This window comes from Citrobacter sp. L55 (assembly GCF_002850715.1).
In the GTDB taxonomy this organism is placed as follows: Bacteria; Pseudomonadota; Gammaproteobacteria; order Enterobacterales; family Enterobacteriaceae; genus Citrobacter; species Citrobacter braakii.
The window spans coordinates 634387-692057 of record NZ_KZ559399.1 but is presented as its reverse complement, the minus strand read 5'-3'; the positions used below and the strand labels follow the sequence as shown (position 1 = coordinate 692057).

At 50.7% G+C, this 57671-nt stretch carries 48 protein-coding genes, 2 tRNA genes and 3 pseudogenes (2 of these 53 only partly in view); 24 read left to right on the top strand and 29 right to left on the bottom strand.

Annotation, left to right across the window (positions count from 1 at the left end; all coding sequences use genetic code 11):
• From B9P82_RS03395 to roxA, 7 genes and pseudogenes are all read left to right on the top strand, one after another.
• A protein-coding gene (locus B9P82_RS03395; RefSeq protein WP_032944383.1) for an RrF2 family transcriptional regulator crosses the window boundary here: on the top strand, window positions 1–198 show its 3' portion. Its footprint begins 129 nt before the window's first position; 198 of the gene's 327 nt are visible here — the last part of the coding sequence; the start codon falls outside the window, past its left edge; it ends in the stop codon at window positions 196–198.
• A gap of 141 nt (window positions 199–339) precedes the next feature.
• Window positions 340–2811, top strand: a complete 2472-nt coding sequence (locus tag B9P82_RS03390) for a 3'-5' exonuclease (protein ID WP_053090400.1) — start codon at window positions 340–342, stop codon at window positions 2809–2811.
• A 66-nt stretch (window positions 2812–2877) separates the two neighbouring features.
• Window positions 2878–3093 (top strand): excisionase family protein, encoded by a 216-nt coding sequence (gene xisR / locus B9P82_RS03385; RefSeq protein ID WP_032943036.1) that lies wholly within the window; start codon window positions 2878–2880, stop codon window positions 3091–3093.
• A pseudogene (locus tag B9P82_RS03380) lies at window positions 3093–4378 on the top strand (Arm DNA-binding domain-containing protein). The gene xisR and the pseudogene B9P82_RS03380 overlap by 1 nt, the downstream one beginning before the upstream one ends.
• Before the next feature lie 73 nt (window positions 4379–4451).
• Window positions 4452–5123 carry a two-component system response regulator PhoP gene (gene phoP, locus B9P82_RS03375; protein ID WP_003846709.1) on the top strand — a complete coding sequence of 224 codons (672 nt, stop codon included), beginning with the start codon at window positions 4452–4454 and terminating at the stop codon, window positions 5121–5123.
• The gene (gene phoQ / locus B9P82_RS03370) at window positions 5123–6586 is read left to right on the top strand and encodes a two-component system sensor histidine kinase PhoQ (protein WP_101699933.1); all 1464 of its coding nucleotides are present in this window, start codon (window positions 5123–5125) and stop codon (window positions 6584–6586) included. The genes phoP and phoQ overlap by 1 nt, the downstream gene beginning before the upstream one ends.
• A 92-nt stretch (window positions 6587–6678) precedes the next feature.
• On the top strand, window positions 6679–7800 hold the full coding sequence (roxA, locus tag B9P82_RS03365) for a [50S ribosomal protein L16]-arginine 3-hydroxylase (protein WP_016152697.1): 1122 nt from the start codon (window positions 6679–6681) through the stop codon (window positions 7798–7800).
• Window positions 7801–7904: 104 nt separating this feature from the next.
• Here the strand turns inward: roxA and pepT are convergent, their stop codons facing one another.
• Window positions 7905–9131 carry a peptidase T gene (gene pepT, locus B9P82_RS03360; RefSeq protein ID WP_016152696.1) on the bottom strand — a complete coding sequence of 409 codons (1227 nt, stop codon included), beginning with the start codon at window positions 9129–9131 and terminating at the stop codon, window positions 7905–7907.
• Window positions 9132–9381: 250 nt separating this feature from the next.
• Between pepT and potA the strand changes: the two genes are divergently transcribed.
• The gene (gene potA / locus B9P82_RS03355; RefSeq protein WP_016152695.1) at window positions 9382–10518 is read left to right on the top strand and encodes a spermidine/putrescine ABC transporter ATP-binding protein PotA; all 1137 of its coding nucleotides are present in this window, start codon (window positions 9382–9384) and stop codon (window positions 10516–10518) included.
• The gene (gene potB, locus B9P82_RS03350; RefSeq protein WP_016150058.1) at window positions 10502–11365 is read left to right on the top strand and encodes a spermidine/putrescine ABC transporter permease PotB; all 864 of its coding nucleotides are present in this window, start codon (window positions 10502–10504) and stop codon (window positions 11363–11365) included. The genes potA and potB overlap by 17 nt, the downstream gene beginning before the upstream one ends.
• 502 nt (window positions 11366–11867) lie before the next feature.
• On the opposite strand, the gene B9P82_RS28825 is transcribed toward potB, so the two are convergent.
• Entirely contained in the window at window positions 11868–12044 is a 177-nt protein-coding gene (locus B9P82_RS28825) for a YnfU family zinc-binding protein (protein ID WP_213083733.1), read from the bottom strand.
• Window positions 12045–12197: 153 nt separating this feature from the next.
• Here B9P82_RS28825 and B9P82_RS03340 point away from each other — a divergent pair, with 153 nt between their 5' ends.
• A complete protein-coding gene (locus B9P82_RS03340) occupies window positions 12198–12431 on the top strand; it encodes a hypothetical protein (RefSeq protein WP_029139493.1) in 234 nt (77 codons plus the stop codon).
• 19 nt (window positions 12432–12450) lie between these two features.
• On the opposite strand, the gene B9P82_RS03335 is transcribed toward B9P82_RS03340, so the two are convergent.
• A complete protein-coding gene (locus B9P82_RS03335; RefSeq protein ID WP_101699931.1) occupies window positions 12451–21033 on the bottom strand; it encodes a GH36-type glycosyl hydrolase domain-containing protein in 8583 nt (2860 codons plus the stop codon).
• A gap of 156 nt (window positions 21034–21189) precedes the next feature.
• Complete coding sequence (locus tag B9P82_RS28820; protein WP_175299807.1) at window positions 21190–21354, bottom strand: YnfU family zinc-binding protein; 165 nt, start codon at window positions 21352–21354, stop codon at window positions 21190–21192.
• A 316-nt stretch (window positions 21355–21670) separates the two neighbouring features.
• Between B9P82_RS28820 and B9P82_RS29350 the strand changes: the two genes are divergently transcribed.
• On the top strand, window positions 21671–21787 hold the full coding sequence (locus tag B9P82_RS29350) for a YnaM/YnfT family protein (protein ID WP_371412077.1): 117 nt from the start codon (window positions 21671–21673) through the stop codon (window positions 21785–21787).
• A gap of 261 nt (window positions 21788–22048) precedes the next feature.
• Here B9P82_RS29350 and B9P82_RS03330 read toward each other — a convergent pair whose 3' ends face one another.
• The 4 genes from B9P82_RS03330 to cspG form a co-directional block, all read right to left on the bottom strand.
• Window positions 22049–22222, bottom strand: a complete 174-nt coding sequence (locus tag B9P82_RS03330; protein ID WP_016152691.1) for a GnsA/GnsB family addiction module toxin — start codon at window positions 22220–22222, stop codon at window positions 22049–22051.
• Window positions 22223–22428: 206 nt separating this feature from the next.
• Window positions 22429–22659, bottom strand: coding sequence for a hypothetical protein (locus B9P82_RS03325; protein WP_019076503.1), 231 nt, complete (start codon window positions 22657–22659; stop codon window positions 22429–22431).
• Window positions 22660–22732: 73 nt separating this feature from the next.
• A complete protein-coding gene (locus B9P82_RS03320) occupies window positions 22733–22921 on the bottom strand; it encodes a cold shock small protein YmcF (protein ID WP_101700008.1) in 189 nt (62 codons plus the stop codon).
• A gap of 10 nt (window positions 22922–22931) precedes the next feature.
• Window positions 22932–23144: a cold shock protein CspG gene (gene cspG / locus B9P82_RS03315; RefSeq protein WP_016152690.1), complete on the bottom strand. Its 213-nt coding sequence runs from the start codon at window positions 23142–23144 to the stop codon at window positions 22932–22934.
• A 1341-nt stretch (window positions 23145–24485) separates the two neighbouring features.
• On the opposite strand from cspG, the gene B9P82_RS03310 reads away from it, so the two are divergent.
• Window positions 24486–25571: an FUSC family protein gene (locus tag B9P82_RS03310; protein ID WP_075847125.1), complete on the top strand. Its 1086-nt coding sequence runs from the start codon at window positions 24486–24488 to the stop codon at window positions 25569–25571.
• Between the two features lie 203 nt (window positions 25572–25774).
• Here B9P82_RS03310 and B9P82_RS03305 read toward each other — a convergent pair whose 3' ends face one another.
• The 3 genes from B9P82_RS03305 to cspA form a co-directional block, all read right to left on the bottom strand.
• Window positions 25775–25945: a hypothetical protein gene (locus B9P82_RS03305; RefSeq protein ID WP_230852500.1), complete on the bottom strand. Its 171-nt coding sequence runs from the start codon at window positions 25943–25945 to the stop codon at window positions 25775–25777.
• A gap of 342 nt (window positions 25946–26287) precedes the next feature.
• Window positions 26288–26476, bottom strand: coding sequence for a cold shock small protein YmcF (locus tag B9P82_RS03300; RefSeq protein ID WP_094761497.1), 189 nt, complete (start codon window positions 26474–26476; stop codon window positions 26288–26290).
• A gap of 428 nt (window positions 26477–26904) precedes the next feature.
• Window positions 26905–27117 carry a transcription antiterminator/RNA stability regulator CspE gene (gene cspA, locus B9P82_RS03295; protein WP_005127641.1) on the bottom strand — a complete coding sequence of 71 codons (213 nt, stop codon included), beginning with the start codon at window positions 27115–27117 and terminating at the stop codon, window positions 26905–26907.
• 552 nt (window positions 27118–27669) lie between these two features.
• Here cspA and B9P82_RS03290 point away from each other — a divergent pair.
• On the top strand, window positions 27670–27882 hold the full coding sequence (locus B9P82_RS03290) for a KTSC domain-containing protein (RefSeq protein ID WP_016152687.1): 213 nt from the start codon (window positions 27670–27672) through the stop codon (window positions 27880–27882).
• A 139-nt stretch (window positions 27883–28021) separates the two neighbouring features.
• Here B9P82_RS03290 and B9P82_RS03285 read toward each other — a convergent pair.
• Window positions 28022–28129 (bottom strand): annotated as a pseudogene (locus B9P82_RS03285) (antitermination protein); the annotation flags it as partial.
• 238 nt (window positions 28130–28367) lie between these two features.
• Between B9P82_RS03285 and potC the strand changes: the two are divergent.
• On the top strand, window positions 28368–29147 hold the full coding sequence (potC, locus tag B9P82_RS03280; RefSeq protein WP_003030794.1) for a spermidine/putrescine ABC transporter permease PotC: 780 nt from the start codon (window positions 28368–28370) through the stop codon (window positions 29145–29147).
• Window positions 29148–29174: 27 nt separating this feature from the next.
• Window positions 29175–30221, top strand: a complete 1047-nt coding sequence (gene potD, locus B9P82_RS03275; RefSeq protein ID WP_029139492.1) for a spermidine/putrescine ABC transporter substrate-binding protein PotD — start codon at window positions 29175–29177, stop codon at window positions 30219–30221.
• A gap of 51 nt (window positions 30222–30272) precedes the next feature.
• Here the strand turns inward: potD and cobB are convergent, their stop codons facing one another.
• From cobB to lolC, 5 genes are all read right to left on the bottom strand, one after another.
• Window positions 30273–31094 (bottom strand): Sir2 family NAD+-dependent deacetylase, encoded by an 822-nt coding sequence (gene cobB / locus B9P82_RS03270; protein WP_016152685.1) that lies wholly within the window; start codon window positions 31092–31094, stop codon window positions 30273–30275.
• 15 nt (window positions 31095–31109) lie between these two features.
• Window positions 31110–32021 carry an N-acetylglucosamine kinase gene (gene nagK / locus B9P82_RS03265; RefSeq protein ID WP_016152684.1) on the bottom strand — a complete coding sequence of 304 codons (912 nt, stop codon included), beginning with the start codon at window positions 32019–32021 and terminating at the stop codon, window positions 31110–31112.
• A 141-nt stretch (window positions 32022–32162) separates the two neighbouring features.
• Complete coding sequence (gene lolE / locus B9P82_RS03260) at window positions 32163–33407, bottom strand: lipoprotein-releasing ABC transporter permease subunit LolE (RefSeq protein ID WP_016152683.1); 1245 nt, start codon at window positions 33405–33407, stop codon at window positions 32163–32165.
• Window positions 33407–34108, bottom strand: coding sequence for a lipoprotein-releasing ABC transporter ATP-binding protein LolD (lolD, locus tag B9P82_RS03255; RefSeq protein WP_003832278.1), 702 nt, complete (start codon window positions 34106–34108; stop codon window positions 33407–33409). The genes lolE and lolD overlap by 1 nt, the downstream gene beginning before the upstream one ends.
• Window positions 34101–35300 carry a lipoprotein-releasing ABC transporter permease subunit LolC gene (gene lolC / locus B9P82_RS03250; protein WP_003030806.1) on the bottom strand — a complete coding sequence of 400 codons (1200 nt, stop codon included), beginning with the start codon at window positions 35298–35300 and terminating at the stop codon, window positions 34101–34103. The genes lolD and lolC overlap by 8 nt, the downstream gene beginning before the upstream one ends.
• Before the next feature lie 261 nt (window positions 35301–35561).
• On the opposite strand from lolC, the gene B9P82_RS03245 reads away from it, so the two are divergent.
• The 3 genes and pseudogenes from B9P82_RS03245 (at window position 35562) to B9P82_RS03235 (ending at window position 41304) form a co-directional block, all read left to right on the top strand.
• A complete protein-coding gene (locus B9P82_RS03245; protein ID WP_101699930.1) occupies window positions 35562–36626 on the top strand; it encodes an acyltransferase family protein in 1065 nt (354 codons plus the stop codon).
• 118 nt (window positions 36627–36744) lie between these two features.
• Window positions 36745–40190, top strand: a pseudogene (gene mfd, locus B9P82_RS03240) (transcription-repair coupling factor).
• 148 nt (window positions 40191–40338) lie between these two features.
• Window positions 40339–41304, top strand: coding sequence for a L,D-transpeptidase LdtC (locus B9P82_RS03235; RefSeq protein ID WP_016156209.1), 966 nt, complete (start codon window positions 40339–40341; stop codon window positions 41302–41304).
• A gap of 84 nt (window positions 41305–41388) precedes the next feature.
• Here the strand turns inward: B9P82_RS03235 and bhsA are convergent, their stop codons facing one another.
• A complete protein-coding gene (gene bhsA, locus B9P82_RS03230) occupies window positions 41389–41646 on the bottom strand; it encodes a multiple stress resistance protein BhsA (RefSeq protein WP_029139491.1) in 258 nt (85 codons plus the stop codon).
• Window positions 41647–41889: 243 nt separating this feature from the next.
• Here bhsA and comR point away from each other — a divergent pair, with 243 nt between their 5' ends.
• Window positions 41890–42525 carry a TetR family copper-responsive transcriptional repressor ComR gene (gene comR / locus B9P82_RS03225; protein ID WP_016156207.1) on the top strand — a complete coding sequence of 212 codons (636 nt, stop codon included), beginning with the start codon at window positions 41890–41892 and terminating at the stop codon, window positions 42523–42525.
• 255 nt (window positions 42526–42780) lie between these two features.
• Window positions 42781–44961, top strand: a complete 2181-nt coding sequence (locus B9P82_RS03220; RefSeq protein WP_101699929.1) for a TonB-dependent siderophore receptor — start codon at window positions 42781–42783, stop codon at window positions 44959–44961.
• Window positions 44962–45018: 57 nt separating this feature from the next.
• Here B9P82_RS03220 and B9P82_RS03215 read toward each other — a convergent pair whose 3' ends face one another.
• The 8 genes from B9P82_RS03215 to hinT all read right to left on the bottom strand — a co-directional run bounded on the left by B9P82_RS03215 (window position 45019) and on the right by hinT (window position 51063).
• The gene (locus B9P82_RS03215) at window positions 45019–45558 is read right to left on the bottom strand and encodes a glycine zipper 2TM domain-containing protein (RefSeq protein WP_003030814.1); all 540 of its coding nucleotides are present in this window, start codon (window positions 45556–45558) and stop codon (window positions 45019–45021) included.
• Between the two features lie 167 nt (window positions 45559–45725).
• On the bottom strand, window positions 45726–47030 hold the full coding sequence (gene ndh / locus B9P82_RS03210; RefSeq protein WP_046274786.1) for an NADH-quinone dehydrogenase: 1305 nt from the start codon (window positions 47028–47030) through the stop codon (window positions 45726–45728).
• Window positions 47031–47266: 236 nt separating this feature from the next.
• Window positions 47267–47809, bottom strand: coding sequence for an alpha/beta hydrolase YcfP (ycfP, locus tag B9P82_RS03205; protein WP_003030817.1), 543 nt, complete (start codon window positions 47807–47809; stop codon window positions 47267–47269).
• Window positions 47810–47830: 21 nt separating this feature from the next.
• A complete protein-coding gene (nagZ, locus tag B9P82_RS03200; protein WP_016152675.1) occupies window positions 47831–48856 on the bottom strand; it encodes a beta-N-acetylhexosaminidase in 1026 nt (341 codons plus the stop codon).
• Between the two features lie 10 nt (window positions 48857–48866).
• Window positions 48867–49691 carry a thiamine kinase gene (gene thiK / locus B9P82_RS03195; protein WP_101699928.1) on the bottom strand — a complete coding sequence of 275 codons (825 nt, stop codon included), beginning with the start codon at window positions 49689–49691 and terminating at the stop codon, window positions 48867–48869.
• Complete coding sequence (lpoB, locus tag B9P82_RS03190) at window positions 49672–50313, bottom strand: penicillin-binding protein activator LpoB (protein WP_016152673.1); 642 nt, start codon at window positions 50311–50313, stop codon at window positions 49672–49674. Before lpoB ends, thiK begins: the two co-directional genes overlap by 20 nt.
• Before the next feature lie 13 nt (window positions 50314–50326).
• Window positions 50327–50701, bottom strand: coding sequence for a YcfL family putative periplasmic lipoprotein (locus tag B9P82_RS03185; protein ID WP_019076489.1), 375 nt, complete (start codon window positions 50699–50701; stop codon window positions 50327–50329).
• 2 nt (window positions 50702–50703) lie between these two features.
• Entirely contained in the window at window positions 50704–51063 is a 360-nt protein-coding gene (gene hinT / locus B9P82_RS03180; RefSeq protein WP_016156204.1) for a purine nucleoside phosphoramidase, read from the bottom strand.
• Between the two features lie 348 nt (window positions 51064–51411).
• Between hinT and fhuE the strand changes: the two genes are divergently transcribed.
• Entirely contained in the window at window positions 51412–53598 is a 2187-nt protein-coding gene (fhuE, locus tag B9P82_RS03175; protein ID WP_101699927.1) for a ferric-rhodotorulic acid/ferric-coprogen receptor FhuE, read from the top strand.
• A gap of 98 nt (window positions 53599–53696) precedes the next feature.
• Here fhuE and B9P82_RS03170 read toward each other — a convergent pair.
• Window positions 53697–53772, bottom strand: a tRNA-Asn gene (locus tag B9P82_RS03170).
• 160 nt (window positions 53773–53932) lie between these two features.
• Here B9P82_RS03170 and B9P82_RS03165 point away from each other — a divergent pair.
• Together B9P82_RS03165 and B9P82_RS03160 are read left to right on the top strand one after the other, a co-directional pair.
• Window positions 53933–55402 carry an EmmdR/YeeO family multidrug/toxin efflux MATE transporter gene (locus B9P82_RS03165; RefSeq protein ID WP_278249402.1) on the top strand — a complete coding sequence of 490 codons (1470 nt, stop codon included), beginning with the start codon at window positions 53933–53935 and terminating at the stop codon, window positions 55400–55402.
• Window positions 55403–55519: 117 nt separating this feature from the next.
• Window positions 55520–55595, top strand: a tRNA-Asn gene (locus tag B9P82_RS03160).
• 42 nt (window positions 55596–55637) lie between these two features.
• Here the strand turns inward: B9P82_RS03160 and cbl are convergent.
• Both cbl and nac read right to left on the bottom strand, forming a co-directional pair.
• Window positions 55638–56588 (bottom strand): HTH-type transcriptional regulator Cbl, encoded by a 951-nt coding sequence (gene cbl / locus B9P82_RS03155; RefSeq protein WP_016152661.1) that lies wholly within the window; start codon window positions 56586–56588, stop codon window positions 55638–55640.
• 101 nt (window positions 56589–56689) lie between these two features.
• Entirely contained in the window at window positions 56690–57607 is a 918-nt protein-coding gene (nac, locus tag B9P82_RS03150) for a nitrogen assimilation transcriptional regulator NAC (RefSeq protein ID WP_016156200.1), read from the bottom strand.
• Window positions 57608–57666: 59 nt separating this feature from the next.
• On the opposite strand from nac, the gene B9P82_RS28430 reads away from it, so the two are divergent.
• A protein-coding gene (locus tag B9P82_RS28430; RefSeq protein ID WP_016156199.1) for a hypothetical protein crosses the window boundary here: on the top strand, window positions 57667–57671 show its 5' end (the start). Its footprint extends 148 nt past the window's final position; 5 of the gene's 153 nt are visible here — the first part of the coding sequence; the start codon lies at window positions 57667–57669; its stop codon lies beyond the right edge, outside the window.

Here is a 57671-nt window from a genome sequence, read left to right as displayed (position 1 = left end):
TCGAAGCTGCGCAGCAGTGAAATCGTCACCAGCCAGCGTGGCGCTGGTGGCGGGTACCACCTTAGCAAAGCAAACCCCAGCGTGGCTGACGTCGTTCGCGCCGTTACTCACACGCCTGATTCATTTGAGCCCGTGCTGAATGCTCTGGAGTGGGTCCCCGTCGCACAGCTGGCGCAGGGAAAATCTCCTACCCCATAAAGCACAAAACCCGCGCAAGGCGGGTTAAGTACCCGGTCAGCCGACCAAAGCTTTCCGGAACGAGTTTTGACCAATAACCACTACCTTAGGCGGCGATCATCAGCTGCCGGGTATCTTACAATCCTATGGAGCCCGAACGCAATGTTAACGTATGCGTATCTTATTAAAGCCAAAGCGAAAGCAACTGAGGCAAAAAACCTGTTTTGCTGGTTCTCTGCGAAATCAGATTCCCGTGCAGAACGCGAAATCCTCAATATTCTCGAAGACAATGATATTGCCGTCGGTCGTGGCGCCGACTATCAATTACCTGTCCGCACCAACTGGTTTGTTGTTGACGATCTTCCTGAGGAAAGCAAACTTGATGACACATGGTGCGATCGTTACGAACTGGCAGAAGACCAGCAAACGTGGCAACTGAAACAGAAGCCTGATAATGAGAATCAGGAGACTTCCTGTCAGCAAAAACCTGAAACTTCCAGCGACAATGTACCCAACAGCGATGCGCCAGCATTGCTCCGCCCCATATCTCGCCTGCGCCTGTCTCAGCGACTGATTGCGCACCTGGTCAATGACACTGAAGAGAAGGAAATCAGTGAAGCGCAGCACATCCAGATCGGGCAAATGGTACTGAACGAAAATGATCTCTATGTACAAAACCTGTTACAGGCCGTTTCGAATGTGCCAGCGGTGAAAGAGCTTTCTGCTCATGTCGAGTGGAAGCTGACAAGCGCTGTAAAAGAAGTCTTCGACCGTGAGCAGGTCTATACCGTTGCTTCATTTGAGCAATTTATTACCGAATGGATTGAAGAACCAGAAAAGCGAGCTCTTACCGTTCAGGAGTGGGTTAATCAAAAGAAAGCAGGAGTTGCGGGTGATGAACATGCCACTCCACCTGTAACGCCAGAGCTTATTACCGTTGCGACTCTGCCGCTACGCCAGCGCCTCTTAGCTCAGTTTATTTCTGAAGAATATGCTTACCATATTGATACTGAGCAGAAGAAAACCATTCAAGAACTCGAGCTGGATGTGGATAACAGCTATGTGCAGAACCTGCTGCTTGCCGCCGAGAATGTAGAACCATTCAGGAAGGCGCCAGAGATCGATATCTGGAAGATTGTCAGCGCGCTGAAAACCGTTTTTCCGGTTGATGGAAAACGAGTTGAACTGGTCACCGTCATTCAGTTCTTTAAGGCCTGGTTCAATACTGAGCACATTGACCGTGGGCTGCTGGTTAAAGAGTGGTGTAAGGGCAATCGTGTGTCGCAGATTCAGCGCACTGACTCCGGAACCAACGCTGGTGGAGGCAATAAGACCGATCGCAACCCGGAACTTGTCCACACGCTGGATACTCTGGACATTGATATTGCGCTGGCCACACTTCCAATGGATTTCAACATCTACGATATTCCTGGTGGCGTTTTCCGTCGTGCAAAAGAGATCATTTCTAAAAACGAAAGCCCTTTCAAAGAGTGGTCCGCCGCCCTGCGCAAACGCGCTGGTATCCTGGATTATTCCCGCGCCGCTATTTTCGCGCTTATACGTAGTGCAGAAGAAAACACTCACCATTTCCCGGAACTGCTGAGCCGTTACATCAACAAAAACCTGACTGAAACCGACCACCAGCACCCAACTGAAGAAACTCTGGCGGCAGCCGGTCACGTACCAGAAAAAAGCTGGGAAAACGAGATTAAAGAGAAGTCCACAGCTGAACAGAAGGCAATAACCGAGCAACCAGAAATCGCCAACATGGGCAACGGTGTTTTCTCCATTGATGGCCTGATGGGTAACCAGCCGGCGCCAGCGCTTTCTGTCGTAGACCAGGTACGCCAGCGCGCGGTCGAAGAAAAATTACATCAAGCCAATACCGAGGAAACCACCAGCGATGTGCAGATGGAAAAAACTGACAACAGCGAAATCAAAGCCAATCCTGATGTGCCTCAGGGCGAAGCAGCAGCTTTGCCAGTTGAAAGCACTGATGCAACTGGTGAGCCTCCAGCTTCCCTGAATAATGAACCCGTTCACCATATAGATACGGATCACCTGAACGCTTTTTATACTCACCTGATGGTTGATTTGGAAACTATGGGCAGCGGTCCTGATGCACCAATAGTCTCTATCGGCGCCGTATATTTTGATCCTTCAACTGGTAACACTGGTGCCGAATTTTACCAGGTTGTCAGTCTTGAATCATCGATGTCGTTTGGCATGAAACCGGATGCGTCAACAATTCAGTGGTGGTTGAAACAATCATCTGAAGCCCGCTCTGCAATTCTGGTTGATGAGGCCATGGGGCTGCGTGAAACCCTTGAACTACTGGCTGACTTCATTGCTGAAAATGCTGCTAACGGTAGTCACACTGTTCAGCTGTGGGGTAATGGATGCTCGTTTGATAACGTCATTCTCCGCCGCGCATATGCATTAGCAGAGACTCCCTTCGCTGTTCCGTTCTGGAATGACAGGGACGTAAGGACCATGGTTGAACTGGGTAAATCTGTCGGTATCAACCCGCGCTTCGACATCCCGTTTGAAGGCGACATGCACAATGCGCTTTCTGACGCCCGGCATCAGGTCAAATACGTATCTGCAATCTGGCAGCGCCTGACAAAAAACTGATTTTAGGTTTTCACTTACAGCCAGCTGCAGCATGTACTGTTGTGGCTGGCGGCATCGGAGTTATGTATGTCGCAACTCATTTTCAGCGAAGAGTGGATGGTTGAAGCGCGACTAACAGAAAAGACCGGCTTGTCGGAAAGACAAATTAAAAGTTATCGGTTGAATTTGTGGATCGAAGGCGTGCATTTCAAACATCTGACAGCTCTCGGGGAAACTGACAATTCTAAAGGTCTGCTTTGGTACAACTATCCAAAGATTAACCAATTAGTACAGGATGCATGATGGACTTTCCAACCGGCGTTGAGCTGCATAATGGAAAAATACGGATCACATTTACCTATCGCGGCAAACGTTGCCGCGAAGTCCTTCGCGGCTGGACGGTGAACAGCAGCAACATCAAAAAAGCTGGAAATCTTCGTGCGCTCATAACAAGTGAAATACAGCTCGGTAAGTTCGACTATGCGGAACGTTTCCCGGAATCCAAAGCGCTTAAGAAGTTCATCACAACCAAAAAAATTACCACGTTTAAAGAACTAAGTGATTTTTTTACAGACACCAAAGCCTTAGAGGTATCTGGTGCAACACTGCTATCGCTTACTTCGGTCGTAAATACGTTACTGCGTGTAGTCGGAGAAAATACCCGTCTGGTAGATATTGAGCATGCCGATATTTTGCATTACCGAAAGGAGTTATTGACCGGGACAATTATTAACCCGGCAATGCCGGGTCTGACCAGGCAGGGCCGCGCGCCCTCAACAGTCAATAAACAGATGGCAGTTTTATCAGAAATGCTTAAGCTCGCAAACCGAAGCCAGTTTATATTGCATGCTCCTTATGAAGGAGTGTCGCGACTCAAGTTATCTAAAAATGATCCCGACCCACTTTTACTTCATGAGTACCAGGCTCTGATAGCCGCCCTTCCCCGTAGCCAGGCATTAATCATTATTGTTGCCGTACATACGGGGATGAGGCCGGGCGAGATATGCGCCCTGGCATGGGAAGACATTGATTTGGTAAAAGGTGAAATCCACGTATCCAGAAGTTTGACGAATAAGCGAGTATTTGTACCCCCTAAGACAGATGCCGGAATAAGGACGATAACGTTGCTTAAACCTGCTCTGGATGCACTGAAGGAACAATACGAAGTCACCGGCGCTAATCCGAAGCAAGAAATTCGATTTCACCATCGGGAGATCGGAAAAACTGAGCAGCAATCTCTTCGCTTCGTTTTTTCACCGACAGCATATTCGTCAAAAAAAGGCAGTTACTTCTCCAAGAACTCGATTGCCTATGGCTGGAAGCGAGGCCTAAACTTGCCAATATCCGCGAAAGGAATCCTTATCAGTCACGGCATACCTACGCATGCTGGACGTTGATGGCCGGAGCGAATCCGTCATTCATAGCGAGTCAGATGGGACATGAAGATGCGCGAATGGTGTACGAGGTTTACTCCAAGTGGATTGGCGACATGAACCAGGATCAGGTCAACATGCTGAACAATCAGATGCCAACGGCATTGCCCCCAGGACGCCCCCACGGGCAGGGGAGCATGAGAAAAGTTATTTAATTTCATAGCGCTGCTTTCAATCCACATAATCAGCGTTAAACTATTTATACCGTTATTTTAGGGAGAAACGATGATGCGCGTACTGGTTGTCGAGGATAATGCTTTATTACGCCACCACCTCAAGGTTCAGTTACAGGATTTAGGGCATCAGGTGGATGATGCAGAAGATGCGAAGGAAGCGGACTATTATCTGAATGAACATCTGCCGGATATCGCGATCGTTGATTTAGGACTCCCCGATGAAGACGGTTTGTCATTGATCCGCCGTTGGCGCAGCAATGAGGTTTCGTTGCCGATTCTGGTGTTAACCGCGCGTGAAGGCTGGCAAGACAAGGTGGAAGTACTCAGCGCCGGAGCCGACGATTACGTCACCAAACCGTTTCATATCGAAGAGGTGGCTGCACGCATGCAGGCACTGATGCGTCGCAACAGCGGTCTGGCATCGCAGATTATCTCTCTTCCTCCTTTCCAGGTGGACCTCTCTCGGCGCGAGTTATCCGTCAATGATGAAGTTATCAAGCTCACGGCGTTCGAATACACCATTATGGAAACACTTATCCGTAATAACGGCAAAGTGGTCAGTAAAGATTCGCTCATGTTACAGCTTTACCCGGATGCCGAGCTGCGTGAAAGCCACACCATTGATGTTCTGATGGGGCGTCTGCGTAAAAAAATACAGGCGCAATACCCGGATGATGTTATCACCACCGTGCGTGGCCAGGGATATCTTTTTGAACTGCGCTAATGAATAAATTATTGCGTCATTTTTTCCCGTTATCACTGCGGTTGCGCTTTTTACTGGCAACCGCGGGCGTGGTATTGGTGCTTTCGCTGGCCTACGGCATGGTTGCCCTGGTGGGCTACAGCGTCAGCTTTGATAAAACAACGTTCCGCCTGCTGCGGGGTGAAAGTAACCTGTTCTATACCCTGGCAAAATGGGAGAACGGTAAGATAAACGTCGAGCTGCCCGAGAATCTCGATATGCAAAGCCCAACAATGTCGCTGATCTATAACGAAGACGGTGAGTTGTTGTGGGCGCAGCGCAATGTTCCCTGGCTGACGCACAGTATCCAACCGGAATGGCTAAAAGCGAACGGTTTTCATGAGATTGAAGCCAATGTAGATGCCACCAGCACCTTACTGGGCGAAGATCACTCCGCTCAGCAGCAGCTAAAAGAAGTCAGAGAAGATGACGACGATGCCGAAATGACCCACTCGGTCGCCGTGAACGTCTACCCCGCCACTGCCAGAATGCCACTGTTGACCATAGTGGTTGTCGATACCATTCCTATTGAGCTAAAGCGCTCGTATATGGTCTGGAGTTGGTTTATTTATGTGCTGGTCGCCAATCTGTTGCTGGTCATTCCGCTGTTATGGGTAGCCGCCTGGTGGAGTCTGCGGCCTATCGAATCGCTGGCGCGTGAAGTCCGTGAGCTTGAGGAACATCATCGAGAGATGCTAAACCCCGCCACCACGCGCGAACTGACCAGCCTGGTCCGCAATCTTAATCGACTTTTAAAAAGCGAACGCGAGCGCTACGACAAATACCGTACGACGTTAACAGACCTCACCCACAGCCTGAAAACACCGCTGGCGGTATTACAGAGTACGCTCCGCTCGATGCGTAATGAAAAAATGAACGTGAGCGACGCGGAACCCATCATGCTGGAACAAATCAGCCGTATTTCCCAGCAGATTGGCTATTACCTGCATCGCGCCAGCATGCGTGGCAGCAGCGTGCTGCTTAGCCGCGAACTGCATCCGGTCGCGCCGTTGCTGGATAAACTCACCTCGGCGCTAAATAAGGTGTATCAGCGTAAAGGCGTGAACATAAATCTCGATATCTCACCCGAAATCAGTTTTGTGGGCGAACAGAACGATTTTGTCGAAGTGATGGGCAACGTGCTGGATAACGCATGTAAATATTGTCTGGAGTTTGTCGAGATTTCAGCGCATCTGTCCGAAGATCAGCTACACATTCTGGTTGAAGATGATGGTCCAGGTATTCCGCAAAGCAAACGGGAAGTGGTGTTTGACCGTGGACAACGTGTCGATACGTTACGACCAGGGCAAGGCGTTGGACTGGCGGTGGCGCGAGAAATCACCGAACAGTATGACGGGCAGATTATTGCAGGCGATAGCCTGCTGGGTGGCGCGCGCATGGAAGTTATTTTTGGCCGCCAGCAGCCGGGGCAAAAAGACGAGTAATCGCCGCATGTAATAAATATGTACTGATTTCCCGCTTGCGGTTAAGTATCCGTTATAATCGGTTGCAGATACCAGCCTGCGGGATGCTCATTATGGAATACCAACTCACACTTAACTGGCCCGATTTTCTTGAACGCCACTGGCAGAAACGCCCGGTGGTCTTAAAACGCGGGTTTAACAACTTTATTGATCCACTCTCTCCTGACGAACTGGCTGGACTGGCAATGGAAAGCGAAGTCGACAGCCGACTCGTCAGCCACCAGGACGGTAAATGGCAGGTTAGCCACGGTCCGTTCGAAAGCTATGATCATCTCGGCGAGAACAACTGGTCGCTGCTGGTACAGGCGGTCAATCACTGGCATGAACCCACCGCCGCGCTGATGCGTCCGTTTCGCGAACTGCCGGACTGGCGGATTGACGATCTGATGATCTCCTTCTCTGTCCCCGGCGGCGGCGTTGGCCCACATCTTGATCAGTACGATGTGTTTATCATTCAGGGAACCGGGCGACGTCGCTGGCGCGTGGGCGAAAAACTGCAGTTGAAGCAGCACTGCCCTCACCCGGACCTGCTGCAGGTCGCCCCGTTTGAAGCCATCATCGATGAAGAGCTGGAACCCGGCGATATCCTGTACATTCCACCAGGATTCCCGCACGAAGGCTATGCGCTGGAAAACGCCATGAACTATTCGGTCGGTTTCCGCGCGCCGAATACTCGCGAACTGATCAGCGGGTTCGCCGATTACGTTTTGCAACGTGAGCTGGGCAGCACGTATTACAGCGATCCTGACCTGCCGCCGCGCGATCATCCGGCTGACGTTCTGCCGCAGGAAATGGACAAGCTGCGTGAAATGATGCTTGGACTGATTAATCAGCCGGAACATTTCCAGCAGTGGTTTGGCGAGTTTATATCTCAGTCTCGTCATGAGCTGGATATTGCTCCACCGGAGCCGCCGTATCAGCCAGACGAAATTTACGATGCCCTGAAGCAAGGGGATGTGTTAGTGCGTCTGGGCGGATTGCGCGTATTGCGCATCGGCGATGACGTCTACGCCAACGGTGAGAAAATTGATTCACCGCATCGCCCTGCCCTGGAAGCACTTGCCAGCCATATTGTTCTGACGGCCGAGAACTTTGAGGATGCGCTGGAAGATCCGTCTTTCCTTGCCATGCTTGCCGCACTGGTTAACAGCGGATACTGGTTCTTCGAAGGATAATACGAACGGTGCCTGATGCGACGCTAGCGCGTCCTATCAGGCCTTTTGGAGTGAAATACTGTAGGCCGGATAAGCGAAGCGCTATCCGGCATCTATCGATAAATTTACTGCTGCTTTGCGGTTAACTCCGCAATACGTACAATCACCCGCACCGCTTTTTCCATTCCTTCCAGAGTTACAAACTCATGTTTACCATGATAGTTGTAGCCTCCGGTGAACAGATTCGGACACGGTAACCCCATAAACGACAGCTGCGCGCCGTCGGTGCCGCCACGAATAGGTTTCAGCACCGGCTCAATATCGCAATCGCGCATCGCCTTCTGAGCGATATCCAGCACGTGCGGATGCTCAATCACTTTTTCGCGCATATTGTAGTAGCTGTCTTCAATCACCAGTTCGATATAGCAATCCGGGTGTAACCCTTTGCCGACCTTTTTGGCGATCTCCATGATCTTGCGTTTGCGCGCTTCAAACTGCTTGCGGTCAAAATCACGGATGATGTAGTGCATATCCGCCCGATCGACCGTCCCTTTCATGCTCGCCAGATGATAAAAGCCTTCGTAGCCTTCCGTCGTTTCCGGGCTTTCGTCTGCCGGAACCTCAGCATGAATACGAGCAGCCAGCGACAGTGCATTCACCATCACCCCTTTTGCGGTACCGGGATGGACATTGTTGCCGACAATTTTGATATTAACCGACGCGGCGTTGAAGTTTTCAAATTCCAGCTCTCCCACGCCACCGCCGTCAACGGTATAGGCCCACTGCGCATCAAATGCCGCAACGTCAAAATGCTTCGCCCCTTTACCAACCTCTTCGTCCGGCGTAAAGGCCACGCGGATATCACCGTGCGGAATATCTTTTTGGATGAGCACCGCCAGCGCGGTCATGATTTCCGCCACGCCAGCTTTATCATCCGCGCCCAGCAGCGTTTTACCGTCTGTGGTGATCAGCGTCTGACCCAGAAGTTGATGCAGCACCGGGAACATCACCGGCGACAGAACTTCATCACCAATGCCTAACGCAATATCGCCGCCGCGATAGTTTTCAACGATTTGCGGATTAACGTTTTTACCGCTGAAATCCGGTGAGGTATCCACATGGGAAATAAAGCCGATCGCGGGAATATTGCCAGCAACGTTAGCGGGCAACGTGGCCATCAGCGTCCCCTTTTCGCTCAGTGAAATGTTAACCAGCCCCATCTCTTCGAGCTGTTGTTTGAGCAGTTGTAATAATTTCCACTGTCCTTCGGTGCTGGGTACCTGCCGCACGCCCGATTTTGATTGGGTGTCCAGCGACACGTAGTGTAAAAAACGCTCAAGTAGTTTATCCATGCAGTCACCCTCACTTTTTGTGACAACATTATCAATAAGCAACAAAAGACAAATATTGCGTCAGGTCACTTTTATCCCCGCAAGTGAGAATATTTCGCCCTGACATCCCCTCTGACTATAGGGCTAAGTCAGTAATTCGCAACAAGGATTGGCGATTACCATGGTTTGCCGTAGAATAACGGCCCTCATTAAGAGTCATCAAGGTGGTTAACCACGAACCCCGCAGCGGTCAGCCATCCGTTGCGTTTACATGGGACAGAGTAAAAAATTGAATAAACAACCGCGTTCGCTTTCTCCACTGGTGCAATTAGCGGGAATTCGCAAAAGTTTCGATGGCAAAGAGGTGATTTCCAGCCTGGATTTGACCATCAATAATGGCGAGTTTCTCACGCTGCTTGGCCCCTCTGGCTGCGGTAAAACAACCGTTCTTCGCCTGATTGCCGGTCTGGAAACGGTTGATTCCGGTCATATCATGTTGGACAACCAGGACATCACTCACGTTCCTGCGGAAAACCGCTACGTGAACACCGTCTTCCAAAGCTATGCGTTATTTCCCCACATGACCGTTTTTGAGAATGTGGCCTTTGGCTTACGCATGCAAAAAACGCCCGCAGCCGACATTCCTCCCCGCGTTACCGAAGCTCTGCGCATGGTGCAGCTGGAAGAGTTCGCCCAGCGAAAACCGCATCAACTCTCCGGTGGACAGCAGCAGCGCGTAGCGATTGCCCGAGCGGTGGTCAATAAACCTCGTTTACTCCTGTTAGACGAATCTCTCTCTGCGCTGGACTACAAACTGCGCAAGCAGATGCAGAACGAACTGAAAGCGCTGCAACGTAAGCTTGGTATCACCTTTGTCTTTGTCACTCACGATCAGGAAGAGGCGCTGACCATGTCAGACCGTATCGTGGTGATGCGCGATGGCAAGATTGAGCAAGACGGTACGCCGCGCGAAATCTACGAAGAGCCGAAAAATCTGTTCGTCGCCGGGTTTATCGGTGAGATCAATATGTTTAACGCGACGGTGATAGAACGTCTGGACGAACAGCGCGTTCGTGCTAACGTTGAAGGTCGCGAGTGCAATATTTATGTCAACTTCGCGGTGATTCCCGGGCAGAAGCTGCACGTCCTGTTACGCCCTGAAGATCTGCGCGTTGATGAAATCAACGACGACAATCATATCGAAGGCCTGATCGGCTACGTGCGTGAACGCAACTACAAGGGCATGACGCTGGAGTCGGTTGTGGAACTGGAAAATGGCAAGATGGTGATGGTCAGTGAATTCTTCAACGAAGACGATCCTGACTTTGACCACTCTCTCGACCAGAAAATGGCGATTAACTGGGTAGAAAGCTGGGAGGTCGTACTGGCTGATGAAGAACACAAGTAAATTCCAGAGTGTGGTGATCGTCACCATTGTCGGTTGGCTTGTGTTATTTGTCTTTCTGCCCAACCTGATGATCATCGGCACCAGCTTTTTGACCCGCGACGATGCCAATTTCGTCAAAATGGTCTTTACGCTGGAAAACTATACACGCCTGCTCGATCCGCTCTATTTTGAGGTATTGGTTCACTCCCTCAATATGGCGCTGATTGCCACGCTCGCCTGTCTGGTGCTCGGCTATCCGTTTGCCTGGTTTTTGGTGAAACTGCCGGAAAAAGTGCGTCCATTGCTGCTGTTCCTGCTGATTGTTCCGTTCTGGACCAACTCGCTTATTCGCATCTACGGACTCAAAATATTCCTCAGCACCAAGGGCTACCTCAACGAATTTCTGTTGTGGCTCGGCGTTATCGATACCCCCATTCGCATCATGTTTACCCCCAGCGCGGTGATTATCGGCCTGGTGTACATCCTGCTGCCGTTTATGGTGATGCCGCTCTATTCCAGCATTGAAAAGCTCGATAAACCGCTGCTGGAAGCCGCGCGCGATTTGGGCGCCAGTAAACTTCAGACCTTCACCCGCATCATTATTCCGTTAACGATGCCGGGAATTATCGCCGGATGCCTGCTGGTTATGCTGCCCGCAATGGGGCTGTTTTACGTTTCCGATTTAATGGGCGGGGCGAAAAACCTGCTGATTGGCAACGTGATTAAAGTTCAGTTCCTGAACATCCGCGACTGGCCGTTCGGTGCTGCCACCAGCATTACGCTGACCATCGTCATGGGTCTGATGCTGCTGATCTACTGGCGCGCCTCCCGCTTGCTGAACAAGAAGGTTAGCGACATTGATAGTTAACCGATATTACCTAAAAAGTTAAAATGATCATGGCATGCAGTTTACCCTCAAGTAAACTGCATGCCAGGTCACGAACGGGGATAAGATTTGTAAAATCAGAAAGGAATTGTAAACGCGCAAAAATATGCCGTCATGATACGCATGAATTTATTATCGATATTCAAGAAATTGTCTTCTGGATTCATCATCTTCAAGGTACTCAAATGAGAGAAGGCGAATTTTGGTAAGGTTATAAAACCACTCGCAATCGTTTCGTTGAATAATTTCGCCAGGCTTGAAACATATTCCGGATGCTTCCCGGATAATCGCATATTTACCATTATTAAACCTGGCCCTGTGGATACAGAAAGATTGACCAACCTGCCCATGACAGCTGTTCGAAAAGATATGTCCTTCAATAAAAATAGATTTTTTAGATTTCATCATCATATCCTCTCAAACTACAGTACAGGAGCAATATTGTCATTTCCCAACATCACTCACGTTAGGTGGCAGAAGCCGATCAGCCGCCGATACACCAGCATTCTGATGGTCTGAACAACAGCCCGCAGGCAGGGCATTCCAGAACCGCATCTTTTCTTAGTTTACCTGCTTTCTGATCGGCTCTGTATGCGCATACCGGGCAGGCAACATGCACCGGTCTTTCTTTAAAGTGCCTGAGTCCTTTTGTATAAGACATAAATAATTCTCTGAGGAACACAGTAATTATTATACGCCTTAATATAAAAATAACTGGCTTAAGTTATGTTAATTTATGATTAAATCAGGATATCAGATATTGAAAATTAAACGTCTGATTTATGATATAATACCCTTCCGTGAGAAATTTATCATGAAATCAGAAGACACCCTTGACTGGTACCCGGCCCAGTTGCCACCAGTGAAAATTATTCTTGGCGAAGCCGTGCTGGCAGTGGGCAAACAGGGCCGACCTATTAATACCCGAACTTTGCTGGAATACCTTCAGGTCATGCAGGACAAGCAAAAAAAACGAGATGACAAAATCGCCATGCAGACAGCGATTGAGGTTCTCAGGGATAATCAGCGCATTAACGGCAGACGTTAATGCGCGTCTGGACTCAGTGTCAGTTCTGAATAATCTCAACCGTATGGTTTTGTCCATCATCCCGCAGCGGTATTCTGTCATCAGGGAGGAGAGCACCATCCAGTGTAACGCGATATTCTGCATCGCCGCGTGAGACACTAATCTGATAATGGCTTTCGCCATATTGATAAGTCATAGAAAAAGACGGCCACCCATCCGGCAACCGGGCATGAACCGTAAGGTCAGCACCGGAACGTTTTATCCCCAGTAATTCCTCGGTAAGTAAACGCCAGGCCCAGCCTGATGAACCGGTATACCAGCTCCATCCGGCACGTCCGATATGGGGAGCGACGCTGTAAACATCAGCGCTCATGACATAAGGCTCGGCTTTATAGATCCCGACTGAGTTCGCATTCAGAGTATGATTTATCGGGCTGAGCATGGACCAGAGTTGCCAGGCACGTTCGGCATTCCCCATTCGGGCAAATGCCATCACAGCCCAGATAGCGCCATGTGTATACTGCCCTCCGTTTTCCCGCACACCAGGCAGGTAGCCCTGTATGTAACCCGGATTTGGACCGTGCCCATCGAAAGGCGGTGTTAATAGTTTTATCAGTCCCCCCTCGCTATCCACAAGATGCTTATCCAGCGCCTGCATGGCCTTTGCGCACCGTCCCGGGCTAGCGGCCCCGGACAATACTGACCAGCTCTGGGCAATCGCATCAATCCGGCAATCCTGTGATGCTTTCGACCCCAGGGGAGTACCATCGTCAAAATATCCACGCCGGTACCATTCACCATCCCAGGCGTGGGCTTCGAGATTGCTTTGCAGGCGCACAGCCTGTGAACGGCACATTGAGGCGACGCTTTCATCCAGCCTGCGATCAGCCAGCGCCGCAAACCGCTGCAAAATATCGAACAGAAAGAAGCCCAGCCAGACGCTTTCACCCTTGCCGTCGATCCCCACCCGGTTCATGCCGTCATTCCAGTCACCCGCCCCCATCAACGGCAGACCATGCTCCCCGAACTGTTGTCCATACTTAATGGCTTTGACGCAGTGTAACCAGAGAGTCTCTTCGGTACCGCTGATCACCGGCGTATCATAGGCAGACTCTTCACCAGGCTGAAGCGGACGTCCCTCCAGATAAGGAATACGTGTTTCCAGTACATCCATATCCCCCGTCGTTTCAACATAGTGGCAAACGGCAAGCGGAAGCCACAGATAGTCATCGGAACAGCGGGTGCGCACCCCGTTGCCGTGTGGCGGGTGCCACCAGTGCTGTACATCACCCTCAATAAATTGCCGTGATGCACACAGGATTATCTGTTCTCGCATCCGGTTCGGATCAGCATGGCTCAGCGCCAGCGTATCCTGCAGTTGATCGCGAAAACCAAATGCGCCGCCGGACTGGTAGTAACCGCTGCGAGCCATCAGGCGGCAGGCTACCGTCTGGTACAATAGCCAGCCATTCACCAGTAAATTTACCGATGTGTCGGGGGTGTTAACCACGATTTTATCGAGCACATTGTGCCAGTGGTTGTGAACCCGGTTCAGCTCCTCGCGGACCGTCTCCTCATTCATATAACGGGCAAGCGTCTCCTGAGCTCGAATATGATTCTCCTCTGCGCCGAGGATAAAAATAAACGTCCTCTGATCGCCATCAATTAATGTTACCGCCGATTGTACTGCCCCGCAGGGATCCAGACCGGCGCCCGTTTTACCTGAAAGCCTGCGTAGCTTCATGACCGACGGGGCGTGCAGAGAACCATTACGACCGATAAATTCCCGGCGGTCCCCGGTCAACGAACAGTCATTACCGCTGACGGCAAAAAAGGCAGTACGACCGCTACCGTTATCACCATAAAAATTGTTCGCCAGCACTCCGCAGCCGCCAGGCGGTCTGGTCGCATGAGTCACAATGTGAGGGGCTGAGCGAGTTCGTGTTCCTCCGAGCGTCCACTCCACATAGCCGGTGACGGAAAGTTTGCGTGTCCGACCCGAAGAGTTACTGAGCGTCAGGAGCGCCAATTTAACCGGCGCCTCTTCGGCAACCAGAACCGTCAGCTCGCTGTCTATACCACTCTCTCGATGGGCAAACACGCTGTAACCAAAACCATGGCGGGTCAGGTAATCACCATGTCCGCGAACAGGTAAAGCCGTCGGTGACCAACACTCACCACTCTCTTCATCGCGCAGATAAAACGCCTCGCCGCTGCGATCGCTCACCGGATCGTTCTCCCACGGTGTCAAGCGGTATTCATGTGCATTCTCGTACCAGGAGTAGGCCTGTCCCGCCTCTGAAATCACAGTGCCAAAACGGGCATTTGCCAATACGTTTGACCAGGGAGCCGGTGTCTGCGCATCTTCCCGCAGGACAATCTGATATTCCCGACCATCCTGAGAAAATCCACCGTACCCATTGAAATGGCATAACTGACTGATATCGGGGCTCCAGTCCGTATGTTGATTACGCTCGCGCACAGCTCGTGGAATGAGTGCTCTGGCCTGAGGTTTAAGGGTGTGAGTACGCTGATTAAGCTGCTCATTGATACTGCCTGTGCGGTCATCAAGATAAAGACAGGCCACGCTCATCAAAAGCAACTTATCCTCAGCAGAGAGATGCTCGCCATTACGAACAAAAATACCGCCCGTTTTGTCCAGCAGGCTGGCTTCAGATCCGGCATAAATTAAGTCCATAATCTGATTTTGTAAGCCCTGCTGGTAGCCGCCGGGACTGTTATTCAGGATAACCAAATCAACATCCAGCCCTTTCTGTCTCCAGTAACGGTGCGCCTGAATCAGTGTGGTCACTGAGGCAATACTTTCCTCGCTGGTAATACTGAGAAGCACTATCGGCAGATCGCCTGAAATTGCCCAGCCCCACAGACCGGACTGACCACGCCGGTTGCGGCTGATCGCCTGGCCTTCGGCGCGCAGTTCCTGGACAGGGTAAAGCACCGCGCTGGCAAGACGATTAAACAAAGTGGCATCATCTTCACTGGCGTTCATCTGGCGTAATACCACCAGACTGTGAGACCAGGCCAGTTCAAAGACGCGATCAGCGATAGGGTAATCGCGGTATTTTTCCAGCAACGCCAGGCTCTGCTGGCGGGTTTCGCTGATGCCATAAATGATATCAATCGTGACCGGCTGCCCCGGCTGCAGAGTGATGGCGTGGCGTATTGCCAGGATCGGATCCAGCACTGACCCCGACGTATTGCTGAGCGCCCCGCCTGCCTTTATTGCCTGGGCATCCGCAGGGTTTCTGCCACGACCAAGAAATTTTGCCCTGTCTGTTTCAAACGAAACGTTATGACGGTTATCGCCATGCACCACCATCATGTGAAACAGGCAGGGACTCGCTTCACCCGGAGAACGCGGGCGCCGGTGGCAAAGAATAGCGTCACGCTCAGGATCCAGTTCCGTCTGAATAAACAAATTGCTAAATGCCGGGTGTGCCAGATCGCTGGCTTCAGGTGCCAGTACTACTTCGGCATAGGTTGTCAGTTCCAGAGAGCGAGGCTGGCGACCACGATGAATCAGTGTGAGCCGTCGCAACTCAATATCATCCTCCGGGGAGATCACAACCTGAGTTTTGACGCTGAGCCCATCGAAAGAGCGTCTGAATTCAGCACTCGCATCGGTGAATATCACTTCCTCGTCATGCCCGCTGGTGTGGGCTGTCGGTTGCCAGGTATTGCTCGACACATTCCCCGTCTGTATATCGCGGATATAGCAGAATGCTCCCCAGTTATCGCGGGTGGTATCACTGCGCCAGCGCGTGAGCGCAATATTATTCCAGCGACTGTAGCCGCCGCCGCCCGTGGTCAACATCAGATGATAATGGTTGTTGGACAGCAGTTGAATATCCGGGGCCGGCGTGTCCACGCCATAGAAAATACGGGGTTCATAGCGAACGGGTTTGACCCTGCCCTCATGAGATTCAAAATGACGGCGCGGACTGTACAGATCGACCGCATCCGGCACGCGTTCCTGTAACAGCAGGCTCGCTGAGCGGAAGACCGTACTGGACATGAAGCGTTCAGTCATCGGGGCGTCAAGTAGCACATGAGCCAGCGCCTGAAACGCCATGCCCTGGTGATGCGCCATCCAGGACTGAACCACCGCATAGAGCTGACCGGTTGCGAGGCGTGAGGGAGTATAGTCCAGCGCTTCATAAAAACCGTATTCACCATGTGCGCCATTTTTTTGCAGCCTGATCAGGTTCTCACAGGCTTTCTGTGGCGAGACCATTAACGCCAGCAGTGTGGCGTAAGGGGCGACAACCATGTCATCAGCAAGCCCCCTGCGCAGGCCGAGACCCGGCACACCAAATGCCTGATATTGATAATTATGCTGAACATCAAAAGCATGATAACCAGACTCTGAAACGCCCCACGGTACTCCGCGTTCTTTCCCCCAATGAATCTGGCGCATTACCGCCGACTGACTCATTTCATCGAGCAGGCTGCCAGGCCAGGTGGGCATTACCAGATTCGGCATCAGGTATTCAAACATTGACCCGCTCCATGACATCAGGGCTGTTTCATTGTCAATGGTGGTGAACAGTCGCCCCAGCGCGTACCAGCTTTTAAGAGGTAGCTGATTAGTGGCAATGGCAAGAAAGCTGGTCAGGCGGATTTCAGACGGCAGAAGATCGTAGTGGCTTTTGTCAGGCATATTCGTGTCACAGTTATAGCCAACACTGAGCAGACTGGTTGCTTCGCTGTACAGAAAGGCGAAATCCATCCGGGCATGCTCATCCAGCCGTTGTTCAAGTTCAGTGATAATATTGAGTCGCATCCGTGCCTGCTCCGTCGCTGACGCCGGGGGGGTTCCTACACCAGTAAATGTTGCGCGCGCAAGCTCGCATAAAGTCGGCAGCGTCTGTTCGTTCCAGGATGCAGGTAACCAACCAAGCAGCAGCGACCACTCATGGCAAAGCTGAACCAGTTGATGCTCCAGATGTCCTGCCCAACGCATCTGAAGAGGAGATCCCTGATGGCATAGCGTGTTCAGGTGATTGCACTGGGTGCGCATATTTTTCAGCTCGCTGAAAAATGTCTGCGGAGAGAGCGACACCGCGCTCAGGCAGTGTTTTCGCAGCAACCGCAAGCTGTCAGGCGGGTTCTGACCCCACTGTTTTTCCAGAATATCCAGCGTATCGTTGAGTCCTGCCAGTATCTGTTGGCTGTTTAGAACTGGCTGATGACGCATGGCGGACAGCCCTGCACGCAGTGTCAACAAATGCCCTGCCATGTTGCCGCTGTCAACGCTTGAGATATAGCGTGGGCTGAGGGGGGCCAGCGTACGAGTGTCATACCAGTTGTAGAGATGGCCCCGGTAGTGCTCCATTTTATCCATTGTGTCGAGCGTGAGCGACACGCGCCGGAGCACTTCCCCGCCGGGCAGGTAGCCAAAGTCCCATGCCGTCAGGTTAGCCATGAGGGAAAGGCCAATATTGGTAGGAGAAGTTCGATGGGCCACCGTCGGCTGCGGTATTTCCTGGTAGTTATCAGGCGGAAGCCAGTTCTCTTTTTCTGTGGCAAAGGTTTCAAAAAACGCCCAGATTTCACGGCTTGTTTGGCGCAACAGCTGTTTTTGTTCCGGATTGGGCGAAAACACCTTACGCGCAGGCTGGCGACTCAACCAGCTCATCAGCAGCGGTGCCACACACCATAACAAACCGATCGGCAACGCAATCCCCAGCAGTTGTGGAGCAAATTGTCCGGTCAGTATTATCAGCATCACACCACATGCAACATTCAGCCACATCGCCTGATAAAAAAGCGCGACAGTGGGTCCGGCCTGATTGCTGTCCTGGCTGTGGCTGACCCACTGGCTGAGGTGACGCCTGCTGATCCCCAATCGCCATAACGTCACGGCGATTGCTTTTAGCGAATATCCGGCTTCGTGCGGCAGTATCGCAAAATTAAGGCCGATACCTGACAAACGCTTCAGCGCGCCCGCCCCTACCAGTAACAGATGCGGCTTCAGGCGGCGACGCAGAGGTTTATGCAGCAGGTCATGGGTGATGCAGAGGATGGTTGGCAACAGCCATATCAGCGACAGTACGCCCAGCCAGTAAACCGGATTAGGTACCCCTAGCAGGGTGAAGAACAGCAATACCAGTAATGAGGGGGCGACCAGACTGCGACGCAGATTATCGAGTAATTTCCAGTAAGAAAGCGCGGTCAGCGGATTCCTGGTCCGGGTTCCATCGGCTCTTCTGACACGTGGTTTCAGCCAGTTAAGCAGTTGCCAGTCACCCCGGATCCAGCGTGAACGGCGTGCAACATCCGACAGATAATTATTCGGGTACTGTTCATAGAGTAACACCTCACTGAGCAGACCCGAACGTGCATAGCATCCTTCGAGTAGATCATGGCTGAGAACCAGGTTTTCCGGGCAGGTGTTGGCCGTGGCCTGCATAAAAATGTCAACATCGTAAATCCCTTTGCCCACGAACGATCCTTCCCCAAAAAGATCCTGATAGATATCCGAAGACATCATCGAATAGGGATTATTGCCCGGTATGCTGCTGCGCATGGCGGCGTAACGTCCCTGACCGTTGCGTGGTATCTCCTCCGCAAGGCCGGGTTGTAAAATGCCAAATCCTTTGATAACCCTCTGGCGTACCGGATCATACTCTGGCGTATTCAGCGGATGCGCCATCGTCGCGACCAGTTTGTGCGCCGTATCGCGCGGCAGCACCGTATCACTGTCCAGGGTAATGACGTATTTAATTTGGCCCGGTAAAAGGTTAGCAGGCATGTCTGCAACGCTGACGAATTGTGTCCCCGGATGGCGCAACCAGCTGTTCAGTAACGCCAGTTTTCCCCGCTTGCGTTCATAGCCCATCCACGTTCCTTCCGCGGGGTTCCATTCAGGCTGGCGGTGTAGCAGGTAAAAACGTGGGCGGCTGGAGGGATAGCGGCGATTCAGCGCCTGCGTATCGGCGATCGCCTGTCTGAGCAGCATCTGGCTTTCCGGCGAGGGTTCATTTGCAGAATCAGCGAAATCAGTGAGCAGCGCAAACCTGAGATTTTCGTTTTCATTCCCCAGCCAGCAGACTTCAAGACTGGTGAGGAGTTGGCTGAAACTTGCGTGGCTGGTCAGCATGCAGGGGATGACTAACAGGGTGGCGCTGTCAGGGGGAATGCCGGTTGAGAAATCCATCCGCGGCAAGGGGCGAGGAACGCGAAAACGGGTGGTGGCGTCACTGAGTAAATCGCTCATCAACTGAGTTACAGCGATAATCAGAGGGAATATCACCGCGATTAACAGCCAGTCTGCGCCCTGCATGGCTGTTTCGTGCAAAATTGCCGCGGTCATTGCGGTTGTCAACAACGCCAGGCTTCCAAGCCATGACAGCAGGGTTATTCTGTTGAAACTGTGCCGCAAGCGCATGAGCCTTGAGGTGTCTGCTAACAGATGAATTTCCAGCGCCTGCCGACCTTCGCCTGCGAGATAATAACCAACATGATGTTCCAGTGTATCCGGAGCACTGTTTCCTGAAAGCGTCAGCACCCTGTCAGCAACTTCAGGCTCGCTGAGACCACTGTCTCTGGCCAGGACCTCAACAACGTGCCGGTAATGATCCCGGGTATTGAAGTGCATCCGAGGATAGATACCGGCAGGATCATTGCGTAATGCCTGTTCGACGACACTTATCGTTTCGGCGAAATCAGCCCAATCCGTTTCACTCAGTAATCGCAGACCCGCGATACTGTTACTGACAGATAGCTGGCTGGCGGCAAGCTGTTGATTGAAATTATGTATGAGAACGTCGGTGGTGATCCCCTGTTCCCGAAGGCACTGATCAACCCAGGTCAGAGGTAACGACAGCGCATTGCCATGCCCCTGCAGGCGCCGCACCAGCTCTGCGACAAACGCACTGGTTAACGTAGGTCGGGAGCGTGCCATATCGGCAACCACCATGATTAAATCGCCAGGGGCATTCTCTGCACATCCGAAAATCTTTGTTATCCACATATCAGCCAGCGTTCTGTCCTGCTGCGCTTTGATCACTTCGATACTGATACGACGAAGATTTTCAATCAGCGCCAGGCGCAGCATTCCCGGTAACGCCCAGACTTCACCTAATGTCAGCGGGGTCACCTGTTGATAGGCGGTGAGATAGCTGGTCAGGCTGGCAGCATCCCAGCGCCCGTCACCGTGAGCAATGGCCTCTGATGCAATATTGTAAATTCGTGGGCAATTCAGCGGCGACATCAGCGACGGGAGACCTTTACCAAAGCTTTTCGGCAAGTGCTGGCGGACAGTGCGGATTTGTTCCTCAATCAGATAATAATTGTCCAGCAACCACTCCCCGGCAGGCATGATGCTGGTCTTTTTACCCGCGTTAAGCTCATAACAGCTTTGGGTAATGATGGCCTCATTCTCGCCGAGTCTTTTTAGAAGATAATAAGGATGTTTATCCGGCGATAATTTATGGGTCCGTGCGAGCTTCTGACCGTAGCGTTCCATCTGGGCGGTCGAAAAGAGTTCTGACTGCAGAGTGCTTTCACCGGCAGGATCGTTCGCCGAAAACGTTACGCTTTCGGTAGCATTCATCGGAATATGGGAGCGGTTAAACCACGCCCTGGGGTTCATTTTCATAGCATTGCTCTGATGCAGAGTTAGCATGCAGGAGCAGTTGCGAAATCAGTTCAGAAACGTTCTCTCAGGATGGGCGTAAGGCATCAGGGATTTAACAGCTGCCGGGATTTGACTTAAGTATAGAACACCGGGTTTAGGTGCAACTAAGTGTCAGGGTTATCGTGGTGAAACAAACAGTGTTTTACAGCCAGGGCACAGCATTGTCTGCTTAAGGCGAATTTTAGAAATAGATTGGGATGAACGTAAGCCGCAGGCCGGGCAGATGACAGTAGTCGTCGATACGCCACCGAGGTACTTCATTGCGTAATCGATGAGAGACATGATGATTACCCTTTCGATGAATGAGATTCACTGTACCACGTTTGGATAAAATTTAACCATTTAATTTATCTTCCTATTTTTTATCCAAAAGGGAATATCACAGGGTAGGTGAAGACGTTTGCCAAGATAGATATTTGCAGCCACAGGGGCCGTTGAGACCGTTGATCCGCCACTCTTGGATACGGCTCCCTGCAGTCCGCTCTGGTATACAATGACCCGCTTCGATATTTTTCCGGGAAATACTATGATATTTACCCTGAACTTTTCCTTTATGCCTTAGTCTAATAATCAAATCCATCTGAAATGAAGAAAATTTATGATTACCGGCCTTTCATTGGTATTTACCGTCATTACCGCTCTGTGCATTATGTTGTTTGCTGCGGTAAAAGTAGGAGTTGGGTTATCTAACAATCCCGACCGAAATGATAATTAACCCATTCGCAGGCTACTACGTCATCCCACTCCCCTCAATGTGATACACACTGACCACGAAATTTCCGACAAGTGCATTCCCTGCCCTGAGCCAGCAGTAGCCCGATAGCGCGGGCTGGCATCGGAAAGGCCCCATTAAAAAGTCAGGACTTATCTCTATGATTAAAAATGAAGGTTTTGACAACATCCAAATTTTTTGACAGCAATAAAAAAGCATTACCTTTTAAGATAATGCTTTTCATTCAAGCTGGGTTTTTAACGATTAGATCAATGTAATTTTAATATCATAGCTTTCAAGCCCAGTCATTTTTTCACGAGCAGTAAACTGGATGTCGGAAACTTCTTTTCCTGTCTTTTTTTTGAGTTCAACAATTTTTTTTGTAATGAATTCAGAAATATCCGCTTCAGTTTTTGTTTTTAACTCTTCGACGTTCATTATTTACCTCTCTTGATCTCTAACGTATCAACGTCAAGTATGTAACATTCCCCGTGGAGCACTTATAACAGCGCTGACATGTTTAAAAGATAGAATGGAAAGACTCAATAATCAAGAGGTTGCAGTACAATCTTCATACAAGAAAAGCGCAAAACATCTGCAAACCACTGGACTACTATCTCGGTCGGTAAAGAAACAATCAGATGTCACTTCAAAAGCTTCGATGCTGCCTCGAGAATCTCTTCGGAACTGACATCGCGATCAGAGGCAACATAAACTATTTTATGGTCTCCTGTCAGAGATGGAAATCCTGCTGACATCACGGACAGGTGTGCTTTTTCCCCATTGGGAAACTCACGCATTATCGAAGTAATTCCCTTCATTACGGATACAACAACTGCCGGTTCTGAGTTAAAAAAAACGATTACTTTTTTCATAATGATACCGTGATGGTTCGTACAGAGATGAACGGTTTAGCATACAAAAAAGGCTCCATAAGGAACCTGAACTTTATTTTCTAAAATTTAACGAAGACTGACCAGAACGAATGTATAGCGCAACATTGTCAAATGTAATCATTATCGATTTGCAAAAAATACATTTTGCTCCAAAAGGATTTTTTTCAGTAACATCAAAGCTCGACGTTCTGTACTGAGATCCGTGGCAACACGGGCATCTGAAGTGAATATGATGTGTAATAACAGTTACCTTATACAACCACGACATTAACTGCTGAGGGGCCTTTAGGTCCCTGTTCAACACTAAACTCAACTTCCTGATTCTCATTCAGCGTCTTGAAATCATTACTCTGGATAGCAGAAAAGTGTACAAACACATCTTTACTGCCATCTTTAGGGGTGATAAACCCAAAACCTTTTTCAGGATTGAACCATTTAACTAAGCCAGTCATTTTATTAGACATAATTATTACCTTTCTTGAGTAAGCCCTTGGGCAGAATGGTCCGAAAAAAATCATCAGAGAGAGAAGCTAGCAAGGAAATCTCAACAGGAACAAGAAATAAAATTATTACAGCGACTGCTTTAGATAAATTCGTTACAAACCAAGAATTCATTAACGCATGATTAACCAAACATAGCAAGATTTAGTTTTATAGGGAAATCGCACATGATTCTTATCAAAAAAATGAATTTAAATAGCTTAAATCGAAAATTATGTCATGCTGCTTAAGACCTTTATCTATCACCCTAAGTTTTCAGGGATTTTGACTCACGGAAGAGTCGTATTTCCTCCATCTCAGCATAATATTTAGCGTCTACCACGAAATTTCCGAGCATGTCAGAGAGGATTACAACTTCAGCTCAGGCTGTTTTGCTTTTGGCAGGAACGGCAAGATTTCCGGTGTGCTTTGCGGCATTCAGGCGGCGGGCAAGCTTTGTTGCATCGGTGTGCAGCTGGCAAAGAGTGACAGACAGGATAGAAAAAGCCGCATATGGCTGCCTGGGTTATATTTATCAGTAGATTGATCGCGTCTTAATGCCCGGCTGACACTAAGCTCACCATAACAATGCAAGAATCCTATTGTTGGTGCAAACGCACCGTCATAGCGCATCACTGAAACAATATGAAACAATCAAACAATCAATGCCCATGCTTTTTTGTTTGTTGTTGACATTTAAATCTGCCATTAATTAGGAACCGAATCTGTGGAGGATATTTATGCTCAAACTTTTCCATTACCATTCTCAATACTGGATATTTCTCGCACTTGCACTTTCTGTTTACGTAGTTGCTTTTCGATAACACATGAATAGGTTGTGTACTGCTTCCATCTAATGTAGCCAGAACTTATATCTCATGAGCTTTGGTCCGGGCCTTAGCTCATCAAAGTGCATATGTTATAAATATAATGATACCGTTGCTGATATAAAGCCGTGCACAGAAACCATCTGACCTGTTTTGCTTAGCCTTATAACAACCTGTAAAAGAAAACGTTTTAAACATGCTAACCAGTATTTTGGAAGTCCACAACTTTTTAATATCTGTCAAAGTCAACATGTTGAATTTAAGTCATGGGCCACTCAATATGTGTAGAACCGCTTACCACCATAATGGCAAATCCAAAGATAATGTGGGTATTAAAAATTACGTCTTCTTTCGCTACTGCATTAGCAATTGATTAACAATAACCTATATCAGGTATCGCCCTCCTTTTTTATAAGTTAAAAAAGTAAGACGAGATTATTTTTTCAGTGTATATCTGAACATCCTCTATAATTCTGTCTATGTTAAAGATTTTAACCAATGAAAAACAATATTTTTTCCATTGAACGGAATAAACCGATAAGTCCTTTAGAACTTAAGATTTACCGCAACTATCGTGTAGTTCATGGGATCCGTATTGCTTTAGCATTTGTTATAACTTTCTTACTGATAAGAATGTTGAATTTACCAGACCACTCCTGGCCCCTGATTACACTGGTTGTGGTCATGGGACCAATTAGTTACATGGGCAATGTGATACCCAGGGCACTTGAACGTATGGCGGGAACTGTAGGGGGTGCGATTTTGGGGATCATCGCATTACACATTGAAATGTACTCTCTCACTATGATGATGCTGTGGTGTGGATGCGCAGCTTTCCTTTGTGGTTTTCTGGCCATGAGTAAACGTCCCTATGCCGCATTATTGATTGGTATCACGCTAGCGGTTGTCAGCAGCGCTCCTGCAGGAGACTTACAAACAGCATTGTGGCGAAGCACCAACATTATTATAGGATGCATTCTGGCGATGTTGTTTACCAGCATTTTTCCCCAAAGAGCATTCATTAACTGGCGTATACAACTTGCTGACTTTCTTTCTGATTATCTAAAAATAACAACTGCGGGAGTCTCCCGAAACGTTCTTGCGCCCCCGAGAATGGCCAAACTTCAAACGCGAGCGCTGAATAATGTAGTAAAAATGCGCAGCCTTATTACACCAGTAAATAAAGAAACAAAGATTGCGAAGAGTCTACTTGAAGATATTCAATCGATAACCCGCGATATGATAGCGGCGCAAAAATTTCAGATAAATGCCCACTGGGCATCTCGTGGCTGTCGATTTCTCATATTGAATACTCATACGCTGTCAGATATGGAACAAATGACCCGTAGCACCCTCAACACCCTCGCACATGCCTTGCATGAAGGAAACCCAACGCCGATAGCATCAAATAGCGAGCATCTTCTCGAAATTACTAAAGAGTTGCATTGTCTTTTACTCGCCAATGAGGGCGAGGAAATCATTGAAAGCGCCGTTCACGGATATGTCTGGTTGAGCATTCAACTTGCTATCCAACTTGAAGCACTATCAACCCTAATCACAAAAGCGCTTACAGAAAATAATTAATTTCAATGTCAATCGACAAATATGTAATCATTATTGCCTCACACCGTCCAGATATCACAACCTAGCTTTTAGTAATGAAAAAGGCCCATTCTATTGTGTGGGCCAGAAAAGAAGAGTTTTGCACTACCAGGCTGGATGCCTCTCAGTAGGTCTTTGATTGAGAAACCATAATCCGTGAGCACCGTAGGTGATTTATAACTCGTTTACAGAACAGATTTTTTCCTGATAAATATCAATATTTCTCTTATCTCATCGGCCTTTTGACCGTGCAAGGCATGACTTTTCCGTTCGAGCAAATCAATGATATTCCCTGTCGTAACCCTTTTGCCATTTTCAAGTAGCTGGATAACTGTTTCACCAATTTCCTGGGCCATAATATGGTTTTGTATGATTCTCAATGCGTTGCCCTTTATGTGGTTATTAGTAATACCGTTACACATCAGACATGATGTTAAAAGCAAAACAAAAAATACAATTCTTTGCCCAACTTACTTGTATGTTGCACGGATAACCCTGAAATGACAAAACCCCGTTAGAACGAGGTTTTTATTCATGGTGTAACCATAGAGGATCAAACCCTCGTCTCCTGCAAGTTCAAAAGTCGCCCGCTCAATTCGATGAGGTAGTAGCTGACTGACGGCCCTTGTTGGACTTAAACCAGTGCCTGGCAATGATAATGAATCTTGCCGCCTTAACTGGAAGGTCAGAGCCAAATGTTACTTTCGCAACACCTGTTCATTTGATTTACTGGAAATATATGGCGCATAGTTATCTGGTGTGATCATTGATGATTTACAAAAAATACACTTTGCACCAAAGGGATTTTTCTCAGTCACATCAAAATGGGAAGTTCTGTACTGTGACCCATGACAACAAGGGCACTTAAAATAAATATGGTCGGTCATGATGTTAGCCTTTATTTGCTACAACACTCACTACCGCAGTGATATCCAAAAGATCTATTTAACTAATAATTTCTCTTGATTTTCAGTATCAGGTTACAACTCACTATTAAAAGCAATAAAAAATAAATATTTCTTATCAGTTCACATGAGGAATCTAAAATAATATAATTTTCTTTATATTATAGCACCAGCGATTTTTGGGATGTTGTTAGCTTTTACGAATGCACTTAAGCGTGCAAGAAAAACTACAGAGGTAAAACAACAAATGACATTTATAAAATAATCATTTCAACTGTTCTACCCAATAATTAGACTCAGACATCTGTTCAGCTTTATGTTGACAGATGTTGAGTTTCTGAAAAACCAATATATCTACTCAGGCATTCACCGTCTTCGCTATCGTATATTGGTTTACATCAGGAAAAATATCAGGCAGCTACAACGTTTTCAGCTGACGGCCCTTTTGCACCAGCAGTAATGCTGAACTCAACTTTTTGGCCTTCATTCAGCGTTTTGAAGCCACCACTCTGAATAGCAGAGAAGTGTACAAACACATCTTTACTACCATTGTCAGGGGTAATAAAACCAAAACCTTTAGACTCGTTAAACCATTTTACTAAACCAGTCATTTTATTAGACACAGGTAATTCCTTAAATTCTATGTAGCCTTACGGCGAAAAGGGCTTCGCACACAATCTAATTAGTAACGATAAGAAGGCTCAAAAGAAAGGATTATCTGTGGATAACGCTTGAGATGAGAACTGCTTTACTAAACCGCTTTAATGGGTCTGTGTACCTAACCAACCCCTCATTAATCACACACCCCACAAACAATAGCAAGTTATTTTTTCATTTAATTTTTCGCAAAATCTTAGAAATGGAAACTGAGACAGCATAATCAATGAGTTCTGTTCACCAGCAATAACATACAGCCGGTCGTCCCCTGGATAACGAAAAATAAAATAGAATATATTTATCAGTTACTTAAAGGAAAGCCCGTTTCAATCCCTAAAAATCCAGCAACGAATTTTCGTGCTATTTTTCGCAGTTCAGGAAATTAAAGCAACAAAGAAAATCATTTCATCCAACCAGTAAATTCTGAAACAGCCATAACATTTACAAAACTATGCTCCTTTTGTTTCATATCAGTGTATTATCAGAGAAGGAAAATTAAAAAAATTGAAGGAGAAAAAATGCAACGACAGGCAATGATTTCATCAAAAATAAAATTTATTGGTTACTACCCATTAGAAAAGATTCTGGAGATAGGGTTCGTAAATTCTTCAACTTTCCAGTATGTGGGCGTTCCAGAAAGCATCTATAACTCTTTTCTCACAGTGCAATCTAAAGGCCGTTTCTTTGACGGTGTCATTAAAGGTAAATTCTTGTGTCGTAAAACAGGGTGATTCAAGAAATTTACGCTGTAGATAGCGTAAAACGCCGTTCTGGTGTTTTCTGTTTTTTGTTACCACCGGGCCAGGAAATTGATATCCAAAAAACCACTATTCCCGTCAATTTCGTTACCCTTCGTTAAGCATGCTCCCTGCAGCGTTCACAGGTTTCAAACACTGGGACGCCATGCTCTTTCGTGGCTTTGCAGTCAAGTACCTCCCCTTTACCACCACAGCGGTAGCGTGCGCTAATTGTTCCCTGAACCGATTGCTATACCGCCACTCGCAGTCAGGAATGGGTAAAGCGGGTCATTTAAATGGCCTTTTTTTCCCGATCATCCTAAAAATTGTTGTAAAATTCGCGGCCTTAGTGATAGCTGCTTCTTTTTGGCTATCTGTTTTGGCGGGAAGTTTTGGAGAGATTTTGGAGAAGAGAAAAAGTTGATTATTTTCAATACTCTGAAAACATCGCGCCTTCTGAACAAGAAGGTGAAACGCGAATGATCGGTCGGCTGCTCAGAGGCGGTTTTATGACCGCCATCTACGCGTATCTGTATATTCCAATCATTATTTTGATTGTGAACTCCTTTAACAGCTCGCGCTTTGGCATCAACTGGCAGGGTTTTACCACCAAATGGTACGGCCTGCTGATGAACAACGACAGCCTGCTACAGGCAGCGCAACACTCGCTGACGATGGCGGTGCTATCCGCCACGTTTGCCACGCTGATCGGCTCACTCACAGCGGTTGCACTGTACCGCTACCGTTTTCGCGGTAAACCGTTTGTCAGCGGCATGCTGTTCGTGGTGATGATGTCGCCGGATATCGTAATGGCGATTTCTTTGCTGGTGCTGTTTATGCTGATCGGCATTCAACTGGGTTTCTGGTCACTGCTGTTCTCGCATATCACTTTTTGTCTACCTTTTGTGGTGGTGACGGTTTACTCACGTCTGAAAGGTTTTGATGTACGAATGCTTGAAGCCGCCAAAGATCTCGGCGCCAGTGAAGTGACTATTCTGCGCAAGATTATACTGCCTCTGGCAATGCCTGCAGTGGCTGCCGGCTGGTTGCTGAGCTTTACGTTGTCGATGGATGATGTCGTCGTGTCGTCCTTCGTTACCGGGCCTGGTTATGAAATTTTGCCGTTAAAAATCTACTCAATGGTAAAAGTCGGCGTATCACCAGAGGTGAACGCGCTGGCGACCATTTTGTTAGTTCTGTCGCTGGTTATGGTGATTGCCAGCCAGCTTATTGCACGTGATAAAACCAAGGGCCGCTAAGGCCCTTAATTCAGGGGACGTTAAATGATGAAAAAATGGTCACGCCACCTGCTCGCGGCGGGTGCTCTGGCACTGGGCATGAGCGCCGCTCACGCTAATGACAACAACACGCTCTATTTCTATAACTGGACCGAGTATGTCCCGCCTGGACTGCTGGAGCAGTTCACCAAAGAGACCGGCATTAAGGTTATCTATTCGACCTACGAGTCGAACGAAACCATGTACGCCAAGCTCAAAACCTATAAAGACGGCGCATACGATCTGGTGGTTCCGTCCACCTATTACGTCGATAAAATGCGCAAAGAAGGCATGATCCAGAAGATCGACAAGTCGACGTTGACCAACTTCCACAACCTCGATCCGGAAATGCTCAACAAGCCATTCGACCCCAACAATGACTACTCTATCCCGTATATCTGGGGTGCGACGGCCATTGGCATCAATAGCGATGCCATCGACCCGAAAACAGTAACCAGCTGGGCCGATCTGTGGAAACCGGAGTACAAAGGTAGCCTGCTGTTAACGGATGATGCGCGTGAAGTGTTCCAGATGGCGCTGCGCAAGCTGGGATACTCCGGCAATACCACCGATCCTAAAGAGATTGAAGCCGCCTATAACGAATTGAAGAAGCTGATGCCTAACGTCGCGGCATTTAACTCTGACAACCCGGCCAACCCGTATATGGAAGGCGAAGTCAATCTGGGGATGGTGTGGAACGGCTCCGCGTATGTTGCGCGTCAGGCAGGTACACCGCTGGAAGTGGTATGGCCGAAAGAAGGTGGGATTTTCTGGATGGACAGCCTGTCTATTCCAGCAAACGCAAAAAATAAAGAAGGTGCGCTGAAGCTGATTAACTTCCTGCTGCGCCCGGACGTGGCGAAAGAAGTCGCGGAAACCATCGGTTATCCGACGCCAAACCTGGCAGCACGTAAGCTGTTAAGCCCTGAAGTCGCGAACGATAAAACCCTCTACCCTGATGCAGAAACCATCAACAAAGGGGAATGGCAGAACGATGTCGGTTCCGCCAGCGCTATCTATGAAGAGTATTATCAGAAGCTGAAAGCAGGACGCTAATTCAGCGTTGTAAGGAATGCCCGATAGCGCTGCGCGTATCGGGCATAAAAATCACAGTCCTTTCAATAATTTCTCAACAAACTCAGGCACCACCTGGCTTGCCGGACCGTAATACTTCTCTTCAAACTCGCTTCCTACCTGGCTCGGTTCGAGATTTAGCTCTACCGTATGCGCCCCATGTAGTCGAGCTTCATGCACAAACCCCGCTGCCGGGTATACATGGCCCGATGTACCAATCGCAATGAACACGTCGGCCATTGCCAGTGCCATATAAATTTCATCCATGCCCAGCGGCATTTCACCAAACCACACCACGTGCGGGCGCAGCGGCGCCGGAAACTGGCAACAATGGCATTTATCTTCCGCAGTCACATCGCCAGTCCACTCCAGAATCTGCCCGCTTTGCGAACAGCGAACCTTGAGCAGTTCGCCGTGCATATGGATTACGTTCTGGCTGCCCGCACGTTCATGCAGGTTATCAATGTTCTGCGTCACCAGTAAAAAACGGTCGCCCAGCTCGGCTTCGAGTTTTGCCAGCGCGATATGCGCCGCGTTAGGCTGGATTTCTGATTGTTGCAACTGATGACGACGGGCGTTATAAAACGACTGGACCAGTTGCGGATTACGACTAAATCCTTCCGGAGTCGCAACGTCCTCTACCCGATGTTCTTCCCAGAGACCATCCGCCGCGCGAAAGGTTCGAATTCCTGACTCAGCGGAGATTCCCGCTCCCGTCAGTACCAGCACTCTTGGTTTTTCCATCAATTCAGGCACCACTCTGTCTCTGAAAAAGATTCGTTGACGCAGGCGATCGCGCATATGGCGTTTATTTTTACGAAAGCGGCTTAACCGATGACCCCGGCGCGACAGCATAACAACCTCTTTGTATTAATCGGTAAGATGTAGGAAAGCGGCTCCGCGCATCCCGCCCGCATCACCGTGTCGCGCCTGCTCAATACGCGGCACCCGGGCAACCGGCAGCAGATGACGTGGCAGTCGGTCCGCCAGTTGCGTCGTAATAGCGGTAAAATTCGACAAGCCTCCGCCAATCACCACCAAATCAGGATCGACGATAGTCAGGATATTCCCAAGGCACACCGCCAGCAAATCCAGATAGCGTTCAACATGGGCACGTGCTTGTTCATCACCCTGCTCCCACAGCGCGATAATTTCACGGGCATCCAGCGATTGATGGTAGTAATGCTGATACAACCACGCAAATCCACCGCCGGAAAGATAGCTTTCGATGCATCCCAGTTGACCGCACCCGCAGCGGCGCAATGGGAAATCAAAGCCCATCAACGTCAGCGCATCGACTGGCAAACGGATATGACCAAACTCGCCGGTGATATAGCTGCGCCCGGTGATAGATTTCCCGTTAAGCACCAGACCACCGCCAACACCGGTGCCGAGGATCAACCCCATCACGAGTGGATATTGGGTGAACTCGTCATCCCAGGCTTCGGAAAGAGCAAAACAGTTAGCATCGTTATCCAGACGCACATCGCGGTCAAGGCGAGCGCTGAGATCGGCGCGGAGCGGCTTACCACTGGCAGCAGGAACGTTGGCCGCATACAGCGTGCCGTCTTCCGTTTCCGGCATGCCAGGAATGCCGATGCCTACCGAACCTTTAACGCCGAACCGCTGGTCCGCTTCCGTCACCAGATTGCAGACCGCATCAAGGAAAGCGTCATAGCTGTCGCGAGGCGTAGGGACGCGAGTTTCCCATTGCAAACGACGTTGCTTATCAAACACGCCCAGCGCAATTTTGGTCCCGCCGATGTCAAATCCGTAATACATCACCGCTCCTTGATACACGTCATCCTTCAAGATGCCTTGGGGTCGGCTGCGCCCTCACCCTCCAGTCACATCGTTATCTATGCTCGTGGAGATTTCGGTTTGCCGCCTTACCGCCGCATGAATGCTTTCGTGTATATATTGTTATTGGCCGCTAAGTACTCTCGCAGGATCAATATTGCTGGCGCGACGCGCCGGATACCAACTTGCCAAAAGACTCAGCACGAGTGCTGTCACCAGCACGTAAATCACATCCAGCCAGTGTAATTCCGATGGCAGGAAGTCAATGAAATAGATATCGCCGGACAGGAACTGATGGCCGATAAGAGCTTCAATCCCGTTAATGATCGGCGTCAGTTGCAGCGAGACAACTACCCCAATGACGACGCCTATCAGGCTACCGAACAGCCCCGCCAGCAGGCCGTACCAGACAAAAATGGCACGGATAAGGCCATCTTTAGCCCCCAGGGTTCTTAATACCGCAATATCGCCGCTCTTGTCTTTTACCGCCATCACTAACGTGGAAACGATATTAAAACAGGCCACGCCAATCACCAGCACCATCGCCAGATACATAATGGCGCGGATCATCTGGATATCGCGATACATATAACCGTAAGTACCGATCCAGCTCTTAATGTACACATAGTTATTGGTGACTTCACCCGCGTCTCGCACCAGCTTATTGGCGTTAAACACGTCGTTCACTTTCAGCGCGATCCCGGAAACGCTGGATCCCATATCCAGGTATTGCTGCGCATCTTCCATTGGGATCATGGCAAAACTGTGATCGAGCTGACCGCTCAGTTGCAGGATCCCCGTGACGTGCAAACGCACGCGTTTAGGCTGCTGTAACTTATGATCCGCACTGGCGTTAGGGATCATAATCGATACCCAGTCGCCCTGCTTCACCTTCAGCGCATCGGCAATTCCCTTACCAATAATGATTTGTTGCTCACCCGCTTTGAAATTATCCCATGCGTGGTTTTGCACAAACGAGGGTAGCGCGCTTAAACGCTGCTCCTGCTGCGGATCAACGCCCTTCACCTGCACTGCGCGTAGGTTCGCCCCACTCTCCACCAGCCCGGTAAAGTTAATATAAGGCGCCGCAGCGGCAATGCCTGGTACCTTCTGTACCTTGTCGAGCGCTTCCTGCCAGTTATTCCACGGCTGATTCACGGCTTCAATCTCACCGTGCGGCACCACGGCCAGAATACGGTTGTTAAGCTCACGCTCAAATCCGTTCATGGCGCTTAAGCCGACGATCAACACCGCTACGCCCAACGCAATGCCAACGGTGGAAATCACGGAAATCAGCGAGACCATGCCGCCGCGCCGCCGACCACGGCTAAAACGCAAACCAATCAATAACGATAAAGGCGAAGCCATTACTCAGCTCCCATCAGGCTCAGTTCAGCCGTCAGGCGACCATCGCGCATTTCAAGCTGGCGGCTCATGCGCTTCGCCAGTTGCAGATCGTGTGTCACCACCAAAAATGCCGTGCCCTGAGAGCGGTTCAGCTCACCCAGAAGCTCGAAAATGCTGTCCGCGTTACGCGCATCAAGGTTACCCGTTGGCTCATCCGCCAGTACCAGGCGCGGGTTATTCACCAGCGCACGAGCAATGGCCACGCGCTGGCGTTCACCGCCTGACAGTTCAGACGGGCGATGGCTGGCACGATGGTCCAGCCCTACTGCTTTCAGCATATCCCGTGCGCGCTCGGTGATTTCAGCCGGTTTTTTCTTGCCGATCAGCAACGGCATCGCCACGTTTTCCAGCGCGGTAAAGTCCGGCAGCAGATGGTGGAACTGATAAATGAAGCCCAGCTTCTGATTGCGCAGTTCCGCTTTCGCCGCCGACGAGAGTTTGCTCATCGGCTGACCGCTAAAAATGACATCGCCGGAAGTTGGCGTATCCAGCCCGCCTAACAGATGCAGCAACGTACTCTTACCGGAACCGGAGCTGCCGACAATAGCCATCATCTCACCTTCACCGACGCAAAAACTGACATCGTGCAGTACATCGGTCTGCACTGTGCCTTCCTGATAGCGTTTGCACAGGTTGTCGCATTGCAACAGGATCTTATTCATAACGTAAAGCCTCAGCGGGTTGAGTGGCGGCAGCGCGCCAGGAAGGATAAAGCGTAGACAGCAGCGCGATGGCCATCGCCACCAGCGCAATGACGATAACCTGCAGCGGCTCAATGGCGACCGGCAGCGCAGCCCCATCCAGAAGCACACCGATAATTGGCATCAGGTTGTTCAGTTGACTGGCGAGTAATGCGCCCAGCACCGCACCCAGCAGCGCGCCGATAATCCCGGCACTGGCCCCCTGCACCATAAACACCATCATTATCTGCCGCGGCGTCAGCCCCTGCGTTTGTAGAATCGCCACTTCCCCTTGCTTCTCCATTACCATCAGACCCAGCGAGGTAATAATATTAAATGCCGCCACCGCCACGATCAGGCTAAGCAGCAGCCCCATCATGTTTTTCTCCATACGCACGGCCTGGAACAATTCCCCTTTGCGCTCGCGCCAGTCCTGCCATTTGGTACCTTGCGGCAGCGTTTGCTGGCTCAGCGTATCAACCTTTAACGGTTCGTTGAGCCACAGACGCCAGCCGGTAATATTGCCCACCGGGTAACGCATCAAACGTGACGCATCCTGGATGTTGGTCAGCATCTGGTAGCCGTCGACTTCGCTGTTGGCGGCGAAGGTGCCAATTACCGTAAACAGACGCTGGCTCGGCAGACGCCCCATGGGGGTAAACTGGCTGGCTGAGGGCACCATCACGCGAATTTGATCGCCACGATTAACACCCAGTTGCCCGGCAAGCTGCTCTCCGAGGATGACATTATACTTACCCGGCTGCAGATCTGTTTGCTTCACATTGACCAGATATGGCGTTAATGGATCTTTTTGCGCCGGGTCAATACCCAGCATCACGCCGACTGCCACGCTACGCGCACTTTGCAGTACCACATCCCCCGTGGTTATCGGTGCAACGCGGTTGACGCCGTTCAACACCACCGCTTTTTCCGGTAGCTGTTGCGGGTTTAGGGAACCCTGTTCAGACGAGAGGACGGCCTGAGGCATCAGGCCAAGAATATTGTTTTGCAGCTCGCGCTCGAAACCGTTCATCACCGACAACACCGTAACCAGCGCCATTACCCCGAGAGTAATGCCAATGGTGGAGAGCCAGGAAACGAAGCGACCGAAGCGATCTGCTGCACGCCCACGCATATAACGCAGGCCGATGAATAGAGCGACAGGTTGGTACATGAAATCCGTCTGGTTGCTGTTAGCAAAGTCACGAGTATATAAGCGAAAGCGGAATGGGTAAATGACTGAACCGTAAGTGTTCGTCAGCACTATTCTTAAAAGTATAAATAAATCAAACCGCTAAAGTTGTCCCTCTTCCCTACAACCCCGATCCCTGACCTTTATCCTAAAAAAACAAAATGCAGACAGTTACGCATTACAGCGCACAGCGGGTTGCGCAGGATGGCAGGCTATTGCAATCAATATGGATGCGCCGTCTCAATGAATAAAAAAGAACTATGGATTAATCAAATCAAGGGGTTATGCATTTGCCTGGTGGTGATTTACCACTCGGTGATCACATTTTACCCGCACCTCACCACTTTTCAGCATCCACTGTCAGAGGTGTTGAGCAAATGCTGGATTTACCTCAATTTGTACCTGGCACCGTTTCGCATGCCGGTGTTTTTCTTTATTTCGGGGTATCTGATCCGTCGCTACATCGATAACGTCCCGTGGACAACCTGCGTGGATAAACGGATCTGGAGTATCGCCTGGGTGCTGGTGCTTTGGGGAGTGGTGCAATGGCTGGCGTTGGTGGCGCTCAATAACTGGCTCGCCCCGCAGCGCGATCTGACCCATGCCGCCAACGCCGCTTATGCGGATTCGATTGCGGGTTTTACCCACGGGATGCTGACCGCCAGCACCAGCCTGTGGTATCTGTACGCACTGATTGTCTATTTTGTTCTGTGTAAAATTTTCAGCCGTTGGGCGATACCGTTGTTAGCATTATTTGTGGCGCTGAGCGTGGCGATCAATTTTTTCCCGACCCCGTGGTGGGGAATGAACAGCGTGATTCGCAATTTGCCCTGGTATAGCCTCGGCGCATGGTTTGGCGCAACGCTGATGGCGTGGATCAAGGAGGTGCCCCTGCGCCGTCATGCGGTCATTGTTCTGGGTAGCACAATCGTCGCCGTCGTCGCGTGGCTGGCAAATGTCTCGCTATTGCTTTCTCTCCTTTCCATTGTGCTGATCATGAAGCTGTTTTATCAGTTCGAGCGCCACTTTGGCATGCGCGCGTCCAGTCCGTTAAGCGTGATTGGCGCCAATACCATCGCCATCTACACCACACACCGTATTCTGGTTGAGCTGTTCAGCTTAACGCTTATCCCCAAAATCAATCATGCCGCCTGGCCTGCATACGCGGAGCTGGCCCTGCTACTGGTGTATCCGTTCGCCTGTCTGCTGCTGTGCACCCTGTTTGGCCTGCTGGTACGTAAGATTTCACAAAAAACCGTGGCCGATCTGCTCTTTTCCCCGCCCTCTTTATCGCTCGCCTCGCGCTAACCCCTACGCGCTTTTTGCCCCCATTCGGGGGCGAATCAATTTGCTTATGAGAAACGATCACGGATAATAAAGAACATTGCTTATCAGATGTATATCTAAATGAGATCCTGACAACCGAATGCCTGAACAACATCGTTACACGCTCCCAACGGGCGCTTCCGATCAGCGCCAGTTGGGTGAGCTTACGGGTGCCGCCTGCGCAACGCTGGTCGCCGAAATCGCCGAACGTCACGCGGGTCCAGTGGTGCTGACGCACCGGACATGCAAAATGCTTTGCGTCTGCATGATGAAATTCGTCAGTTTACTGACCAGATGGTGATGAACCTGCCCGACTGGGAAACGCTTCCCTATGACAGCTTTTCTCCCCATCAGGAGATTATCTCCTCACGGCTCTCCACGCTGTATCAACTGCCCGCCATGCAGCGCGGCGTACTGATCGTTCCGGTAAATACGCTGATGCAGCGTGTCTGTCCGCACAGCTATCTGCACGGTCATGCGCTGGTCATGAAAAAAGGCCAGCGGCTTTCGCGCGACGCCCTGCGCGAACAACTGGACAGTGCTGGCTATCGCCATGTTGATCAGGTCATGGAACACGGCGAATACGCCACGCGTGGCGCGTTGTTAGATCTGTTCCCGATGGGCAGCGAATTGCCTTATCGTCTGGATTTCTTTGATGACGAAATCGACAGCCTGCGTTTGTTTGATACTGACACTCAGCGCACGCTGGAAGAAGTCGATGCCATTAATTTGCTGCCCGCACACGAATTCCCGACTGACAAAACGGCCATCGAGCTGTTCCGTAGTCAGTGGCGTGATACGTTTGAGGTAAAACGCGACGCCGAGCATATTTATCAACAGGTCAGCAAAGGCACGTTACCTACGGGGATTGAATACTGGCAGCCGCTGTTTTTCAGCGAGCCGCTGCCGCCGCTGTTCAGCTACTTCCCCGCCAATACGTTATTAGTAAATACTGGCGATATCGAGACCAGCGCTGCACGCTTCCAGGCCGATACCCTGTCACGCTTTGAGAATCGCGGCGTTGATCCGATGCGCCCGCTTCTGCCACCGGAATCGCTGTGGCTGCGGGTTGATGAGCTGTTTTCTGAACTTAAACGCTGGCCGCGTGTTCAGCTGAAAACCGAGAGTCTGCCGAAGAAAGCGGCGAATACCAACCTCGGGTTCCAGAAGCTGCCGGATATCGCCGTTCAGGCACAGCAAAAAGCACCGTTAGATGCATTACGTAAATTCCTTGAAGGCTTTACCGGTCCGGTAATTTTCTCGGTGGAAAGTGAAGGACGCCGGGAAGCGCTAGGCGAACTGCTCGCCCGCATCAAAGTCGCGCCGAAGCGGATATTGCGACTCGACGAAGCCGTAGACAACGGTCGTTATCTGATGATTGGCTCAGCCGAGCACGGCTTCATCGATAGCAAACGCAATCTGGCGCTGATTTGTGAAAGCGATCTGCTCGGTGAACGCGTGGCGCGTCGCCGCCAGGATTCTCGTCGCACCATCAACCCGGATACGTTAATTCGTAACCTCGCGGAGCTGCATCCCGGTCAGCCAGTGGTGCATCTGGAGCACGGCGTGGGTCGCTATGCCGGTATGACCACGCTGGAAGCGGGCGGCATCACCGGTGAATACCTGATGCTCACCTATGCCAACGACGCCAAACTGTATGTGCCTGTGTCGTCGCTGCATCTGATAAGCCGCTACGCCGGCGGCGCGGAAGAGAATGCGCCGCTGCATAAACTGGGCGGCGATGCCTGGTCACGCGCCCGACAGAAAGCCGCTGAGAAAGTCCGCGATGTCGCGGCAGAGCTGCTGGATATTTATGCCCAGCGCGCAGCGAAAGAAGGCTTTGCCTTTAAGCATGACCGTGAACAGTACCAGCTGTTTTGCGACAGCTTCCCGTTTGAAACCACGCCCGACCAGGCACAGGCGATCAACGCGGTACTCAGCGATATGTGTCAACCACTGGCCATGGACCGCCTGGTGTGTGGCGATGTCGGCTTTGGTAAAACCGAAGTCGCAATGCGTGCCGCCTTCCTCGCCGTAGAGAATCACAAGCAGGTTGCCGTGTTGGTACCGACCACCCTGCTCGCTCAGCAGCACTTCGACAACTTCCGCGACCGTTTTGCCAATTGGCCGGTACGCATTGAGATGCTGTCCCGTTTCCGTAGCGCCAAAGAGCAAGCGCAGATTCTGGAGCAGGTTGCCGAAGGTAAAATCGATATTCTCATCGGCACTCACAAACTGCTGCAAGCGGATGTGAAGCTAAAAGATCTGGGGCTGCTGATTGTCGATGAAGAGCACCGTTTCGGCGTTCGCCACAAAGAACGTATCAAGGCAATGCGTGCGGATGTAGATATTCTGACTCTGACAGCAACGCCAATTCCGCGCACGCTCAACATGGCGATGAGCGGCATGCGCGATCTGTCGATCATCGCCACACCACCCGCTCGTCGTCTGGCGGTCAAAACCTTCGTGCGCGAATATGACAACCTGGTGGTACGCGAGGCTATCCTGCGTGAAGTTATGCGCGGGGGACAAGTTTATTATCTCTTTAACGACGTCGAAAATATCCAGAAAACCGCTGACAGATTAGCGGAACTCGTGCCGGAAGCGCGCATTGGTATCGGCCACGGGCAAATGCGCGAGCGCGAACTGGAACGCGTGATGAACGATTTCCACCACCAGCGTTTTAACGTGCTGGTGTGTACCACCATTATCGAAACCGGGATCGACATTCCCACTGCCAACACTATCATCATTGAACGAGCTGACCACTTCGGTTTAGCGCAATTGCATCAGCTACGGGGTCGTGTGGGACGCTCACACCATCAGGCATACGCCTGGCTGCTGACGCCGCACCCAAAAGCGATGACCACCGACGCACAAAAACGTCTGGAAGCCATCGCCTCGCTGGAAGATTTAGGTGCAGGTTTTGCGTTGGCGACCCACGACCTCGAAATTCGTGGCGCTGGGGAACTGCTGGGCGAAGATCAAAGTGGCTCCATGGAAAGCATCGGTTTCTCACTGTATATGGAGCTGCTGGAAAACGCTGTCGATGCGCTCAAAGAAGGGCGTGAACCGTCGCTGGAAGATCTCACCAGCCAGCAAACCGAAGTCGAACTGCGCATGCCATCGCTTCTGCCGGATAACTATATCCCGGATGTCAACACGCGACTGTCGTTCTACAAGCGCATTGCCAGTGCGAAAGGCGAAACCGAGCTGGAAGAAATTAAGGTCGAGCTGATAGACCGTTTTGGCCTGCTGCCCGACCCGGCCCGGACGTTGCTGGATATTGCCCGTTTACGCCAGCAGGCGCAGAAACTGGGGATCAGAAAGCTCGAAGGCAATGAAAAAGGCGGTACTATTGAGTTTGCCGAGAAAAACCACGTTAACCCGGTCTGGCTAATTGGTTTACTGCAAAAACAACCGCAACACTTCCGTCTGGATGGTCCAACACGCCTGAAATTCATGCAGGAGTTGGGCGAGCGTAAAGCACGGATCGACTGGGTTCGCCAGTTTATGCGCCAGCTTGAAGAGAACGCCGTAGCCTAGCGTCAAGCCGGGTGAGTCCTCCACTCACCCGGCCTGATGAATTTACAAACTCTTTGCACTTCCCTGCACTTCCCGACACTGCAAACCGCCATAATTCTTGTTTACTTTTACATAATAAAAACCACGTAAAAACAATGGATTTATGGTGATGTTAAACAATAAACGACTCTCTCGTTGGTTAGCATTTTTTACGCTTGCCGCGACCTTCGCGTTAGCGCTTCCGGCCCAGGCAAATACCTGGCCGCTACCGCCACCGGGAAGCCGCGTGGTGGGTCAGAATGCCGTTCATGTTGTCGAAGACAATGGCGGTTCTCTGGAAGCGATTGCGAAAAAATACAATGTCGGCTTTCTGGCGCTGCTACAGGCCAACCCCGGCGTTGACCCTTACGTACCACGTCCGGGCAGCGTGCTGACTATTCCGTTGCAAACCCTGCTGCCGGACGCGCCACGCGAAGGCATTGTTATCAACCTCGCCGAACTGCGTCTTTATTATTACCAGCCAGGGACAAATTCGGTGACCGTGTATCCTATTGGTATTGGCCAGTTAGGCGGTGACACGCTGACGCCCACAATGGTAACCACTATCTCTGATAAACGTGCCAACCCAACCTGGACGCCTACGGCAAATATCCGCGCGCGATACAAAGCGAACGGGATCGACCTTCCTGCCGTAGTGCCTGCCGGGCCGGATAACCCGATGGGCCATCATGCCATTCGCTTAGCGGCATACGGCGGCGTGTATCTGCTGCACGGAACTAATGCTGATTTTGGCATTGGAATGCGCGTCAGTTCCGGCTGTATTCGTCTACGCGACGGTGATATCGAAACCCTGTTCCGTCAGGTGAAGCCAGGAACCAAGGTCAATATTATCAATACGCCAATCAAAGCATCTGTTGAACCTAACGGCGTGCGCCTGGTTGAAGTACACCAGCCGTTGTCCGAAAAAATCAATGACGACCCGCAATTGCTGCCGATCGTGCTGAACGCATCCATGCAGACGTTTAAGAATGCGGCGCAAACGGACTCTGCCGTCATGGAACATGCGATGGAGATTCGCTCAGGCATGCCGGTCGATGTCACCCGTCATCACGACGTTGCTCAACAACCGCTGTAAACTCAGCGCATAAAAAACCCCCGCTGGATTTTATTCCGCGGGGGTTTTTATTTAACTCGCAGTGGCATTGCGATGGGTTAAATCTTATTTGTAGATAACTGCAGTCCCGTGGAGGGTGTTAGGACCGGTAACAGAAGTAATACGGAAAGACTTCGCCCCCATCTCATCCGCTTTCTGCGCCAGTTGATCTTCCAGAGAACCTAAGTTAGTCCCCGCATTCGCAGAAATAGTACCGACTTTCTGTTGGCCCGCTGGTGTGGCCTGAACTTCAACGGCAGCAAAGCTTGCAAATGAGAGTGAGCTAAGAACAGCAGCAACAAACAGAGTTTTTACGTTTTTCATGATAGTGACCTTTAGCAGATGAATGTGTGTCGCAAAGATTAACTTAACGATCGATAGGTAAATCATAGATGTGATCCAGGTCACACGTCAACATTTTTTTATAATGATCGTTATATAAAATACAAAGACCTTATTTTTCATATCAATAGCGTTAAATTATTTTTATCGCTAATCCGCTGGAGTGTGCAGTCGAATATTTTTATAATGGTTATTCAATAAACCCAACAAAGGTACATCGGCACCATGACAACTGAAATGACAGGTTGTGCTAAAAAAAGCCGTGGCCGACCAAAAGTGTTCGACAGGGAAGCCGCGCTTGATAAGGCCATGACACTCTTCTGGCAGCACGGGTATGAAGCGACATCGCTCGCCGATCTGGTAGAAGCAACCGGCGCAAAAGCGCCCACGCTGTATGCGGAATTCACCAATAAAGAGGGGTTGTTTCGTGCCGTACTGGACCGCTACATCACTCGCTTCGCGGCGAAACATGAAGCCCAGTTATTTTGTGAAGAAAAAAGTCTTGAGTGCGCGCTGGAAGACTATTTCACCGCAATAGCGACCTGCTTTACCAGTAAAGACACCCCGGCGGGATGTTTCATGATTAACACATCTGCGACACTGGCGGCCTCTTCCCGGGATATTGCGCACACGGTGAAATCCCGCCATGCCATGCAGGAACAGACACTTACCCAGTTCCTTCACCAGCGCCAGCAACGAGGCGAAATTCCGGCCCATTGCGACGTACAAAAACTGGCCGAATACCTAAACTGTATTTTACAGGGTATGTCGATCAGCGCCCGTGAAGGCGCGACGTTTGAAAAACTGATGCAGATCGCACACACGACTCTGCGACTGTGGCCTGAACTTATCAAAGTTTAACCCTTTCCCGCTATTTCCCCGCAGTACTGACACCACCGGGAGCTGATTAAGCCCCCGGTTAGATTTCCGCGGATTACCCCTACATTATTCAGTGTTTTCATCATCTTATCCGATCATTTTTTGTAAAATGTATTGATAACAACAATTATTATCAGCAATATTCGCATTTGTTTTAACACCTGTTTCACAATGTAACCATCGGTTTCTCTACCGCCATAACAAAAACAGCTCGACTCTTTTTTAAAAGGAATACAAATGCATAAGCGTCTCTGGGTGCTCAATCCTCTCTTGTTGTCTTTAACTCTCCCAGCCATCGCGGCTGAGGAAGATAACCTCATCGTCAGTGCCAACCGTAGTCAACGCACCGTGGCAGAAATGGCGCAAACGACCTGGGTTATTGAAGGAAGCGAGATTGAACAGCAGGTTCAGGGGGGGAAAGAGTTCAAAGATGTTCTTGCTCAGTTAATCCCAGGAATCGATGTCAGCAGCCAGGGGCGCACAAACTACGGCATGAATATGCGCGGTCGTGCCATCGTAGTACTGATAGACGGTGTCCGTCTGAACTCCTCGCGTACTGACAGTCGCCAACTGGATTCTATTGACCCGTTTAACATCGCACACATTGAAGTCATCTCAGGTGCAACCTCACTGTATGGCGGCGGCAGTACCGGTGGGTTAATCAACATTGTCACCAAAAAAGGCCAGCCGGAGCGTGAAGTAGAACTCGAACTGGGGAGTAAAAGCGGCTTCAATAACAGTAACGATCATGATGAACGCGTTGCCGCGGCGGTGAGCGGAGGAACCGATCGCGCTTCCGGGCGCATGTCCGTCGCGTATCAACGGTTTGGCGGCTGGTATGACGGCAATCACGATGCCCTGCTGCTGGATAACACCCAAACCGGCCTGCAGCACTCCGATCGTCTGGACGTGATGGGCACCGGAACGATTGAGCTTGACGACAACCGTCAGTTACAGCTGGTTACGCAGTATTATAAGAGCCAGGGGGATGACGATTACGGACTGGATCTTGGCGAGAACATGTCCGCCGTGACGGGAAACGGTAAGGCTTATACCAGCAGCGGACTGAATTCCGATCGTATTCCCGGCACCGAGCGTCATCTGATCAGCCTGCAGTATTCAGACGCGGATTTCTTCGGCCAGAACCTGGTCAGCCAAATCTATTACCGTGACGAATCGCTGAAATTCTACCCCTTCCCTACGCTGAGCAAAGGCAAGGTCACCAGTTTCTCCGCATCGCAGCAGGACACAGACCAGTTTGGTGCCAAAATCACCCTCAACAGCCAGCTGATGGATAACTGGGAGCTGACGTGGGGTGTCGATGCCGATCACGAAACCTTCGATTCCAATCAGAAATTCTTCGATCTGGCCTGGTCCCTGCCCTCCGGCGGTATGGACAACCGAACCGCTTATACCACCGGGCGTTACCCCGGTTACAGCATCACCAACTTCGCGCCTTTCCTGCAGAACAGCTATGACATTAACGACATTTTTACCCTCAGCGGCGGTGTGCGCTATCAATGGACCGAAAACAGGGTGGATGATTTCGTTGGCTATGCCCAACAACAGGGAATTGCCACCGGCCTGGCAAACTCCGCCGATACCATTCCTGGCGGTAAAACCGATTACGATAATTTCCTGTTTAACGCCGGTATTCTCGCCCACCTGACCGACCGTCAGCAGACATGGTTTAACTTCTCTCAGGGCGTGGAGCTTCCGGACCCGGGGAAATATTACGGTAACGGCACCTATTCCCTGGTTGGCGATCATTACCAGCTCCAGCGCAGCGTCAACGTGGCGGACTCACGCCTGGAGGGGATTAAAGTTAACTCCTACGAACTGGGATGGCGCTACACTGGCGACAGTCTGCGCACGCAGCTGGCCGCTTACTACTCTACTTCGGATAAATCGATCGTTATCAACCGCAGCGATATGACCATTAACGTCCAGCCCGACGATCGCCGTATTTATGGCCTTGAAGGTGCGGTGGATTATTTCATTGCGGATACGGACTGGAGTCTGGGCGGCAACTTCAACGTCATTAAATCGGAAGTGAAGCAAAACGGTGAGTGGCAGAAATGGGATGTCACCCTGGCTTCCCCGTCCAAAGCCACCGCGTGGGTCGGCTGGGCACCTGAACCGTGGACATTGCGCGTACAGAGCCAGCAAACATTTGATCTGACGGACGCCAGCGGCAATAAGCTGGACGGCTATAACACGATGGACTTTATCGGCAGCTATCAGCTCCCGTTGGGTAAACTGACCTTTAGCGTAGAAAACCTGCTGAATGAAGAGTACACCACGCTGTGGGGACAACGTGCGCCACTGCTGTACAGCCCAACCTACGGTAGCCCGTCACTGTATGAATACAAGGGCCGGGGCCGCACGTTTGGTCTGAACTACGCCTTAACCTTCTGATAAAAAAAGCCCCCCAGCCTGAGCGAATGGGGGGCTAATGTTCAGGATAATGCTATTTTACGCTTTGTTATTCAGTACCAACTGTCCGTTGTTATCCAACGGAATTTGCGCGCCGGGGTCCTTATCCATACGGATTTTCCCCTGCTGATCGCCAATTTTGTACGTCACGTCGTAGCCCAGCATTTTTTCAGATTTGTCATACACCGTTTTACAACGCTGCTGCGTAGTAGTGTACGTATCATTTTCTTGCATCGAACCCTGGATCTGGTTACCTGCATAACCGCCGCCTAAAGCACCGGCCACGGTAGCAATATCTTTACCGCGTCCGCCGCCAAACTGATGGCCGATAACGCCACCAGCAACCGCACCCAGCACGGAACCCGCGATACGGTTTTCATCTTGTACCGGCTTACGGTGCGTGACCGTCACGTTCCGACACTCCTGGCGCGGTGTTTTTACCGACTCTTTAATCGGTGTTGCAGAGACAACTTGTGCATACTGTGGGCCACGCTCGAAAACGTTAAGACTGGCCACCGCTGCAACACCCAGCGCAGCAGCTACGCCAATCCCTATACCCGCCAACATAGATTTATTCACGGGACTTCCTCCTTTTTTGCTATTAGCAACAACTTTGCAACAGAAGGTAAGGAATGCCAATCAGATTACGGATGAAAATAGCACGAGGAGGAGCGAAGGCAGGATGATTCGGAGAACTCTGAAGGAAGGCGCCGGATAAGTACAAACATCCGACGCCATAAGCCGTATTAATGCAGTTTCAGACGCGGGCGGATCACCCGGTTAATGCTGCCAACCAGCATCATCAGACCGGTTTTAAAGTAACCGTGCAGAGCAATCTGGTGCATGCGGTACAGTGAGATGTACACAAAGCGCGCAATACGCCCTTCTACCATCATCGAACCACGGGTCAAGTTACCCATCAGGCTACCCACGGTAGAGAAGTTAGAAAGTGAAACCAGAGAGCCGTGGTCTTTGTACTGATAGGCTTTCAGCGGCTTGCCGTTCATCTGCGCCAAAATGTTGTTCATTGCGCAGCTTGCCATCTGGTGCGCAGCCTGAGCGCGCGGCGGCACAAAACCACCTTCCGGGCGAGCGCAGGAAGCGCAGTCGCCAATCGCGTACACGTCGGGATCGCACGTGGTCTGCAGAGTCGGCTCAACCACCAGTTGGTTAATACGATTGGTTTCCAGACCGCCAATGTCTTTCATAAAGTCTGGCGCTTTGATCCCCGCAGCCCACACCATCAGATCGGCTTCAATGTACTCGCCATCCTTGGTATGCAGTCCGCCTTCATCAGCGCTGGTTACCATCGTCTGGGTCAGTACGCGTACGCCCAGTTTGGTTAACTCATTATGCGCAGCACTGGAAATACGCGGCGGCAACGCAGGCAGAATACGCTCACCGGCTTCTACCAGCGTAACGTTCAGCGCTTCGTTGGTCAGCCCTTTGTAACCATAGCTGTGCAGCTGTTTTACCGCATTGTGCAGCTCGGCTGAGAGTTCAACCCCCGTCGCACCGCCGCCGACAATGGCGATATTTACTTTGCCGTTAGCGCCCAGATTCGCGGAATACTTCAGGAACAGATTCAGCATCTCCTGGTGGAAACGACGCGCCTGATGCGGGTTATCCAGGAAAATGCAGTTTTCTTTGACGCCCGGCGTATTGAAATCGTTGGAGGTACTGCCCAACGCCATCACCAGCGTGTCATACGGGACTTTGCGCTCAGGAACCAGCAGCTCGCCCTTCTCATCGCGCAGCTCGGCAAGAGTAATGGTTTTCGCTTCGCGATCGATATCCACCACCGAACCCAACTGAAACTGGAAACCGTGGTTACGGGCATGCGCCAGATAGCTCAGTGCATCCACGCCTTCGTCCAGGGAACCCGTCGCGACTTCATGCAGTAACGGTTTCCATAAATGGCTGTGGTTTCTGTCCACCAGCGTGATTTTGGCCTTTTTCTTGCGTCCCAGCTTTTTACCCAGCTGTGTCGCCATTTCCAGTCCGCCAGCACCGCCGCCGACAATCACGATTCTTTTTAATGGTGTAGTCAACGTGACCCCCTTAAATTTATTAACCAATTGTTAATTAAAAGTTATAGGAATAGCCTTTAATTAACAACAAGTTACGATAATGAAAATGTTCTTCGAGAGTGAGAATAACACGAACGGTGCATTGGTCATACCAAAATTGATGTGTATCAAGTTTTGATGCTGAAAAGATAGACAACACGAACTTTAAGAACAAAAAAACCAGCCCGAAGGCTGGTTTTTTACACGTTCATTGAGGATTAACCTAACGTCTTGAACGCTTTGATGCGCTGCAAATGCGGGGAGATATTCTTAAACTTGTGCGTCTGCTCTTCGTCCCAGACTATCTCGTAAAAATGATGCAGCTCTTCTGACGAACGCTGACTATTGAGCGCTTCATCATGACGTGACAGGATCACCAGGCAGCGATCGCGATTCTTTTCGCGGAAATTGGTCACGCATTTTGTCGCGATATCGGCATACTCTTCAGGCCTGTCGATTTTTCCTTCCATGTTCTCATACGGGAACAGGTTGGGATTAAACACTACCTGACGAATATCACACAGAAAACCAATCCGTTCAGCCCAATATCCCCCGAGCCCCACGCCACAAATCAGCGGACGGTCGTCCACATTAAGCTGCAGCATTTTGTCCACTTCTTTCAGTAGATGCTGCATGTCATGTTTAGGATGCCGTGTACTGTAGCTAATCAGCCTGACATCCGGGTCGATGAACTGCAGCTGCAACACCTTTTCGTGGTTGCCCGGGCTGTTAGAGTCAAAACCGTGTAAATAGATAATCATCGCATCCTCGCCAAACTTGCGTTAATGACCTGCTTTCTCTTCCTGCCAGCGCTCATGAAGCTGGTTGAGCTGGGCGCTTACCGTCTTCCAGCGTGCCGAGTCCATCAGTTCCTGACGTGAAAATGAACCTTTATGATACAAACGTGTAACACGTTCTGCATTGATCGGCGACAGATTATCTAACACACTGACCGCGCCTTTACGATTATTGCAGACCAGGATCATATCGCAACCCGCATCCAGCGATGCCTGACCACGCTCCGCATAACTTCCCATAATCGCCGCCCCTTCCATCGACAAATCATCGGAGAAAATGACGCCATCGAAACCAAGCTCCTGACGCAGCACCGTTTTCAGCCAGTGTGGCGAACCGCTCGCCGGACGCGGGTCCACGTCACTGTAGATGACATGCGCAGGCATAATGGCATCGAGTTTGTTTTCCGTAATCAATGTCTGGAACACGGACATATCTTTTGCACGAATTTCGGCTTCTGAACGTGGATCGGTTGGGGTTTCTTTATGCGAATCCGCCGTCACTGCCCCATGCCCGGGGAAATGTTTACCGGTAGTTTTCATGCCAGCAGCATGCATACCGTCAATGAAGCGAGTCGCCATAGCCAGCGCTTTCCGCGGATCGGCATGGTAAGAGCGTTCGCCAATCGCCGCGCTGATATGCCCCACATCCAGCACCGGCGCAAAACTGATATCTATATCCATTGCGATCATTTCGCTGGCCATTAGCCATCCGGCGTCCTGAGCCAGATTGCCGCCGTCTTCCAGACCGTGCAGCGCAGCAAAGGATTGGGCCGCGGGCAGACGAGTAAATCCTTCGCGAAAACGCTGTACCCTGCCGCCTTCCTGATCTACCGCCACCACCAGATGATTGCGTGATGCCGCGCGAATCTGGCGCACTAATTCACGCAACTGTTCCGGGTCATGATAATTTCGGGTAAAGAGGATCAACCCACCTACCAGCGGATGCGCCAGAATCTCACGCTCTTCAGCGTCCAGCTCATACCCTTCGACATCCAACATTACTGGGCCCACACTGCTCTCCTTATCCTTTCATTATTAGCTGCCGCCAGGTTTCATCGGCCAGCCTGATAAATTGTCGATCGCCGGTTTGTCGCCAGCGATACTCAAACCACCCCGCTTTCAGCATTATGACCCAGGGCCGCCATCGTCTGACCTGCCGCCACAGCGCGTTTTGTTCAATGTGCACTCGTTGGGCGTAGGCGCTAACCAGCCGTTGGTGCTGAGATTCGTCGTTGACCCAAACCGCCGCCAGCTCCAGAGCGATATCACCGTCTCCGGCATATTCCCAGTCAATCAGCCGCAGCCCTGATGCTGTACGTACGATGTTGTCACCGTGGACATCCATATGCAGAGGCCCCAGACGCAAAGGTCGAGGCTCACCGCTTTTCCTGAGTCGCTTCAACGCTCGCAACCAGCATGGCGTGCGACGCGCCGGATCGCCACACTGCCAGTACTGTTCGAGTAGCGGCAGCAGACTGATTCTCCAGCCCAATTGGGGTTGTTGGTGCAGATGATACAATAAGCCAGCGAGTTCGTCGGCGTCCGGCAATCTGGATTCTACCTTACCGTGAAAAAAGTCGACCGCCATCCACCCACGTATATAAAAGCGGGGGCGCGGCGCAAGGCTTTCAGGCAGGTGCTTTAACGCGTGATAGTGGCGTAAGAAATGCGATTCCGGCGCGTCAGGGTCGTGATGACAGCGCAACACTAAGCGGTGGGTATCGTGCTCGATGATGCAGCTCCCGCCGCTCAGGCCGCTCTGGTTGGCTGCGATGGTATGATACTGCGGGAAATAGCGCGACAACACCTCGTCGCGCGTCAGCCGGTTATTGTTGCTGTACGGCACCTTTACCTGACCAGATTATCTCGCCAGTTTGTACCAGCATTAATTGCATTTGCAGGGCCGGCGAATTGACGTTGCCGGAGGCGCTGGAATAGAGCACATACTGTGCGCCAACGTTACGGGCGATACCAATCGCTTTGCTGCGCGTTCCCAGACTGTCGTTCGGCGACAGACCTAACTGCTGTTTGGCGACAGCCAACTGCTGGGCGGAAACCAGGGTAAACTTGCCGTTATTCGCCAGCGCGTTCCTCAAGGTCTCGGTGGCTTCACCGGCATTCAACGAGCCGTTGGTCCGGTTATTCACGCTATCAACCAGCAGAACACCTCCCGCTTTGACGCCGTCAGCCTGCAGCATTTTGCCGACCATCGGCTGCATAGCCCCGTTCCAGTCATAGTGACGTTGACGTGGCGTCGGCTGCGCCGTTTGGTCCTCGTGCTCAATCGGACCCGGCTGCTGCGGTATGCTTGGCACCGTTGGTACAACCGGCACCGGCTGTTGCGGCTGCGCGGGCTGTTCCGGCACTGGCTTTACTTCCTCTACTGGTGCGGGCTCACGTTGCGCCACACAGCCAGAGAGAAACATCGCCAGCGCGGCAATCAGTGCGTAGCGATTCATTTTGATCATCAAGATTCACCCCTTACAAATAAAGATAAAGTCTAACCTTGTGCGCCCCCAAAAAATTGGCGCTGCCGTACAGCGTCACCGACGAATGAGCCGGGATAGTCACGCTGCGTGGCGCTTCCAGAGGATGCATTTCCAGTCCTCTGGCGTCATACCAGTAAAACCGATAATGAACGGTAACGGGTTCTTGTCTTTCGTTATAAAGTCGCGAGGATGCTGAGGCCTGAATATCAGACGTGGTTAACGTCGGTTGTTCTGCTGTAATGCCCGACGCCAGAATCGTTGATTCCATCACCAGCGACTGTTCATCACTTACCGGAATTTCAGGATGTGCCCGACAGCCAGCCAGTAGCAGCAAGCTCAGTGAAAGTGCAATGCATCCTCTGGTCATGCTTACAGACCTTTATGCGCAAGCATTGGACCCAGCGCACGTCCACCCAGCAGGTGCATATGAATGTGATACACCTCCTGACCGCCGTGACGATTGGTATTCATAATTAAACGATACCCATCCGCAGCAATGCCTTCCTGCTCGGCGATTTTCGCCGCTACGGTGATCATGCGACCCAACGCCTGCTCGTGTTCCGCCGTCACATCGTTGACGGTCGGGATCAGGACGTTAGGAATGATCAGAATGTGCGTAGGTGCCTGAGGGGAAATATCACGAAACGCAGTGACCAGTTCATCCTGGTACACGATATCTGACGGAATTTCACGACGGATAATTTTGCTGAATATAGTTTCTTCTGCCACGACGTTTTCCTTTTTCATTAACAGCCCAAGCGTTATGCCATGCTACGCCGGGTCACTCTGCGAGTATAGAGTATGAGCGAGTTACTCACGCTCTTTCAACTTTAACCCTCGATTTTTTAAGCAAAAAGCCCTGCCACTGCTGTTCTTATAACCATTTCCCGTCGCTATTACTTAAGCATAGTACTGAAACAACATTTCATTTATGCCGTAGCATCTGTTTACACATTGAATGTGAATGCGTATATTTCGCATTTGCATTCATATGCAAACTTAATAATTTACAACCAAAGGGTTCATCACAACCTCAGTGATTCGAACTTAATATTAATAATTATCAAGGACTTTTCGATGTCTTTCACAACACACAACGGGGATGACCAACGCCAACCGGGGCTTGCCCCTTCTGTACTGGCAGCCTGCATCACGTTAGCACTATTGCCTTCCACCAGCCTCGCAGCCCCTGCTGAAGAGACAGTTATCGTTGAGGGCTCTGCTCCAGCCACATCCAGTGAGGAGCAAGATTACAGCGTTAAATCAACGACTGCTGGCACCAAAATGCAGATGACGCAGCGCGATATTCCGCAATCAGTCAGTATTATCAGTCAGCAGCGCATGGAAGATCAGCAACTGCAAACGCTGGGCGATGTGATGGACAACACGTTGGGGATAAGCAGAAGTCAGGCGGATTCAGATCGCAGTAGCTATTACTCTCGCGGATTTCAGATTGATAACTATATGGTCGATGGGATTCCGACCTATTTTGAATCCCGCTGGAATCTCGGTGATGCCCTTTCCGACACGGCCCTTTTTGAGCGTGTCGAAGTTGTCCGTGGCGCAAACGGGCTAATGACCGGGACGGGTAACCCCTCAGCGTCGATTAATATGATCCGTAAGCATGCCACCAGCCGCGAGTTCACCGGTAATGTTTCTGCGGAATATGGCAGTTGGAATAAACAACGATATGTGACCGATCTGCAAAGCCCGCTCACGGCAGACGGCAACGTGCGCGGGCGCATCGTGGCGGGCTACCAGAATAACGACGCCTGGCTTGATCGCTACAATAGCGAAAAAATGTTCTTCTCCGGGATTGTCGATGCCGATCTGGGCGACACCACCAGCCTGTCTGTGGGTTATGAATACCAGCGCATTGATATCAACAGCCCAACATGGGGTGGATTGCCGCGCTGGAATACCGACGGCAGCAAAAACAGCTATGACCGCTCGCGCAGCACTGCGCCGGACTGGGCGTACAACGATAAAGACTTCAACAAAGTGTTTGTCACCATCAAGCAACGTTTTGCCGATACCTGGCAGGCGACCATGAATGCCACCCACTCCGAGGTCAAGTTTGACAGTAAAATGATGTACGTCGATGCCTATGTCAATAAAGCCGATGGTACGCTGATTGGCCCGTATAGCAGCTATGGTCCGGGCTATGACTACGTCGGAGGTACCGGCTGGAACAGCGGCAAGCGTAAGGTGGATGCCGTCGATCTGTTCGCCGACGGCGGTTACGACCTGTTTGGTCGTCAGCATAATCTGATGCTGGGCGGCAGCTACAGTAAACAGAATAACCGTTACGAAAGCGCGTGGGCGAACGTATTCCCCAACGAAATCGGCAGCTTCTATACCTTCGATGGTAACTTCCCGGAAACCAACTGGAACCCGCAGTCATTGGCCCAGGACGATACCACGCACATGAAATCGCTCTACGCCGCAACACGTATTTCGCTGGCCGACCCACTGCATTTGATTGTCGGCGCGCGTTATACCAACTGGCGTATCGACACCCTCGCCTACAGCATGGAACAAAACCATACCACGCCGTATGCGGGCCTGGTGTATGACATTGACGATAACTGGTCTACGTACGCCAGCTATACCTCAATCTTCCAGCCGCAGAACAAGCGCGACAGTTCCGGTAAATATCTCTCCCCAATTACCGGCAATAACTATGAACTTGGCCTGAAGTCCGACTGGATGAACAGCCGTTTAACCACCACCCTCGCGGTGTTCCGCATTGAACAGGATAACGTGGGCCAATCAACCGGCGTACCAATTGCCGGTAGCAATGGCGACACGGCCTATAGAGCGATGGATGGAACGGTCAGCAAAGGGGTCGAATTCGAAGTTAACGGTGCGATCACCGATAACTGGCAGATGACGTTCGGCGCGACACGCTATGTTGCTGAAGACAACGAAGGCAATGCGGTAAACCCGAACCTACCGCGTACCACAGTAAAACTGTTTACCCGTTATCGCCTGCCAGCCATGCCGGAACTGACCGTGGGCGGTGGGGTTAACTGGCAGAATCGTGTTTATAGCGATACGGTCACGCCGTTTGGCACATTCCGTGCGGAACAGGGAAGCTACGCCCTGGTCGATTTATTCACTCGCTATCAGGTGACGAAAAATTTCTCTGTGCAGGGTAACCTCAATAACCTGTTCGATAAAACCTACGACACCAATGTCGACGGATCTATCGTCTATGGCGAGCCGCGCAACGTCAGCGTCACCGCCAGCTATCAGTTCTGATTCGAAACACATCACGCTCCACCTGCTCGTCAGGTGGATGCATTGGACTGAGAACACAAAAAGCCCACTTAAGTTTCCTTAAGCGGGCTTCTTAAATATGGCTCCTCTGACTGGACTCGAACCAGTGACATACGGATTAACAGTCCGCCGTTCTACCGACTGAACTACAGAGGAATCGTTGTGGAGGCTTATCTTAGCGGCGAAAAAATTTTTGTCAAACCCCATTTCCCCGAATAAGTTTCAATTGATGCTTCTCTCGACAGTTTGTTGCATTTCCAGACATTTTAAATGGAAAAAACTTTGCAGCTTTTTGGATTCTCCCTCATCATTTGAAATGAGGTTTCAACTTTCTTCTTTAAGGTCCACTTTGAACGTCTCCGCTGCCTTACGCCAGGTCGCTTCCCGCACGCCCTGGTATGCCAAACGCAAGAGTTATAAGGTTCTCTTTTGGCGCGAAATCACTCCGCTTGCGGTCCCCATTTTTCTGGAAAACACCTGTGTACTGTTGATGGGCGTACTGAGTACCTTCCTTGTTAGCTGGTTGGGAAAAGAAGCAATGGCTGGCGTTGGTCTCGCCGACAGTTTCAACATGGTCATCATGGCGTTTTTTGCCGCCATCGATCTGGGAACAACGGTGGTGGTAGCATTTAGCCTGGGAAAACGTGATCGTCGACGGGCAAGGGCAGCAGCCAGACAATCGCTGGTGATCATGACGATTTTTGCTACCGCGCTGGCAGCGGTCATTCACTATTTTGGTGAACAGATTATTGACGTTGTCGCCGGTGAAGCAACCCCCGATGTTAAGGCTTTGGCACTCACCTATCTGGAACTAACGGTGCTCAGCTACCCGGCGGCAGCCATTGCTTTGATCGGTAGCGGCGCACTCCGCGGAGCCGGAAATACCAAAATTCCGCTGTTGATTAATGGCGGTATGAATATTCTAAATATCATCATCAGTAGCATCCTGATTTACGGGGTCTTTTCCTGGCAAGGGCTGGGATTTGTGGGGGCAGGACTCGGGCTGACCATTTCACGCTACATCGGTGCGTTCGCCATTATCTGGGTGCTGATGATTGGTTTTAATCCGGCGCTGCGAATTCCCTTCAAAAGCTATTTTAAGCCGCTCAATCTCGCCATTATCTGGGAAGTTATGGGGATCGGTATTCCGGCAAGTATTGAGTCAGTGCTATTTAATGGCGGTAAACTGTTAACGCAAATGTTTGTCTCCGGCATGGGAACCAGCGTAATTGCCGGAAACTTCATTGCCTTTTCTATCGCCGCGCTCATCAACCTGCCGGGGAATGCTTTAGGCTCCGCGTCGACAATCATTACCGGCAGGCGTCTGGGAAATGGTCAGATTGCCCAAGCGGAAATCCAGTTACGCCATATATTCTGGCTATCAACAATCGGCTTAACCGCCATCGCCTGGCTAACCGCCCCTTTTGCCGGCGTTATGGCCTCATTTTATACCCACGATCAGGATGTAAAAGAGGTCATAGTCATCCTAATTTGGCTCAACGCAGCGTTTATGCCGATATGGGCAGCATCCTGGGTGCTACCATCAGGGTTTAAGGGCGCACGTGATGTGCGTTTTGCGATGTGGGTATCGATGTTGGGCATGTGGGGCTGTCGCGTTGTGGCGGGTTACACCTTGGGAATTGTATTAGGATGGGGCGTAGTCGGCGTTTGGTTAGGGATGTTCTTCGACTGGGCCGTGCGCGCCGCGTTATTTTACTGGCGTATGGTTACAGGCCGCTGGTTATGGAAATACCCTCGTCCCGAGCGTGAAAAGTGCATAAAATAACCGGTTGCGTCTGAATAAGCGGCGAAATGGGGAATATTTCAGCAAACGATCGCATTTATCTATTCAGGCTTTGACAACGCTGAGTGGCATCGCTAATATTCGCCTCGTTCACACGATTCCTCTGTAGTTCAGTCGGTAGAACGGCGGACTGTTAATCCGTATGTCACTGGTTCGAGTCCAGTCAGAGGAGCCATATTTAAGAAGCCTGCTTAGGAAACTAAGCAGGCTTCTTGCATTATATCTGATAATCAATCACGGCTTCATCTGGCTCCATCGCCTGGCGCTTGATTTCATCGACGGATAACCCTGCGTTGCATAGCTCAATAAATCGCCAGACATAGTTGCGCTGCAGTTGCCCGCGTTTCAGGCCCAGCCAGACGGTATTTGCATCAAATAAGTGCCGGGTATCCAGACGGGTTAAGCTCCCCTCCTCCTGCTCTCCACTGGATTGTTCTGCCACCAGCCCGATTCCCAGCCCCAGCGACACATAGGTTTTAATCACATCCGAGTCCTGGGCGCTGAGGATAATATCCGGCACTAACCCTTTACGGGCAAATGCCTCATCGATACGGGAACGCCCCGTAATCCCCTGACGATACGTAATTAATGGCCAGTGGGCGATAGATTCCAGTGTGAGAGGAGACGTTTTCACCAAGGGATGATCGTGAGGAACAAGCAGGCTGTGGTGCCAACGAAACCAGGGAAAAGCTACCAACAGCGGATCGCTGCTCAGTCGCTCGCTGGCAATCCCGATGTCTGCCCCACCGTTTTGCAGCAGTACGTCAATCTCCTGCGGTGTACCCTGGATCAGTTCCAGACGTACCTCAGGAAAGAGCTCACGAAAGGCTTTAATCACCGCGGGCAGGCTATAGCGCGCCTGTGTATGCGTGGTGGCAATCGTCAGTACACCGGACGTGTCATTGGTAAACAGATCCGCCAGTCTGCGAACGTTGCTGGCCTCATTCAGAATACGCTCGGCAATAACCAGCAAGGCTTTGCCCGGTTCGGTCATGCCCAGCAGGCGTTTACCGCGACGGATAAAAATCTCAATGCCAAGTTCATCTTCAAGTTCACGAATATGTCGGCTGACTCCCGACTGCGAGGTGTACAGTATATTCGCGACTTCCGTCAGGTTGTAATCCTGACGGGCCGCCTCGCGGATTATTTTAAGTTGCTGGAAATTCACTTTTCGCTCCGGGCACATCAGACATTACGCTATTGTTAAAGTCTGATGCCCGGCATAACAAATAATAAAAACCCGCATCTTATTCCTGGAGGGAATAAGGTTTAGCTGACCAGCTGTAGCTCGCGGTTTTCCAGTGCCGGACGGCTTACCAGCGACAACAGGATCTCCTTCACAGCCTGTGCCTGCGGCGATAAGCTCCCTCTGGCTGAGACGTTCAGCGATAATGGCAGATTCATCGATGGGGTTGTTATCCGCGCCATCCAGCCGTTAGCGGCATTACATAATGAACGGGCCGCCGACTCAGGCAACACTGTGACGCCCATCCCACTGGCGATGGCAGCCGTTAAGGTGGCGATTGATTCAATTTCGCCAATCACTTTGGCCGTCAGGCGACGAAGCGAAAAAGCTTCATCTACACGCAGGCGAACTGCGCTGTAATCCCGTGGCAAAAACAGATTCATCTGCGCCACCGCGGCTAAATCGACGCTTTGCCCCGGGCAATCACGCGTCCCGACCAGGTACAGATCCTCTTTAAGCAACGGTTGACTGCTGATACCCGCCACGGGTGAGCGCTCGTAGAGCACCGCCATGTCTAAATGCCCGCTGAGCAGCTTGTCATTCAGCACCGCCCCACTGTTTTCATGCAAATAGACCAGCACATCGGGCAGCTCTGCTCGTACTGTCTGTAATAACGGCATAGTGATGGCTGACGCCGCCGTCCCCGGCGCCAGGCCAATAGAGACCTGTCCCCCCAGGGTCTGACCTACGTTATTGACCGCAAGTTGCGCCTGCTCGCACTGACGTAAGATCGTCCGCGCATGGGCATACAACACTTTCCCCGCTTCCGTCGGTGTGACGCCGCGTTTGGTGCGAATCAGCAGTTGCTGATCCAGTTCGCCTTCAAGCGTAGCAACCTGCTGGCTCAGCGCGGGTTGCGCGATATGCAACACTTCCGCTGCCTGGGTCAGGCTACCAATATCGACGATTTTCACGAAATATTTCAGTCGTCTGAAGTTCATTTTGCCTCCTGTCGGAATACCAGAACCCGTGCTGGCAGTCATTAATTCAGGATTGCAAGATGCT

Bases quoted from the DNA above. Each gene is read 5' to 3' on its own strand.
- B9P82_RS03390 (WP_053090400.1), top strand. From the start codon at position 340: ATGTTAACGTATGCGTATCTTATTAAAGCCAAAGCGAAAGCAACTGAG.
- xisR (WP_032943036.1), top strand. From the start codon at position 2,878: ATGTCGCAACTCATTTTCAGCGAAGAGTGGATGGTTGAAGCGCGACTA.
- phoP (WP_003846709.1), top strand. From the start codon at position 4,452: ATGCGCGTACTGGTTGTCGAGGATAATGCTTTATTACGCCACCACCTC.
- phoQ (WP_101699933.1), top strand. From the start codon at position 5,123: ATGAATAAATTATTGCGTCATTTTTTCCCGTTATCACTGCGGTTGCGC.
- roxA (WP_016152697.1), top strand. From the start codon at position 6,679: ATGGAATACCAACTCACACTTAACTGGCCCGATTTTCTTGAACGCCAC.
- pepT (WP_016152696.1), bottom strand. From the start codon at position 9,131: ATGGATAAACTACTTGAGCGTTTTTTACACTACGTGTCGCTGGACACC.
- potA (WP_016152695.1), top strand. From the start codon at position 9,382: ATGGGACAGAGTAAAAAATTGAATAAACAACCGCGTTCGCTTTCTCCA.
- potB (WP_016150058.1), top strand. From the start codon at position 10,502: ATGAAGAACACAAGTAAATTCCAGAGTGTGGTGATCGTCACCATTGTC.
- B9P82_RS28825 (WP_213083733.1), bottom strand. From the start codon at position 12,044: ATGTCTTATACAAAAGGACTCAGGCACTTTAAAGAAAGACCGGTGCAT.
- B9P82_RS03340 (WP_029139493.1), top strand. From the start codon at position 12,198: ATGAAATCAGAAGACACCCTTGACTGGTACCCGGCCCAGTTGCCACCA.
- B9P82_RS03335 (WP_101699931.1), bottom strand. From the start codon at position 21,033: ATGAAAATGAACCCCAGGGCGTGGTTTAACCGCTCCCATATTCCGATG.
- B9P82_RS28820 (WP_175299807.1), bottom strand. From the start codon at position 21,354: ATGTCTCTCATCGATTACGCAATGAAGTACCTCGGTGGCGTATCGACG.
- B9P82_RS29350 (WP_371412077.1), top strand. From the start codon at position 21,671: ATGATTACCGGCCTTTCATTGGTATTTACCGTCATTACCGCTCTGTGC.
- B9P82_RS03330 (WP_016152691.1), bottom strand. From the start codon at position 22,222: ATGAACGTCGAAGAGTTAAAAACAAAAACTGAAGCGGATATTTCTGAA.
- B9P82_RS03325 (WP_019076503.1), bottom strand. From the start codon at position 22,659: ATGAAAAAAGTAATCGTTTTTTTTAACTCAGAACCGGCAGTTGTTGTA.
- cspG (WP_016152690.1), bottom strand. From the start codon at position 23,144: ATGTCTAATAAAATGACTGGCTTAGTTAAATGGTTCAATCCTGAAAAA.
- B9P82_RS03310 (WP_075847125.1), top strand. From the start codon at position 24,486: ATGAAAAACAATATTTTTTCCATTGAACGGAATAAACCGATAAGTCCT.
- B9P82_RS03305 (WP_230852500.1), bottom strand. From the start codon at position 25,945: ATGGCCCAGGAAATTGGTGAAACAGTTATCCAGCTACTTGAAAATGGC.
- B9P82_RS03300 (WP_094761497.1), bottom strand. From the start codon at position 26,476: ATGACCGACCATATTTATTTTAAGTGCCCTTGTTGTCATGGGTCACAG.
- B9P82_RS03290 (WP_016152687.1), top strand. From the start codon at position 27,670: ATGCAACGACAGGCAATGATTTCATCAAAAATAAAATTTATTGGTTAC.
- potC (WP_003030794.1), top strand. From the start codon at position 28,368: ATGATCGGTCGGCTGCTCAGAGGCGGTTTTATGACCGCCATCTACGCG.
- potD (WP_029139492.1), top strand. From the start codon at position 29,175: ATGAAAAAATGGTCACGCCACCTGCTCGCGGCGGGTGCTCTGGCACTG.
- cobB (WP_016152685.1), bottom strand. From the start codon at position 31,094: ATGCTGTCGCGCCGGGGTCATCGGTTAAGCCGCTTTCGTAAAAATAAA.
- nagK (WP_016152684.1), bottom strand. From the start codon at position 32,021: ATGTATTACGGATTTGACATCGGCGGGACCAAAATTGCGCTGGGCGTG.
- lolE (WP_016152683.1), bottom strand. From the start codon at position 33,407: ATGGCTTCGCCTTTATCGTTATTGATTGGTTTGCGTTTTAGCCGTGGT.
- lolD (WP_003832278.1), bottom strand. From the start codon at position 34,108: ATGAATAAGATCCTGTTGCAATGCGACAACCTGTGCAAACGCTATCAG.
- lolC (WP_003030806.1), bottom strand. From the start codon at position 35,300: ATGTACCAACCTGTCGCTCTATTCATCGGCCTGCGTTATATGCGTGGG.
- B9P82_RS03245 (WP_101699930.1), top strand. From the start codon at position 35,562: ATGAATAAAAAAGAACTATGGATTAATCAAATCAAGGGGTTATGCATT.
- B9P82_RS03235 (WP_016156209.1), top strand. From the start codon at position 40,339: ATGTTAAACAATAAACGACTCTCTCGTTGGTTAGCATTTTTTACGCTT.
- bhsA (WP_029139491.1), bottom strand. From the start codon at position 41,646: ATGAAAAACGTAAAAACTCTGTTTGTTGCTGCTGTTCTTAGCTCACTC.
- comR (WP_016156207.1), top strand. From the start codon at position 41,890: ATGACAACTGAAATGACAGGTTGTGCTAAAAAAAGCCGTGGCCGACCA.
- B9P82_RS03220 (WP_101699929.1), top strand. From the start codon at position 42,781: ATGCATAAGCGTCTCTGGGTGCTCAATCCTCTCTTGTTGTCTTTAACT.
- ycfP (WP_003030817.1), bottom strand. From the start codon at position 47,809: ATGATTATCTATTTACACGGTTTTGACTCTAACAGCCCGGGCAACCAC.
- lpoB (WP_016152673.1), bottom strand. From the start codon at position 50,313: ATGATCAAAATGAATCGCTACGCACTGATTGCCGCGCTGGCGATGTTT.
- B9P82_RS03185 (WP_019076489.1), bottom strand. From the start codon at position 50,701: ATGACCAGAGGATGCATTGCACTTTCACTGAGCTTGCTGCTACTGGCT.
- fhuE (WP_101699927.1), top strand. From the start codon at position 51,412: ATGTCTTTCACAACACACAACGGGGATGACCAACGCCAACCGGGGCTT.
- B9P82_RS03165 (WP_278249402.1), top strand. From the start codon at position 53,933: ATGAGGTTTCAACTTTCTTCTTTAAGGTCCACTTTGAACGTCTCCGCT.
- nac (WP_016156200.1), bottom strand. From the start codon at position 57,607: ATGAACTTCAGACGACTGAAATATTTCGTGAAAATCGTCGATATTGGT.